The sequence below is a fragment of the Chitinophaga sp. genome (genome assembly GCF_019236475.1).
Lineage (GTDB): Bacteria > Bacteroidota > Bacteroidia > Chitinophagales > Chitinophagaceae > Chitinophaga.
Map to the genome: position 1 here is coordinate 1 of NZ_JAFAIX010000002.1, position 57,671 is coordinate 57,671.

At 44.6% G+C, this 57,671-nt stretch carries 49 protein-coding genes and 5 tRNA genes (1 of these 54 running past the window's edge); 35 read left to right on the forward strand and 19 right to left on the reverse strand.

Annotated elements, in window-relative coordinates:
• A partial coding sequence (locus tag JO154_RS00390) for a hypothetical protein (RefSeq protein WP_291940880.1) occupies positions 1 to 4,812 on the reverse strand: 4,812 nt, incomplete at its 3' end.
• A 427-nt stretch (positions 4,813 to 5,239) separates the two neighbouring features.
• On the opposite strand from JO154_RS00390, the gene rpmI reads away from it, so the two are divergent.
• Both rpmI and rplT read left to right on the forward strand, forming a co-directional pair.
• Complete coding sequence (gene rpmI / locus JO154_RS00395; protein WP_291940882.1) at positions 5,240 to 5,437, forward strand: 50S ribosomal protein L35; 198 nt, start codon at positions 5,240 to 5,242, stop codon at positions 5,435 to 5,437.
• A 43-nt stretch (positions 5,438 to 5,480) separates the two neighbouring features.
• Complete coding sequence (gene rplT / locus JO154_RS00400) at positions 5,481 to 5,825, forward strand: 50S ribosomal protein L20 (RefSeq protein WP_111593818.1); 345 nt, start codon at positions 5,481 to 5,483, stop codon at positions 5,823 to 5,825.
• Positions 5,826 to 5,953: 128 nt separating this feature from the next.
• Here rplT and ispE read toward each other — a convergent pair whose 3' ends face one another.
• From ispE to JO154_RS00420, 4 genes are all read right to left on the reverse strand, one after another.
• Positions 5,954 to 6,763 (reverse strand): 4-(cytidine 5'-diphospho)-2-C-methyl-D-erythritol kinase, encoded by an 810-nt coding sequence (ispE, locus tag JO154_RS00405; RefSeq protein WP_291940884.1) that lies wholly within the window; start codon positions 6,761 to 6,763, stop codon positions 5,954 to 5,956.
• Positions 6,764 to 6,836: 73 nt separating this feature from the next.
• Positions 6,837 to 7,436: a bifunctional nuclease domain-containing protein gene (locus JO154_RS00410; protein ID WP_291940887.1), complete on the reverse strand. Its 600-nt coding sequence runs from the start codon at positions 7,434 to 7,436 to the stop codon at positions 6,837 to 6,839.
• Between the two features lie 186 nt (positions 7,437 to 7,622).
• Complete coding sequence (locus JO154_RS00415; RefSeq protein ID WP_291940889.1) at positions 7,623 to 8,597, reverse strand: electron transfer flavoprotein subunit alpha/FixB family protein; 975 nt, start codon at positions 8,595 to 8,597, stop codon at positions 7,623 to 7,625.
• Between the two features lie 47 nt (positions 8,598 to 8,644).
• Positions 8,645 to 9,385, reverse strand: coding sequence for an electron transfer flavoprotein beta subunit/FixA family protein (locus JO154_RS00420; RefSeq protein ID WP_291940892.1), 741 nt, complete (start codon positions 9,383 to 9,385; stop codon positions 8,645 to 8,647).
• A gap of 169 nt (positions 9,386 to 9,554) precedes the next feature.
• Here JO154_RS00420 and JO154_RS00425 point away from each other — a divergent pair, with 169 nt between their 5' ends.
• From JO154_RS00425 to JO154_RS00435, 3 genes are all read left to right on the forward strand, one after another.
• Positions 9,555 to 9,866 (forward strand): tetratricopeptide repeat protein, encoded by a 312-nt coding sequence (locus tag JO154_RS00425; protein ID WP_291940894.1) that lies wholly within the window; start codon positions 9,555 to 9,557, stop codon positions 9,864 to 9,866.
• 15 nt (positions 9,867 to 9,881) lie between these two features.
• Entirely contained in the window at positions 9,882 to 11,216 is a 1,335-nt protein-coding gene (gene tilS / locus JO154_RS00430; RefSeq protein WP_291940896.1) for a tRNA lysidine(34) synthetase TilS, read from the forward strand.
• Between the two features lie 103 nt (positions 11,217 to 11,319).
• Positions 11,320 to 11,892, forward strand: a complete 573-nt coding sequence (locus JO154_RS00435; RefSeq protein ID WP_291940898.1) for a cysteine hydrolase family protein — start codon at positions 11,320 to 11,322, stop codon at positions 11,890 to 11,892.
• A 74-nt stretch (positions 11,893 to 11,966) separates the two neighbouring features.
• Here the strand turns inward: JO154_RS00435 and JO154_RS00440 are convergent, their stop codons facing one another.
• Complete coding sequence (locus JO154_RS00440; protein WP_291940901.1) at positions 11,967 to 12,578, reverse strand: rhomboid family intramembrane serine protease; 612 nt, start codon at positions 12,576 to 12,578, stop codon at positions 11,967 to 11,969.
• A gap of 29 nt (positions 12,579 to 12,607) precedes the next feature.
• Positions 12,608 to 13,081, reverse strand: coding sequence for a 23S rRNA (pseudouridine(1915)-N(3))-methyltransferase RlmH (locus JO154_RS00445; RefSeq protein ID WP_111593811.1), 474 nt, complete (start codon positions 13,079 to 13,081; stop codon positions 12,608 to 12,610).
• Positions 13,082 to 13,207: 126 nt separating this feature from the next.
• On the opposite strand from JO154_RS00445, the gene JO154_RS00450 reads away from it, so the two are divergent.
• Together JO154_RS00450 and JO154_RS00455 are read left to right on the forward strand one after the other, a co-directional pair.
• Positions 13,208 to 13,281, forward strand: a tRNA-Arg gene (locus JO154_RS00450).
• 182 nt (positions 13,282 to 13,463) lie between these two features.
• Positions 13,464 to 13,643 (forward strand): helix-turn-helix transcriptional regulator, encoded by a 180-nt coding sequence (locus JO154_RS00455; protein WP_291940904.1) that lies wholly within the window; start codon positions 13,464 to 13,466, stop codon positions 13,641 to 13,643.
• Positions 13,644 to 13,727: 84 nt separating this feature from the next.
• Here the strand turns inward: JO154_RS00455 and JO154_RS00460 are convergent, their stop codons facing one another.
• A complete protein-coding gene (locus JO154_RS00460; RefSeq protein WP_291940906.1) occupies positions 13,728 to 13,862 on the reverse strand; it encodes a hypothetical protein in 135 nt (44 codons plus the stop codon).
• Between the two features lie 237 nt (positions 13,863 to 14,099).
• Between JO154_RS00460 and JO154_RS00465 the strand changes: the two genes are divergently transcribed.
• From JO154_RS00465 to JO154_RS00525, 13 genes are all read left to right on the forward strand, one after another.
• Positions 14,100 to 14,603 (forward strand): GNAT family N-acetyltransferase, encoded by a 504-nt coding sequence (locus JO154_RS00465; protein WP_291940909.1) that lies wholly within the window; start codon positions 14,100 to 14,102, stop codon positions 14,601 to 14,603.
• 181 nt (positions 14,604 to 14,784) lie between these two features.
• Positions 14,785 to 14,858: transfer RNA gene (locus JO154_RS00470), tRNA-Arg, on the forward strand.
• Positions 14,859 to 15,001: 143 nt separating this feature from the next.
• Positions 15,002 to 15,075, forward strand: a tRNA-Arg gene (locus JO154_RS00475).
• Positions 15,076 to 15,221: 146 nt separating this feature from the next.
• Positions 15,222 to 15,298, forward strand: a tRNA-Arg gene (locus tag JO154_RS00480).
• Positions 15,299 to 15,304: 6 nt separating this feature from the next.
• Positions 15,305 to 15,378: transfer RNA gene (locus JO154_RS00485), tRNA-Arg, on the forward strand.
• Positions 15,379 to 15,632: 254 nt separating this feature from the next.
• Complete coding sequence (locus tag JO154_RS00490; protein WP_291940911.1) at positions 15,633 to 17,300, forward strand: tetratricopeptide repeat protein; 1,668 nt, start codon at positions 15,633 to 15,635, stop codon at positions 17,298 to 17,300.
• A 224-nt stretch (positions 17,301 to 17,524) separates the two neighbouring features.
• A complete protein-coding gene (locus tag JO154_RS00495; protein WP_291940914.1) occupies positions 17,525 to 20,602 on the forward strand; it encodes a TonB-dependent receptor in 3,078 nt (1,025 codons plus the stop codon).
• 23 nt (positions 20,603 to 20,625) lie between these two features.
• Positions 20,626 to 22,152 carry a RagB/SusD family nutrient uptake outer membrane protein gene (locus JO154_RS00500; RefSeq protein ID WP_291940917.1) on the forward strand — a complete coding sequence of 509 codons (1,527 nt, stop codon included), beginning with the start codon at positions 20,626 to 20,628 and terminating at the stop codon, positions 22,150 to 22,152.
• A gap of 131 nt (positions 22,153 to 22,283) precedes the next feature.
• On the forward strand, positions 22,284 to 25,370 hold the full coding sequence (locus tag JO154_RS00505) for a glycoside hydrolase family 2 TIM barrel-domain containing protein (protein WP_291940919.1): 3,087 nt from the start codon (positions 22,284 to 22,286) through the stop codon (positions 25,368 to 25,370).
• Positions 25,371 to 25,375: 5 nt separating this feature from the next.
• On the forward strand, positions 25,376 to 27,280 hold the full coding sequence (locus JO154_RS00510) for a trehalase family glycosidase (RefSeq protein WP_291940922.1): 1,905 nt from the start codon (positions 25,376 to 25,378) through the stop codon (positions 27,278 to 27,280).
• A gap of 4 nt (positions 27,281 to 27,284) precedes the next feature.
• The gene (locus JO154_RS00515) at positions 27,285 to 29,582 is read left to right on the forward strand and encodes an aminotransferase class III-fold pyridoxal phosphate-dependent enzyme (RefSeq protein WP_291940926.1); all 2,298 of its coding nucleotides are present in this window, start codon (positions 27,285 to 27,287) and stop codon (positions 29,580 to 29,582) included.
• A 12-nt stretch (positions 29,583 to 29,594) separates the two neighbouring features.
• Positions 29,595 to 30,485 carry a DUF1338 domain-containing protein gene (locus tag JO154_RS00520; RefSeq protein WP_291940929.1) on the forward strand — a complete coding sequence of 297 codons (891 nt, stop codon included), beginning with the start codon at positions 29,595 to 29,597 and terminating at the stop codon, positions 30,483 to 30,485.
• Positions 30,486 to 30,487: 2 nt separating this feature from the next.
• Positions 30,488 to 32,011 carry an aldehyde dehydrogenase family protein gene (locus JO154_RS00525; protein ID WP_291940931.1) on the forward strand — a complete coding sequence of 508 codons (1,524 nt, stop codon included), beginning with the start codon at positions 30,488 to 30,490 and terminating at the stop codon, positions 32,009 to 32,011.
• 16 nt (positions 32,012 to 32,027) lie between these two features.
• Here the strand turns inward: JO154_RS00525 and JO154_RS00530 are convergent, their stop codons facing one another.
• The 4 genes from JO154_RS00530 to JO154_RS00545 form a co-directional block, all read right to left on the reverse strand.
• Entirely contained in the window at positions 32,028 to 32,492 is a 465-nt protein-coding gene (locus JO154_RS00530; protein WP_291940934.1) for an SRPBCC family protein, read from the reverse strand.
• Between the two features lie 134 nt (positions 32,493 to 32,626).
• The gene (locus JO154_RS00535; RefSeq protein WP_291940937.1) at positions 32,627 to 33,040 is read right to left on the reverse strand and encodes an SRPBCC family protein; all 414 of its coding nucleotides are present in this window, start codon (positions 33,038 to 33,040) and stop codon (positions 32,627 to 32,629) included.
• 3 nt (positions 33,041 to 33,043) lie between these two features.
• Positions 33,044 to 33,547: an SRPBCC domain-containing protein gene (locus JO154_RS00540; RefSeq protein WP_291940939.1), complete on the reverse strand. Its 504-nt coding sequence runs from the start codon at positions 33,545 to 33,547 to the stop codon at positions 33,044 to 33,046.
• Positions 33,544 to 33,864 carry a metalloregulator ArsR/SmtB family transcription factor gene (locus JO154_RS00545; RefSeq protein WP_291940941.1) on the reverse strand — a complete coding sequence of 107 codons (321 nt, stop codon included), beginning with the start codon at positions 33,862 to 33,864 and terminating at the stop codon, positions 33,544 to 33,546. Before JO154_RS00545 ends, JO154_RS00540 begins: the two co-directional genes overlap by 4 nt.
• Positions 33,865 to 34,089: 225 nt before the next feature.
• Between JO154_RS00545 and JO154_RS00550 the strand changes: the two genes are divergently transcribed.
• Both JO154_RS00550 and JO154_RS00555 read left to right on the forward strand, forming a co-directional pair.
• Positions 34,090 to 34,776, forward strand: coding sequence for a class I SAM-dependent methyltransferase (locus JO154_RS00550; RefSeq protein WP_291940943.1), 687 nt, complete (start codon positions 34,090 to 34,092; stop codon positions 34,774 to 34,776).
• A gap of 243 nt (positions 34,777 to 35,019) precedes the next feature.
• Positions 35,020 to 35,649 carry a class I SAM-dependent methyltransferase gene (locus JO154_RS00555; RefSeq protein WP_291940945.1) on the forward strand — a complete coding sequence of 210 codons (630 nt, stop codon included), beginning with the start codon at positions 35,020 to 35,022 and terminating at the stop codon, positions 35,647 to 35,649.
• A gap of 254 nt (positions 35,650 to 35,903) precedes the next feature.
• On the opposite strand, the gene JO154_RS00560 is transcribed toward JO154_RS00555, so the two are convergent.
• Positions 35,904 to 36,221, reverse strand: coding sequence for a KGG domain-containing protein (locus tag JO154_RS00560; RefSeq protein WP_291940948.1), 318 nt, complete (start codon positions 36,219 to 36,221; stop codon positions 35,904 to 35,906).
• A 279-nt stretch (positions 36,222 to 36,500) separates the two neighbouring features.
• On the opposite strand from JO154_RS00560, the gene JO154_RS00565 reads away from it, so the two are divergent.
• The 3 genes from JO154_RS00565 to JO154_RS00575 all read left to right on the forward strand — a co-directional run bounded on the left by JO154_RS00565 (position 36,501) and on the right by JO154_RS00575 (position 38,346).
• A complete protein-coding gene (locus tag JO154_RS00565; protein WP_291940951.1) occupies positions 36,501 to 37,034 on the forward strand; it encodes a DUF6496 domain-containing protein in 534 nt (177 codons plus the stop codon).
• Between the two features lie 96 nt (positions 37,035 to 37,130).
• Positions 37,131 to 37,385, forward strand: coding sequence for a hypothetical protein (locus tag JO154_RS00570; RefSeq protein ID WP_291940953.1), 255 nt, complete (start codon positions 37,131 to 37,133; stop codon positions 37,383 to 37,385).
• A gap of 79 nt (positions 37,386 to 37,464) precedes the next feature.
• Entirely contained in the window at positions 37,465 to 38,346 is an 882-nt protein-coding gene (locus JO154_RS00575) for a mechanosensitive ion channel domain-containing protein (RefSeq protein ID WP_291940955.1), read from the forward strand.
• A 99-nt stretch (positions 38,347 to 38,445) separates the two neighbouring features.
• On the opposite strand, the gene JO154_RS00580 is transcribed toward JO154_RS00575, so the two are convergent.
• Positions 38,446 to 39,582, reverse strand: a complete 1,137-nt coding sequence (locus JO154_RS00580) for a histidine decarboxylase (protein ID WP_291940956.1) — start codon at positions 39,580 to 39,582, stop codon at positions 38,446 to 38,448.
• A gap of 162 nt (positions 39,583 to 39,744) precedes the next feature.
• On the opposite strand from JO154_RS00580, the gene JO154_RS00585 reads away from it, so the two are divergent.
• Positions 39,745 to 40,209, forward strand: coding sequence for an Lrp/AsnC family transcriptional regulator (locus tag JO154_RS00585; RefSeq protein WP_291940958.1), 465 nt, complete (start codon positions 39,745 to 39,747; stop codon positions 40,207 to 40,209).
• Between the two features lies 1 nt (position 40,210).
• On the opposite strand, the gene JO154_RS00590 is transcribed toward JO154_RS00585, so the two are convergent.
• Complete coding sequence (locus tag JO154_RS00590) at positions 40,211 to 42,232, reverse strand: tetratricopeptide repeat-containing sensor histidine kinase (RefSeq protein ID WP_291940959.1); 2,022 nt, start codon at positions 42,230 to 42,232, stop codon at positions 40,211 to 40,213.
• Positions 42,233 to 42,422: 190 nt separating this feature from the next.
• On the opposite strand from JO154_RS00590, the gene JO154_RS00595 reads away from it, so the two are divergent.
• From JO154_RS00595 to JO154_RS00605, 3 genes are all read left to right on the forward strand, one after another.
• Complete coding sequence (locus JO154_RS00595; protein ID WP_291940961.1) at positions 42,423 to 43,649, forward strand: TCR/Tet family MFS transporter; 1,227 nt, start codon at positions 42,423 to 42,425, stop codon at positions 43,647 to 43,649.
• Positions 43,650 to 43,713: 64 nt separating this feature from the next.
• On the forward strand, positions 43,714 to 44,895 hold the full coding sequence (locus JO154_RS00600; RefSeq protein ID WP_291940963.1) for a hypothetical protein: 1,182 nt from the start codon (positions 43,714 to 43,716) through the stop codon (positions 44,893 to 44,895).
• Between the two features lie 102 nt (positions 44,896 to 44,997).
• Positions 44,998 to 46,020 carry an outer membrane beta-barrel protein gene (locus JO154_RS00605; RefSeq protein WP_291940964.1) on the forward strand — a complete coding sequence of 341 codons (1,023 nt, stop codon included), beginning with the start codon at positions 44,998 to 45,000 and terminating at the stop codon, positions 46,018 to 46,020.
• A gap of 175 nt (positions 46,021 to 46,195) precedes the next feature.
• Here JO154_RS00605 and JO154_RS00610 read toward each other — a convergent pair whose 3' ends face one another.
• The gene (locus JO154_RS00610; protein ID WP_291940965.1) at positions 46,196 to 47,146 is read right to left on the reverse strand and encodes an aldo/keto reductase; all 951 of its coding nucleotides are present in this window, start codon (positions 47,144 to 47,146) and stop codon (positions 46,196 to 46,198) included.
• Between the two features lie 76 nt (positions 47,147 to 47,222).
• On the opposite strand from JO154_RS00610, the gene JO154_RS00615 reads away from it, so the two are divergent.
• The 5 genes from JO154_RS00615 (at position 47,223) to JO154_RS00635 (ending at position 54,273) form a co-directional block, all read left to right on the forward strand.
• A complete protein-coding gene (locus JO154_RS00615; protein WP_291940967.1) occupies positions 47,223 to 48,032 on the forward strand; it encodes a hypothetical protein in 810 nt (269 codons plus the stop codon).
• Positions 48,033 to 48,116: 84 nt separating this feature from the next.
• Positions 48,117 to 48,476 (forward strand): hypothetical protein, encoded by a 360-nt coding sequence (locus JO154_RS00620; protein ID WP_291940970.1) that lies wholly within the window; start codon positions 48,117 to 48,119, stop codon positions 48,474 to 48,476.
• Positions 48,477 to 48,524: 48 nt separating this feature from the next.
• Positions 48,525 to 49,928 (forward strand): TolC family protein, encoded by a 1,404-nt coding sequence (locus tag JO154_RS00625; protein ID WP_291940972.1) that lies wholly within the window; start codon positions 48,525 to 48,527, stop codon positions 49,926 to 49,928.
• 30 nt (positions 49,929 to 49,958) lie between these two features.
• A complete protein-coding gene (locus JO154_RS00630; RefSeq protein ID WP_291940974.1) occupies positions 49,959 to 53,195 on the forward strand; it encodes an efflux RND transporter permease subunit in 3,237 nt (1,078 codons plus the stop codon).
• Positions 53,182 to 54,273, forward strand: coding sequence for an efflux RND transporter periplasmic adaptor subunit (locus tag JO154_RS00635; protein ID WP_291940977.1), 1,092 nt, complete (start codon positions 53,182 to 53,184; stop codon positions 54,271 to 54,273). Before JO154_RS00630 ends, JO154_RS00635 begins: the two co-directional genes overlap by 14 nt.
• A 325-nt stretch (positions 54,274 to 54,598) precedes the next feature.
• Here the strand turns inward: JO154_RS00635 and JO154_RS00640 are convergent, their stop codons facing one another.
• From JO154_RS00640 to JO154_RS00650, 3 genes are all read right to left on the reverse strand, one after another.
• A complete protein-coding gene (locus JO154_RS00640) occupies positions 54,599 to 55,243 on the reverse strand; it encodes a MarC family protein (protein ID WP_291940978.1) in 645 nt (214 codons plus the stop codon).
• Between the two features lie 55 nt (positions 55,244 to 55,298).
• Positions 55,299 to 55,910, reverse strand: coding sequence for a trimeric intracellular cation channel family protein (locus tag JO154_RS00645; protein WP_291940980.1), 612 nt, complete (start codon positions 55,908 to 55,910; stop codon positions 55,299 to 55,301).
• Between the two features lie 73 nt (positions 55,911 to 55,983).
• Positions 55,984 to 56,241 carry a hypothetical protein gene (locus tag JO154_RS00650; RefSeq protein ID WP_291940982.1) on the reverse strand — a complete coding sequence of 86 codons (258 nt, stop codon included), beginning with the start codon at positions 56,239 to 56,241 and terminating at the stop codon, positions 55,984 to 55,986.
• 287 nt (positions 56,242 to 56,528) lie between these two features.
• Between JO154_RS00650 and JO154_RS00655 the strand changes: the two genes are divergently transcribed.
• Positions 56,529 to 57,671: the 5' portion of a DPP IV N-terminal domain-containing protein gene (locus JO154_RS00655; RefSeq protein ID WP_291940984.1), read on the forward strand. Its footprint extends 1,041 nt past the window's final position; 1,143 of the gene's 2,184 nt are visible here — the first part of the coding sequence; it begins with the start codon at positions 56,529 to 56,531; its stop codon lies off the right edge, out of view.

The following is a 57,671-nucleotide window of genomic DNA, read 5'->3' on the forward strand; positions in this document are numbered from 1 at the left end:
AGCATTAGCTGCAACTGCAGTAGCAAAGTTCACAATACTCATTTCACTGTAAGTATCGGCACAAACACCGTTAGTGATAGTCCATCTGAGCACCACACTGTCACCTACTGCTACTGTTACTTTCGCTTTAGGATCGTTGATAGAAGAGGTGCCAAAGTTTGCGCTACCATATGTAACTGTCCATCTACCGATAGCGGTGGAAGGCGTAACAAGGTTACCATCGAGTGTGAACGGAGTGGTCTGCGCACAAGCTTTCTGGTTAGCGCCAGCGTTAGCTGCAACTGCAGTAGCAAAGTTCACAACACTCATTTCACTGTAGGTATCGGCACAAACACCGTTAGTGATGGTCCAGCGGAGCACCACACTGTCACCTATTGCTACTGTTACTTTCGCTTTAGGATCATTAATAGAAGGAGAGAAGGTAGCGTTGCCATAAGTTACCGTCCATCTGCCAATTGCGGTGGATGGGGTGGCAGCATTGGCATTCATAATAAACGGAGTAGTCTGTGCACAAGCTTTTTGATTGGCGCCAGCGTTAGCTGTAACCGCAGTAGCAAAGTTCACGATGCTTACGTCAGCGGAAGTGGTAGCACAGTTACCATTTACAATTGTCCAGCGGAGTACTACGCTGTCGCCAACAGCTACTGTCACCTGGGCTTTAGGATCATTGATAGAAGAGGTGCCAAAATTAGCAGTACCATAAACTACCGTCCATCTGCCAATCGCAGTCGAAGGAGTTGCTGGATTAGCGTTCAGTGTGAATGGAGTAGCCTGTGCACATGCTTTTTGGTTAGTACCAGCATTTGCTGTTACAGCCTGCGCATAGTTTACAATGCTCATTTCATCAAAGCTTTCCGCACAGTTACCATTAATAATGGTCCATCTGAGCACTACGCTGTCACCTACCGCTACAGTCACCTGCGCGTTAGGATTATTAATAGAAGTATTGAAAGTAGCATTACCATATGTAACTGTCCATCTGCCGATAGCACTAGCAGGAGCTGGTGTATTACCATTCAGCACAAATGGAGTTGTTTGAGCACAACCTCTTTGGTCTACATTGGCATTTGCTTGTATTGGGTTTGCATAGTTTACTATACTTACATCAGAAGAAGTGGTAGCACAATTACCGTTGGAGATAGTCCAGCGGAGCACTACACTGTCGCCTATAGCTACTGAAATTTTCGCTTTAGGATCATTGATGGAAGAAGTACCGAAGTTAGCTGTACCATATACTACTGTCCATCTGCCGATAGCAGTAGAAGGGGAAGCAGGATTTCCATCCAGTGTGAATGGAGTGGATTGTGCGCAGACTTTCTGGTTAGCGCCTGCATTCGCCTGTACAGGTGTGGCATAGTTTACGATGGTAACAGTTGCCTTGGTGGTGGCACAGTTACCGTTAGAAAGCTCCCATTGGAAAACGGAACTGTCACCTACAGGAACTGTTACTTTGGATTTAGGATCATTTGGTGTAATTACAGTTGCATTACCATACAGTACTGTCCAGGTACCTGTTGCTCCAGTTGGAGCAGGGGTATTACCATTCAAGGTAAAGCTGGTAGTCTGGTTACATACTTTTTGGTCTGTACCAGCGGTTGCTGCTATAGGAGATTTATATACTGTAATGGTAGTAGAGGCACAAGTAGAGTTACCGCAACTTCCAGTGCTTTCCGCCACAACATAATAAGTGGTGGTAGCCGTTACATTTTTAAATGTAACAACGGAGTTGTCTGCATTGGCTACATCAGGAATAACTAATGTACCGCCATTTGCAGTACCACAACCGCCTTTGTACCATTTCCAGGTTGCATTCACATTACCGGAAGGATCTGTACCAAGTACGCCACCATTGATAGTCAACTGCACATCTCCTTTATCGCAGATGCTGGCAGTGCTAACGGTAAGACCGGTAGGAGGGGTAGATGGTTGGGATAATTCTACGGTGAAGGTTACATCTTTACGGCAACCTGCGTATGCATTTCCAGCACCATCATTTTCCCAAACGGAGAGTACGAAGTTGTATACACCTGGAGCAGTGTTGGCAGGTATCGCCAATGGTAATTTAACCCAGCTACTGTTCCATGCACCAGTAACGGAAGCAAAACCAGGCATTGCATTAGGACCGGTGGTTTTGATTTGATACTGACTGATAGTTGTGCTGGAGTTAGCGATCAGCAGGTCAACAGAAGGCACAGTATTACAAGCCTTCACTGGAGTATTCGTAATAGTGATGGTTGGCGGAGCCTTCACCCTCACTGTCATGCTACCTTGACTGTTAGGAGTACAGATACCATTTGAAATCGTCCAGTAGAGCGTAATATTAGTAGTGGTTGCCTGACCAACGATATGCGCAGTAGTGTTATACTTGCTATCATCATCAAATGTTACCATAGCTGGTACACTGCTGGTCCATTTACCTGTTTCACCAGGATTTGCTGGAACCGTTCCATTCAACTGCAGATCAACGATGGCTCCGCTGTTAGCGCAGACAATCGTTGATGGCAGGTTAATAGAAGTTGTCAGTGGCTTGCTGTTGAACAGTATAATGGTATCTGTGCTTACGCAATCAGATTTACCATTGTTGGTCACTCTCCATATCAATGTATCCGTAGTTCCTGCAGGGGTGATGTTCACCGTGGTCGTCGGACTGGAAGGATTTGTAATTGTACTGGTACCATTGCTGACACCACGAAGGAATGACCACTGTCCAGTCTGATCTGCTAACGGTGCTGTCGCTTTCATGGTGAATTGCGACTGGTTACACTGTTGCATCTTGCTGGCATTCGTCTTGGCTATAGGCTGTGAGTAGACCATGACTGGGAGTGAATCTGGTGTTACGCAGACACCCTTCGTCACAGTAGCCTTAAAGTAGTTCTGACCAATATGCCATGGATATATATTATTAAGCTGATTGGTAGTGCTGGCATAAGTGGTATCACCGCCAGGGCCAGCCACAGGAATAGTGGTTGGAGGCCAGGTGCTGGTCCACTTAATTGCGTATTTATTGTTATCTGGTGAGATTTGGAAATTTACCGGGGTATTACCCATACAAATTGCCAATGGTCCACCAGTAACTTTTACGACAGCAGGTGTATCCACCCTGATCCATGCAGACCCTGAATCGTAACATGCACGTCCGTTACCATATTTGGCAACACCCCATGCAGTGTACTTCGTGTCTCCCAGAGGCGTTACAACAACCGCTTGATCCACTCTACCTGCAATATCTGCCGGTTCCTTCCAAATATATTCGGTATACTGTCCTGCCACCGTAAGGTTTACAGACTGACCCTGACATATTTGTGAAGATGACAGTTTTACAATTGGTTTAGGTAAGATGGTAATCGTAATCGCGGAAGAAGGCGTACCACAATCGCCTGAATACACACCATCCGCACGATATTCGTATACACGTAATCGATAGTATCGTATGATAGGTTGAAGGGGATCCCCTGTTAATGCACCTGGTGAAAAATGCAAAACAGGCCCCTGACTGCCTGATCGAATGGTTTCTATATTTCCCGTTACTGGATTGAGCCCTACTGAGTCAGATACTGGTTGCCAGTTTGTCTGGTCATAACTAAATTCCCATCTATATACTGGTTTAGTGAAGTAAGCAGCAATAGCGTCTCCGTTTGCTGTTAAGTCTAGGGGAGCGCCGGCACACTGAACTGATTCAGTAACGCGATCTTCAATCAAGCCATCCACATAACCCTGAATATCGGGAGGACAGTAGTTAAACTGAATATCATCAATAGCGATATCATTACCGCAACCACCAGGGTTGTCATTTCTAATTCGAAGTATTACTGCGTTGTCATCTGTTGTAATTTTAAATGTACCACCATATTGTAGCCATTGTCTTCCGTTTACATCCAAGTTCATGGATACGTCATATGTATGGAACTCAGATAATATTTGGGTTGGATTTTTAGCACTTACGATTTGGAAGGTTACACCCGCATAGTGATAACCATCCGAGTTACCTTGGTTACAGGTTTGGTTAAATACCTGGCGGGTATTTGTATTGATAAACCAGGCGCTAAAGTTGTACCTGGAACCAGGACAAACTTTTACGGTTTTCTCAAAGAATACAATTTTCTCATACGCAGAGTTACAAACCAACATACCACCATTACTAACTCCTGGTATCCCATTTTGTGTATGGTCCATCACACGCATCCATTCCTGGCGAGCTTGTGTATTCCAGTAAATAACATAGGAGTTGTCTCCAAAATTTCCTGGATTACTGGAGGAGTAGTAAATACTTGGGTTATAGGGATAATAAACCGTAGCAGTTGGATCACTGTATGGTCTGGGCCCTGCATTGATTGGAAATGTGCCAAAGTCTTCTTTAAAGTCAGAGGCACCCAGTTTAGGATCCGACCGGAAACACTGGGCCATCGAACAATCCTTGGAATAGATCTTCTTTGTGATTGTCTGTGTGGTAGTTGTTTTTCCGTTGCTATAAGTAACGAGCGCCGAGATCGTGTAGTTAACATTTTTAGTGTTAAACTGTAACGTCAAGGCGTTCATCTTATAACTGTCAGGGGCCTGGTTGATCAGGTTCGTCCCGTCACTGCCATAAAGGATGGTATAGCCTCCTCCTGTAATGGTCCAGGTTACGTTTGTATTCGTGTACCCGCTTCCCCAAATAAAAGCGTTCATGCTGGCGAAGTTGCCGGCACAAACGGTATCGGGTAGGTTCATGAATGCTTTCCCGCTGACCCCAGTTGTTACCTGTGCTTGGCTGGTAGTCCGTACCAGCAAGAAGGACAGTATCAGGAATATGAGGGTAAGAAATCTTTTCATAGGTATAAATCAGTTAAATCAAAAAAGTAGCAGAATTGCGGTCTTGAGCGCCGTCAATGCTGGAAGTACTTTAACTGTTTACATCGATGAAAAGTGCCAGGAGATCGCTCCCAGCAAGGCTTGGTAGGTGTGTAGAATGTTTTCATAGGCATCGGTGTTTAAACTCGATATGGCTAAAATATGGCATTATTGAAATTAAAATTAACAATAATATGCAAAAATAAAAAAAGTGATATTATTTGTAATATGATAGAAATGACTAGAGTACTTGGGGAAATGAAGTATCCTTCCTGATTGTCAACTATTTAACTAATAGGAGAAAGTTGGAAAATTTTTTTTCTCAGCGGGGGTGGAAAATGAGAAATTTAAATAGGGCTGTGCTTTTTGAATATTTTTCCCTACCTTTGCAGACCAAATTTGATGTAAGATGCCTAAATTCAAGACACATTCCCGTGCTAAGAAAACTTTCAAAGTTGGCGGGAACGGACAGATTAAGCGGTTCAAGGCCTTCAAAAGTCACTTACTGACCAAAAAAGCTACAAAAAGAAAACGTAGCCTGAGAGGTAGTACGCTGGTTCACGAAGCAAACCTGAATCTCGTTAAGAGAATGCTTTGCATGCGCTAATCTACAGAAATCGAATTTTATAACCTGAGAAAAACAAGACAAAATGCCTCGTTCAGTTAACGCCGTAGCTTCAAGAGCCCGCAGAAAAAGGATCTTAAAGCAAGCCAAAGGCTTCTATGGCAAAAGGAAAAATGTTTACACCGTAGCGAAGAACGTCCTCGAGAAAGGTCTCACTTACAGCTACGTAGGTCGTAAATTAAAGAAAAGAAATTACCGTCAGTTGTGGATCGCTCGTATCAACGCTGCAGTAAGAGCAGAAGGTCTGACCTACTCTGTATTCATGAACAAATTAGCAGGTAAAGGTATTGAGCTGAACAGAAAAGTTCTGGCTGACCTGGCTATGAATGAACCAGAAACTTTCAAAAGCCTGGTTGCTTCTGTAAAGTAAAATCACTTTTACTTAGTTGTAAATACCTGAACAGGTGACTTCTTATCGGAGTCACCTGTTTTTTTATGCCCTAAAATAAAAATTCCCCCTCGCTACCGCCAGGGGGAATCCTATATCTTCTAGTAAATTTATCTAATCTTAAATACCTGATAACTGCTATCCCATTCCACTTCAGGTAAGTTGTCCTTTGGAAACAATCCTACAATGGCCGATCCACTACCACTCATAGCAGCATAAACTGCTCCTTGTTTGTACAACTCTTCCTTGATTTCTCCCAGCACCGGATATGCACTGAATACGGGCAGCTCAAAATCATTCGTAATCACTCCCCGCCATTCCTCAACAGGCAACTGTATCATCTCCCGCAAAGAATGTAACGGGGCCGCAGGTGTCAGTTGACGAAATGCCCAACCCGTGTTTACATGAATGCCCGGATATACCAACAACATGGAATAACCAGACAAATCAATGGCTATCGGCTCCAACATCTCTCCTCGGCCAGTAGCAAAGCAGGGTTTGTTGGGAATGAAAAAAGGGCAATCACTGCCCAGTTGTGCAGCATATGCAAGGAGCTGCTCTTCACTTAGTTCCAGTTGGTACTTGTTGTTTAACAACTGCAACATAAAGGCGCCATCCGCAGAACCACCACCCAAACCTGCACCTATGGGAATATGCTTGTGTAAATGAATTTGAACTGGCTGTAAGGCCGGAAAATCTTGCTGTAACAACTGATGCGCTTTTACACAAAGATTATCTCCCGCATCTCCAGGGATGTCAATACCACTGCTGGTAAACGCTAATTCACTCGCAGTAAGCACTTCCAGCGCATCTGTCAGGGCTACCGGGTAAAATACAGTTTCTAAGTCATGAAATCCATCCGCACGTTTATGCGTGATGTGTAAACCCAGATTAATTTTGCAATTTGGAAATACTACCATGGTAGAAGGCTAAGTAAGGAGAACCAGGCATAGCAATCCCTTCGATTCCCAATACTAAAAATGATATTATCTGTTATTTGCTTCTGCGACTATTGATTTCATCGCGGATTGCAATGGCGCGAATGTAATCTTCTTGTTCCAGGACTTCCTGCAGCAGTGTCTGTAATTCATCCAGGTTGAGGGCTTTCAGATCATCTTCTGCTCCCTTTTCATGCTCCTGGATAGTAGGAGTGACAGGTTTGTTGCTTTTCTTACCAGCAGGATCGTCCAGCAGGATACCAGCGCTGTTGAGAATATTTTCGAAGGTATATATCGGACAACCGAATCTGACAGCCAATGCTAATGCATCAGATGTTCGGGAGTCAATTTCAATGGTTTCCTCGTTATTGGAACAGATGAGTTTGGAATAAAATATACCTTCTTGGAGGTTACTGATAACCACTTCATGCAGCTCTACATTAAACGCATTCATGAAGTTCTTCATCAGATCGTGGGTGAGGGGACGGCTGGGTTGCATTTTTTCCAACGCAACAGCTATTGCCTGCGCCTCAAAACCACCAATAACTATAGGCAAACGACGAAGGCCATTTACCTCTCCCAATACTACGGCATATGAATGAGTCTGCGTGATGCTGTGCGATAAAGCAACTATTTCCAGTTCTATTTTTCTCATATCTGTCTCGCGTTGTCGCTGAAGGTTTTATAAGAGTGTGAAGTTAGAAAATAATTCCTTATCTAAAAAAAAACTATAATGATAACGGGGCATATTATCAATATTCGGGGTATGTTACAAAATTGTATGGAGATAACGCATCGCAACCGCGGTTGTTTATCTCCATACAAAAAAAATATTTCAACCTTAATTCAGGCCTTTATATTTCTTTACCGCTTCGGTGAGCTTCGGTACTACTTCAAATGCATCGCCTACGATACCATAGTCGGCTGCTTTGAAGAATGGTGCCTCCGGATCTTTGTTGATAACAACAATCACCTTACTTCCGTTCACACCCGCCAAATGCTGAATAGCACCGGAGATACCAATGGCGATGTATAAGTTAGGACGAACAGTCAAGCCTGTCTGGCCAACGTGTTCATGGTGCGGACGCCAGCCGGCATCAGCCACAGGGCGAGAACTAGCTGTTGCTGCTCCCAGTGCATGCGCTAGGTTTTCTACGATACCCCAGTTTTCAGGACCTTTCAGACCACGACCACCGGATACAATGATTTCTGCTTCTGTCAATGGAATTTCTCCGCTGAGGGTGTTTGTCTGCACTACCTTTACTTTGAAATCAGCATCATTGATAGCTGGTGAAAACACTTCTACGGTTGCAGTACTACCACCGGTTGCAACAGGGAAGGTGTTCGGTATGATAGAGATGATTTTCTTTTCAGAAGTGATATTGATATTGGCAAATGCCTTACCGGAAAATACGCTCTTCTTTACCACGAAACCATTGCTGGTATCAGGGTATGAAATCGCGCCAGCTACCAGTCCTGCTTTCAATTTCGCTGATAAACGAGGCGCAATCGCTTTACCATCAAAGTTATGAGGGAAGATGATCACCACTGCATTTTCTTTAGCTGCGGCTTCAGCTACCACTTTGGTATATACGGTGGTTTCTACTTCATGCAGACGTGCATCTGCTGCATGTAATACTTTATTGGCGCCGTAATTGCCCAGTGCTGCCAGTTCTGCCTGGTCTGCCGCTCCTAATACCAGGGCGGTTGCGGTGGTACCTAATTGTGCTGCTACTTTTGCGCCATAAGACACTGCTTCCAGCGCTGCCTTTTTAATTTTACCTTCTGCCTGATCTGCAAATATTAATACTGACATGAGTTACAAAATTTGATGTGGAGTAATGTTGTACCGGTGATCAACAATTAGATCACTTTCGCTTCGTCGTGGAGTAATTTTACCAGTTCTTCCACGTTATCCGGACTGATCAGCTTCACGCCGCTTTTTGCCGGAGGTAGTTCAAAGCCTACAACACTGGTAAGTGTTGCCGCTTCTACCGGTTCAACTACTGTCAATGGTTTGGTTTTAGCCGCCATAATGCCGCGCATGTTAGGAATACGCGCTTCCGCCATCCCTTTCTGACAAGATACTACTACAGGCAGTGATACCTCACATACTTCCTCTCCACCTTCAATCTCACGGTTAATAGTAGCCTTTGTGCCATTCAGGTCAAATTTGGCCGCAATAGATACATATGGAAGATCCATCAGCTCCGCTACCATACCGCCAATGCCGCTACCATTGTAGTCAATGGTTTCTTTACCGGTAAATATAAGATCGTACTGTTTGGATTGTGCATGTGCCGCAATCTGTGATGCGATATAAAAACTATCTGCACTATTGGCGTTTACTCTGAATGCCTCATCACCGCCCAATGCCAGCGCTTTCCTGATGATAGGATCGCAATCGGCACCACCTACTGTAATCAGATGAACATCCGCTCCTATGGTTTCTTTCAACTCCAGGGCTCTAACCAGGGCATACCATTCGTCGTATGGGTTAATGATAAACTGGACCCCAGCTTCATTGAATTTCGTGTTATTGTCCGTGAAAGCTATTTTTGCAGTCGTGTCCGGAGTTTTACTGATACAAACTAAAATCTTCATGGCCGTAAACTGTTTTGTTTAATAATGCGGTATCAGCAAATATATTTAAATAATATAAGCGAACCGCCAAGGCTTTGGATGATTTTAATCAGTTTATAGTATGTTTAAAAATGATAATGTATCATGCTCCTGACCTGATTTACAGAACTTTATAAATATTAAAAGCAGGATGGACAGAATCGCACAGTTGAAGCAGTTCCTAGAAAGCAGTCCGAATGACAGCTTTCTGAAACATGCCCTGGCCTTGGAATACATCAAATTGGGAGACGATACAACCGCCAGGAAACTATTTGAAGAGCTGTTGGCCCACGAACCAGGATACACCGGTTCCTATTATCACCTGGGCAAACTGTTGGAAAGAATGGGGGATCCTACCGCAGCTATCAGCACCTATGAAAAAGGTATGGCCATGGCGAAAGCAGCCAATGAAAGACATACCTACAATGAACTCCAGTCTGCGTACGAAGACCTGGTTTATTAATCCAATCCGACTAAAATGCCGCATCAATTGCTGAATAACTTTCTCAACTTTATAAAAGAACACCTCCTGTTCGATCCCTCTCAGAAAATACTGCTAGCCGTTAGTGGTGGGGTCGACTCAATGGTGATGGCCTGCCTCTTCAAAGAAGCTGGATTCCAGGCCGGTATTGCCCACTGTAATTTTCAACTCCGCGATGAGGAGTCTGTCAGAGATGAAGCTTTCGTAAAAGAACTGGCTGCCAAACTCGACCTGCCCCTCCATGAAGTCCGCTTCAACACGGCGGAATATGCGGCTACTCATAAGGTATCTATCCAAATCGCTGCCAGGGAACTCCGCTATAAATGGCTGGAAGAAATCCGCGCTGCTAACGGTTACGCCTATATCGCCACGGCCCACCATCTACAAGATAGCGTGGAAACAGCCCTCATGAATTTCGCCAAAGGTACCGGCATTGCCGGCCTACACGGTATTCTGCCGAAAGCGGATAAAATTATCCGACCATTACTTTTTGCGGAAAAAGATACGCTGATCGCCTGGGCGGTACGCCGACAACTCTCTTACGTGGAAGATAGCTCCAATGCAACGGATAAGTATACACGTAATTTCTTCCGTCACCAGGTGATTCCTGTCATGCAAGAAAGTATTCCTGCTGCGGTGAGAAATATGGCGGCCAGCATTGAGAAAATTAAAGAGGCGGAAATGCTTTACCAAGAAGCATTACAGCGCCATCGCAAAGCACTGCTCACAAAATCCGGCGATAACTGGATGATCCCAGTGCTCAAAATGAAAAAGGTAGTACCCCTGCAAACCATTGCCTGGGAGATATTCCGCGAGTTCGGCTGCTCTTCGGCGCAATTGCAACAGGTAATCAGTTTACTCGACAGCGAATCCGGCAAATTCGTGGAAACTGCCACCCACCGCATTATCCGTAACCGCGCTTGGTTGCTCATTACGGCATTACAGGAAGATAATGCGCCTGTAATCGTGATCAACGAAGAACAAGGGCATGTACATTTTGGCGGCGGACAATTACAACTCCGCCTGCAAGACAAAAATGGCACCATCCCTCAATCAGCCGATATCGCCTGGATGGATGCGGCACAGGTACGTTTCCCCATTATCCTACGTAAATGGAAACAGGGAGATTATTTCTATCCACTGGGCATGCGGAAGAAAAAGAAGCTGAGTAGATTCTTTATTGACCAGAAACTGTCTTTACCAGAAAAAGAAAAGGTCTGGGTACTGGAATCTCAGAAAAGAATTATCTGGGTGGTGGGGATGAGAATAGATGATCGGGTTAAAATGCTCGCGTCTACCGAAAAAATACTTTCTATACAACTCTCTAAATAACAAATGCGCTTGATACCATTTGATTACAAATACTAGAAAGCCTTCAATTATTGTAATGAATTGCTTTTGAACTAATTTTGCAGTCGAATTAAAAAATTGAATTATGAGCTCGCCGCAAACTATTCCAGCACTGTTGGTTATTGATGTGCAAAAAGGATTTGACGTGATATCGCATTGGGGAACTGAAAGGAATAATCCAATGGCGGAAACAAATATTAATATTCTTTTGCATTTTTTCCGAAGTAATAAATTCCCAATTTTCCATATTAAACATTGCTCGACAGAAGCTAATTCTCCACTTAGAGAAGGCCATCCAGGTAATGATTTTAAGGAGGAAGCAATGCCACATGAAAACGAAGTGGTCATTAAGAAGGCGGTAAACAGCGCATTTATTGGAACGGACTTGAAAAGCCGACTCGATGAAGAAGGGATAAAGTCATTAGTAATAGTGGGCATCACCACTGATCAATGTGTATCCACTACCACTAGAATGGCTGGCAATTATGGTTATAAAACGTATGTTATCCATGATGCCACCGCCACTTTCGATAAAACAGGGATCAACGGCGTGCACTATGATGCCGAAACGATCCATCAAACCACCTTGGCAAGCATTAATCAAGAATTTGCAGATGTGGTTTCAACAGCGGACATCATTTCCCGCTTTACTGCCTGAATCGTTTAAATGAAATAAAAAAAGCGGAAAGACTTTACCAGCAAGTCTTTCCGCTTTTAACTTTTATAAATAGCTTATCTGCCGAAGCTCATTACAGACTGAATGAACATTTGCAACAGTTCTGGACGAAGGAAAATCGGCGCAATAAATCCAAAAATAGCGCCCCATATATGCGCATCATGCCCAATATTATCCATTCCTTTTTTAGCCATATAGCTGGAATAAACGAGGAATAAAATAGCATATACCACTGCTGGTATACCAAAGGCAAAATAGAGATAGATTTTTTCCCATGGCGCCATCAGGATATTACTGAAAATAACTGCAGATACCGCGCCACTGGCGCCGATGGCCACATAATTACCATCATTCTGATGTTTGAAATATGCAGGGACATTACCCACAATAATACCCAACAAGTAAAACAAGACGAAGCCTAGTTTGGTCCCTGTCAGCGCAAAGAGGAGGTACTCTGTATTCTTGCCAAAGAAATACAGGGTCAGCATGTTAAAAATAAGATGACTATAATCGCCATGGAGGAATCCCGCTGTAACAAAGCGATACCATTGGTTATGATGTTTTACCATATACGGCTGCATACTCATTTTATCCCATTGGGAATGATTGCTGAAAGCCGTAATAGAAACCGCACAAGTAATAATAATCAATATCAGGGTAGTAGACATAGATCTTCCGGGTTATTAGACAAATGTAATTATTGATGGTGATATTTTTCGCGGTTCAATACCGTATACGCACGATATAATTGTTCCGTGAAGATGAGTCGCACCAACTGATGCGGAAATGTAAGAGGGGAGAGGGACATCGTCATTTGCGCTCTTTGCAAGACTGATTGATCTATCCCAAAAGCGCCGCCTATCAGGATTACCAATTGACGTGTACCTGCGTTGGTACGTTGCTGGATAAAATCTGAAAATTGCACAGTCGTCATCATCTTTCCTTTTTCATCCAGTGCCAGTAGGTAATCTGTAGGCTGTAACATATCCAGAATGATTTTAGCCTCTTGTTTTTTTAGTTCTGGAACAGATAAACTGGCCGCTTGCTTCACAGTAGGGATCAATTTCACCTCAAAGTCGACATAATGTTGTAAACGTTTCTGAAATACTGCCATCCCATCCCTTATATAGGGATCATGCTCTTTTCCTATGCTCCAGAGTTGTACCTTCACTTGTTGAATTTATTTAATGATGATTGTAAAAGTACGTGTAAATCAGAAAATTACAGAAAAAATTTGCCCGGAAATTTGGTGGATTCAAAAAATAATCTACCTTTGCAATCCATCCACAAATGGAATGGCTGCGTAGCTCAACTGAATAGAGCATCTGACTACGGATCAGAAGGTTTCAGGTTTGAATCCTGACGCGGTCACAAAAGAGAATAAAAGCCGCTTTAACAGCGGCTTTTTTCATTGTTATCAGGTTCGTTTTTCTACTTTAATATTGGCAATCGTATTTCGATACTGAACGACTCCGCGGTGCATTTGGCCCTGATATTTCCTCCAAGCAACTGCACATTCTTCCGACAAATAAACAATCCTAGTAGGGGTTAGGGTGCGCTATATGCGTGCGCGCAAAGGCCTTTCTACGAGGGAATTTGCTGATACTGCGGGTATTTCATTTTCCCAGGTGTGGAGTATTGAATCCGGTGCCGGCAATCCTACCATTGGCACGCTGGATGCGATTGTGAAGGTGTTTAATCTCTCTCTTGCCGAGTTGTTGAAGGATATTTAACCATCATTTGTAGTACAACTGTAGCGGAATTATTTCGGGAGACACGTGTCTCTCCGAATGCTGTTGTTATACCTTACATCAAATTTATTTACCGGTAAAAAGATAATACAGCATTTGCTTGAAGGCAGGATAGTATTTTACCATCAGTGGTGAAAGAAAAACAATGGCCATTACGATAGCAATTGTGAGAATAGGGTGTTGGTTTTTTTTCCGGGTCATAGTAGCAAGTTAATTATTTGTCGGCATTATGATGTAAATATTTTCGGTATTTTTTTGTGAATGCAGATATCGGGAGATGCGTGTCTGTCGGGATGGAGCGGGCAATCCATGATACATTCGATGCTGAAGTTATCATGCAAAAAAATATACACGATTGCTGTAATGAATCCTCATGATAATATTCATCTTTGGAGTACTTATAGGATCTTGTTATACTAAACTGTGCAACTAACTGCAATGAATATACTAAAAGAGGAAACGAAGCATATAGCAGATGTCCAGCGAGTGGTGACAGCCGCCTTTGGCCGTGCGGAAGAAGCGCAACTGGTAGCAGCATTGCGCCATAGTAATGCTTTTATCCCGGAGTTATCCCTTGTGGCAGTAGAAGGGGAGCAGGTAACAGGTCATATCCTGTTTACCCGCTGTAGTATAGGTAATTCCAGGTTGCCCGTTTTGGCATTAGCGCCAGTAGCTGTTTTGCCAGATCAACAACGGAAGGGCATCGGGGAAGCCCTCATCCTAGCAGGTTTAAGAAAGGCTAAGGAACTGGGTTTTAAAGCAGTTATTGTACTCGGGCATGCCGAATATTACCCCACGTTTGGATTTGTACCCACAGATAAATGGAACATCCGTGCACCTTTTGATGTACCTCCCGAAAATTTTATGGCGCTGGAATTAGTGCCTGGGGCCCTGGAACATACCTCGGGCGTGGTGGCTTATGCTCCTGAATTTGGTATCTGATGAATTTTGCACACCGGATCAAAAAAAGTTTATACTGCTGAAAGGTTGTGCTAGCGGGTATTTGGGTGTAATTTATTACTTCGTATATGGGTTGACGGTAGTGACAAAATTTAAAAATGTCTGAAAAAAATTTGTCAAATTAAAAACTAATCCTACATTTGCATCCCGTTTAACACGGTACGGCTGCGTAGCTCAACTGAATAGAGCATCTGACTACGGATCAGAAGGTTTCAGGTTTGAATCCTGACGCGGTCACAAAGCAAAAATGCTGCACTGGCTGCAGCATTTTTTTTCAAAAGCTCTTTATCTGATAAATAATAATCAATCATAAAAAATTGAAAATTAATTTGTTAGATTGAAAAAAATATTTACTTTTGTCCTCCTTTCAATAGGGAAATGGCTGCGTAGCTCAACTGAATAGAGCATCTGACTACGGATCAGAAGGTTTCAGGTTTGAATCCTGACGCGGTCACAAATAAAAAAATGCTGCACTTAGTTGCAGCATTTTTTTTCGAAAAGCTCTTAATCTGGTAAATGATTTTCAATCATAATTAATTGAAAATAAATTTGTTAGATCGAAATTAGTTTTTACATTTGCACCCCCTTCCATAGGGTAATGGCTTCGTAGCTCAACTGAATAGAGCATCTGACTACGGATCAGAAGGTTTCTGGTTTGAATCCAGACGAGGTCACCACATACTGGCTGCGTAGCTCAACTGAATAGAGCATTTGACTACGGATCAAAAGGTTTCTGGTTTGAATCCAGACGCGGTCACACACAAAGGGCATCAACTTATATGTTGATGCCCTTTTTTTTGTTGTCTTATTTTCATCCCACAAGGGGAGGCATTATAACTTATAAATCTGCCCTGTTTGAGCACCTTCAATAATTAATAAAAAACACTTCTTCAAACATATGCAAAATTGAAAGCTGTCCACAGTTGTAGGCCGGCATCCATAGAAAACTATTATGCCCCACTGGTCCTCAGAATGTTTACATTTCCCCAAAAATTTCCTTACATTTCCTCAATGAAATTGTTGTCATTCCTTTTCGCAGTCTGCCTGTACGCCAACATCACCACTGCCCAACTGAATGCGGACAGCCTTAATCAGTCGCTTTCAAATAAGACCATGACAAGTGTGGAGAGAATCAATACCCTCAACACACTCGCTGCTCATTATAATAAAGACTCTACTAACCTAGCACTCGTGATGGCCAATGAGGCCTACCTACTTGCCCTGAAAGAAAATAACAGGAAATTGCAGGCGGCATCTCTCTTAAACTTATCAGAAGGATATCTCTATAACGACCAGTACGACCAAGCACTCAACTACGGCTACTCCGCACTGGATATCTGCCAGGCTTTAGGAAATGATAGTGCCATCGCTCGCGCATACACGAACTTGGGCTGGATCTTCTATGATACAGAAAATAGTTACTTCTCCCTGCAATACCATCAACAGGCGCACGAGATCTATAAGAAATTAGGGAATCCACGTCGCATCGCGCTCTCCATGAACGCACTGGGATTAGTGTACCTCCTCAAAGACGAGTTTGAAACCGCACGCAAATATTTCGATAGCACCATCACGCTCGCTCATCAAAACCACAGCGAAGCCATGGTGGCCAGCGCCCTCGGCAACCGGGGTATCTGCGAAAATGAATTCGGTAAATACCAGGAAGCCCTGGCCGATTTTGATAAAGCATTGGCTATCCTCGGTACTACAGATGTACTCGCACACGCTGAAGTATTCAACCAGATGGCCTTTTCCCGCATCAAACTAAAAGAATATCCACTAGCGGAAAAACTCCTCTCGGAAGCGCGAAACCTTATCCACCAATCCAACTCTAATACAAGAAAAGAAAAACTGCTGGATAACCTGACTAATTCAGTGCAGCTCTACCAGGCCCTCGGCGAATACCAAAAAGCTTTCACCGCCCTTCAGGAATACACAGAGGTACGTAATCAAATACTCTCAAAAAGTAAAAGCGAAGCTATTTCCGCGCTCAAAATCCAACGGGAAGCCAAAGAGAACGAACGTCATATCATCACACTGGAAGCCCAGAAAGAATTGCGCGCCTTCCAACGGAATGCCCTGGCCGCTGGTGTGCTACTCCTTATTGTTATAGGTATCCTCTATATCAGTAAAATGAACCAGAAACGTAAAAAGGAGAAGGAACTAGAAGATATGCGACAAGCCCTCATCAAACGAGAGCTCGAAGCTGCCATCCACGAAAAGGAATCCCTTAATAATAAACTGGAGTTCCGCGATAATGATCTTAAAAACTATGCGCTCTTCATCTCCCAACGAAATGATATGATCCGCAATTTTATCGATGAACTCACCGTGATCGATATCCATGGCGATGCCAAATCGGAAAATATCACCCGGTTCAATCGCCTTATTCATAAATTCCAACACGACCTCGATAGCAATAAAGACACCCAAGATTTTAACCTTTCTGTCAACGAAATCCATAAAGATTTCTTCTATAACCTCCTGCAAAAGTTCCCAGACCTCACCGAAAATGAACGCCGACTATGCGCGCAAATCCGGTTAAATCTGTCCATAAAAGACATCGCTTCCCTCAATAATATCTCCGTAAAATCGGTGGAAATGGCTCGCTATCGACTCCGAAAAGCCTTCAACCTGGAACACAAAGAGAACCTATCGGATTTTCTGAAGCAATTTTAAATAATTGATTATTAATTAGTTAACTCCCTTGTAGAGGTCGTGTAGAGGTCTCTGTAATGCCTGTATAGAGGTAGCAAATCCGCCTACCCTTGATTTTCCTTTCTACTTTACTTCCAGTCCCGGCGCTGTCAGATTCACGTGTGAAAAACTTCAACCTATGTCACAGTGCCGGAGGGACAGTCCATGTTAATTTTTCAAAAGCAGAATTAAAAACCAAAATGCGTATGTGGAAACAACTACGGAGAAATGGAATATTATTATTCCTATTGTTTACCGGGCTAACAGTCCTTGCCCAGGTTCCTACCCTAAACCTGAAAGGGAAGGTTACGGATGCCAAGGGCAATGCGATCCCAGGAGCCAGTATTGCCGTAAAAAATACCGGTAAGGGCACCTCTACGGATGCCAAAGGGGAATTCGCCCTCGCCGCCGTTCCGGAAAATGCCACCCTGGTGGTATCAGCGATGGGATTCACCGCCAAAGAAGTAAAACCAACTAGTAAGAGCTTGGTGATTTCCCTGGATGAAAATGTAAAAGGCCTGGATGAAGTACTTGTAATCGGTTACGGTACCCAGAAAAAAGCAGATGTAACCGCCGCTATCGCCTCTGTAAACACCAAGAACCTCGCTAAACAGCCTTCCGGTAACCTTGGAACCATGCTACAAGGGCAGGCGCCTGGCGTGATCGTTAGCTCCGGTACGGGTAACCCTTCCGGACAGCCAGTAGTACTGGTGCGTGGCTTGAACAGTATCAACAATGCCAACCCACTGTACGTGGTGGATGGTATTCCCCTGGGCTATGCCTATGATATCAATCCGAACGATGTGGAGTCTATCAGCATCTTGAAAGATGCATCTGCCGCTACTATCTATGGTGCGCGAGCCGCTGGTGGGGTAATCATCATCACCACCAAAAAAGGTAAATCCGGTGAGCCTCGCGTGAACTTCAGTTCCTATTATTCCGCTCAGAATTTGAACAACAATCTGCCGCTGCTGGATAAGGTGAACATGAACAAAGTGGTGCGCCAAGCTTATGCGAACGACAATTCCACTGCCCCTATCTATGTACAGGACGATAGCAAATATGCTAACTCCGACTGGGTGGGCGCTTTCACCAAAAAAGGTATTGAACAGAAGTACGACGTGGACGTTTCTGGCGCTTCTGAAAAACTCGCTTACCGCTTGTCTTATGGCCACTGGGAAAACTCCGGTACCATCATCAACACCGGTGCTAAAAGAGATAACGTACGCCTCAATAGCGAAATCAAACTGCTGGACAATCGTCTGAAAATCATGCCTATCGTTGCTTATACCCGTTTCAATAACCAGAACTACGGCGATGTAGACGGTGACGGTAACGCAGGTTTCTCTCCATTCATGGAGGTGTATAAAACGTTGCCACATAAACGTATTTATGATCCAAACGCTATCAATGGTTTCGCAAAGCCTGAAACAGAACTGGGCTCCGGCAACCCTGTGGGTGAAAGAATGCTCTCAAATGGCAGATCTATTGACGATCATCTGCAACTCAATGTGGCAGCAGATTTGAAACTCTGGTACGGCTTCTCCTACAATTTCACCATTGGTAAGAATGTGGTAAACACCTATTCTTATAATCAAACGGAACCCTACGATTTTGGCGCATTATCTTTCGTAGAAAATCCTTCTCGCTCTGAAAGTCGCGGTAGAACAGAATACACGCTGTTCACTCATCTCTTGAACTATGAGAAACAATTAGGGAGACACAACTTCAAAGCCATGTACGGCTTCTCCCGTGAGAAGAACGTTAGCCAAGGTACTACTGGCGCGGGTAACCACCTTAGTAGCCCATTGATCGAATCCTTGTCTGGGCTGATCGTTGAAGGAAAAAGCGACTATATTCGCGTGAACGGCTGGAACTACGGCAATACGCTGCAATCCTACTTCGGACGGGCAAGCTATAACTACGATGATAAATACTTCGTACAAGGAAGTCTTCGTCGTGATGGTTCTTCTCGTTTCGGTCCACTGAACCGCTACGGTACTTTCTACTCTTTCTCTGGTGGATGGAACATTCACAAGGAAAATTTCTTCAACATTCCATGGATCTCCGAACTGAAACCACGCGTAAGCTACGGTACAGTGGGTAATCAGAATGTGAGCAACTTCCAGTACCTGGCGAAAATTTATCTGTCTGGTTCCGATCCTTTCCTGAACTATCCATTCGGTTCCGCAGTGAGCCAACCGGTTTTTGTAGGTGCAATCGCTGCAACACTGGCGAATAATAATATCAAATGGGAACAGACAGCCACTTTCAACGCTGGTCTGAACTTCAGCCTGCTGAAAGGTTCCATCAGCGGTAGCTTCGACTACTTCCATTCTAAAACCAGCGACATGCTGGCGGAAACACCTATCCCTACTTCCTCCGGTATCACTGCCATGCCGCTGACCAATATTGCGGATATGGAAAACAAAGGTTGGGAGTTTACCGTTACTTACCGCAGTCCTGCCAACAAAGATTTCCACTGGGATGTAACCGCGAACCTTTCTCATAGCCGCAACAAAATCATCCGCCTAGGTTACGACGAAGGCGTGATTGCAGATGGTTTCGTAGACTACAACAACCGTGGAACTACGCTGACTAAAAAAGGCGAATCACTGGCTTCATTCTATCTCTATAAAACAAACGGCATCTTCCAATCACAGGCTGAAATAGATGCTTATAAAAATAAAGCCGGTGAATTGTTACAACCTAATGCTAAACCAGGTGACCTCCGCTTTGTGGACACCAACGGCGACGGCCAACTGGATGATAATGACAAACAACTGATGGGCAACGGTCTGCCAAACATTGACTACGGTATCACTTTCAACGCTAGCTACAAAAATTTTGACCTGATGATTTTCCTGAATGGTAAACAAGGTCAGAAAATGTTCAATGGCGCTAAAATGTTCCTGTATCGTTACTACCGTTCTGCGGATCTGCTGAATGCCTGGACGCCAACAAACACCAATACAAACGTGTATCGTTTGAGCAACGCAGATGAGAATGAAAACATGCGTGTGTCTGACTACTTCCTGGAAGATGCTTCTTTCCTGCGTCTTAGAAACCTGCAATTGGGCTACACCTTGCCGCAGAAACTCGCCACCGCTATGCACCTGGATCGCCTGAGAGTTTACGCCGGCGCTTACAACCTGCTGACGTTTACTAAATACACTGGCTTCGATCCAGATTTGTCCAACACAGGTATTTTCAGCCGCGGTGTAGACAGGGGTTATTACCCAATGAGCCGCTCTTATGTATTTGGTCTCAACGTTGGATTCTAATCTGAAAAATTAAACTGACAATTATGAAACTTAAAATAACAGGTCTGTTTTTCTCTGCTGTGATGATGTTCTCCTCGTGCTCGGACAAGTTCCTTGATTTGCAGGATAAGCAAAACCTCACAGAAACTACTTTCTGGACTACTCGGCAGCATGCCTTACAGGGTATCACTGCTACCTATGCCGCATTGCAAGGGCATGATGGCAGTAAATGGACATTCTTTGAAGAAGTATATGTGACACTGGCTTTCAAAGGGGATGATATCGATAACAATAAAAATGAACCCTATGGAAAGAACCTGGCTGCATTTGTGAATGGCGCTGATGAGTCGGGCCCATGGAACCTTTGGGCTACCTGCTATGCGGGCATTGGTCGTGCTAACCAGGTAATCGAGAAAGTGCCAGGTATCTCCGTGATGACAGACCTGGAGCGTAACCAAATTGTTGCAGAAGCCAAATTCCTGCGTGCGTACAACTATTTCGTGCTGGTGAATGGTTTTGAACATGTGCCACTGGTTTTGAAATTCGAAAAAGACCTGAACAAACTCCAGGTGCCACAAGCGCCAGCAGCCGATGTTTGGGCGCAGATTGAAAAAGACCTGACAGAAGCCGCAGCGGTGCTCCCTGAGAGCTATTCCAGTCAATATAAAGGCCGTGCTACTAGTGGCGCTGCAAAAGCACTGCTGGCAAAAACATACCTGTACCAAGAAAAATGGCCACAGGCAGAAGCCAAGTTCAAAGAGATCTACGGCAAATATGGACTGAATCCAAACTACGTTGATAATTTCAACGGTACCAAGGAAAACGGCCCTGAGTCTGTGTTTGAAATACAATTTACCAGTGATCGTTCCGTATCTGACGAAAGACATCCATTCAATTTCGAAGCAGCACCTTATGCGCTGGATGGCTGGGAAATTTTCTATCCTTCCGACTGGGTGGTGGCAGAAATGAAGAAAGATCAAACAGATGCAGGCGGCTATAGCGATAGGGTATATGGCAATATTTTCTTCAATGACCCTAATTCCACTATGTGGGACTTGAACGTGCCAGCCAACCAGGTGCCTTATGCCTCCGTAGCAGCAAGTCTTTCCCGTCCTTCTTTCTATAATAAATTCACTTTCCCGAACGAGAGAAGTGGCGCTTACGTAGGTTACAATATTCCCCTGATCCGCTATGCAGACGTATTGTTGATGCTGGCGGAAGCAGCCAATGAAAATGGCAAAACAGACGAAGCAATCAGTTATGTAAACGAAGTGCGCACACGCAGTCATGCGAAAGCATTGACCACTGGTAGCTTCACCAAAGATCAGTTGAGAGAGCAGATCCGCAATCACGAGCGCCCTGTAGAACTGGCTGCGGAATTTGGTATCCGTTGGTTCGATCTCATTCGCTGGGGCCGTAGCAATACTGCTAAGCAGCCGATTAAATCCCTGATGCAGAATCACGGAAAACCATTCGCCAACAACTTCGTAGAGGATAAGCACATTCGCTATCCAATACCACTGAAAGAAATAAACACCAATCCGCTCCTGAAGCAGAATAATTTGTATTAAAATCTTTGGGCTGACTAAGTGTTGGGTTTATCTCGGCACGTCGTTCCCGCCCGGCCGGGCGGGAACGACAAAAAGAAAAACCGGTTACTTTTAGTCAGCCCAAAATATTATTCATACATACGAGAATAGAGATGACGAAATACAGTATTGGATGGATGATAGCGCTGTTGTGGTTTTTAAACGTAAGCGCTCAACAAAACCCGCAACCCTGGTGTAACCCAAAGGTTCAAACGGAAAATGCCCTGGCACCTCATGCCTGGTTTATTCCCGCAGTGAGTGAAACTGCTGCATTGCAAAATGCACCCTCGTCGTTCATGTTGTCATTGGACGGTGTATGGAAATTTCGCCTGGACTCCGCTCCGGCAGCACGTCCGCAGAACTTTTTTGCGGATAACTATGATGTGAGCAACTGGAAAGATATTAAGGTGCCAGCCCACTGGCAAACAGAAGGTTTCGATCGTTTTATTTTCACAGATGTGGAATACCCGATCCCTGTAAATCCGCCATACCCGCCGGAAAATAACAACCCTATCGGTTCCTATCGCAGGAATTTTACCATTCCCGATAACTGGAAAGAAAGGGATGTTATTCTCCATTTTGGTGCAGTGAATTCATTTTTCTTCTGCTGGGTAAATGGCCAATATATTGGATTAGGAAAAGATAGTAAAACCGCTACAGAATTCGATATTACACGTTTCCTGCGCAAAGGACAGAACACCGTAGCCGTACAGGTTTTCCGCTTCAGCGATGCTACCTATTTGGAAGGACAGGACATGTGGAAACTCAGTGGTATTGAACGCAGTGTACAACTCATCGCCCGGCCAAAGATCGCCATACAAGATTTCTTTGTAAAAGCAGGACTGGACAGTACCTATACTAATGGCCTCCTCAACCTGGACGTAGCTTTTAATACCGCCGCGAAAGGTGGATATGTGCAGGCTAAACTCCTGGACAACAACAATACCGTGATTTGGAAAGAACAGCATGCACTGAACGGTAATGAAAAATATCATTTCAGCGCATCTGTGGGCAAAGTGAAATCCTGGAATGCGGAGCATCCGTGTCTCTATAACTTACTGATATCTTACTACGATAAAAATGGCCACTTGGTGGAAGCTATCAATCATCGCACTGGCTTCAGAACCGTGGAAATCCGCAATGGCCTGCTGTTGGTAAATGGTGTGGCTGTGAAAATAAAGGGCGTGAACCGTCATGAGCATAACATGTACACCGGCAAAGTGATCAACAAAGAAGGGATGCTGACGGATATCAAAGTGATGAAACAATACAACATCAACGCAGTACGTAGTAGTCACTACCCGAATAGCCCCGACTGGTACGCACTCTGCGATGAATATGGTTTGTACATCGTGGATGAAGCGAATATCGAGTGCGATGGGATGTCCTTTTCTCCACTGAAAACACTGTCTGATAAGCCTGAATGGAAAGATGCTTATATGCACCGCACCCGTAGGATGTTTGAGACAGATAAGAATCATTGCTCCATCATCACTTGGTCCCTGGGGAATGAAAGCGAATTCGGTGAAAACTTCATTGCAACTTACCACTACCTGAAAGCAATGGACAATACCCGTCCTGTGCAATATGAAGCCGCTGGCAGGAATGAATATACCGACATCGTTTGCCCAATGTATAAATCGCCCAGCATTATGCTGGAATATGTAAAAAGATGGAATACCCGTCCGTTTATTCAGTGTGAATATGCGCATATGATGGGTAATGGTGGCGGTAACCTGAAAGATTACTGGGACTTGATCTACCGCCATCAACAACTGCAAGGCGGTTTCATCTGGGACTTCTCCGATCAGACGTTTAAGAGAAAAGATAAGAACGGTCGCGATATCTGGGCCTATGGCCGCGATATGGGACAGGTAGGACTTACCAGCGATACCAGCTATTGTGCCGATGGTTTATTTGCGGCAGACAGAACACCACATCCGCAGGCCTTTGAGCTGAAGAAAGTGTTACAACCAGCCACGTTTGAAACTGTTCCTTTATCACCGAACCAATTGCGTATCATCAACAGGCTGGATTTCACGAACCTGGATCAATATCAGTTCTCTTGGTATATCCGCTCCAATGGTGAAACCATAGCGAAAGGGCCACTGGAAGTAGGCGCAATAGCACCGCATGCAGAAAAAACAGTGCTATTGTCGCTGCCTATGCTGAAAGCTAAGCCAGGTACGGAATATTTCCTAACAGTGGAAATGAGGACCAAAAATGAAACGGCAGCGTTACCTGCTGATCATCTGCTGGCTTGGGAACAATTTGAACTGCCGGCAGCTATGCAGGATACTACGGTTCCAGTAATCGCGAAGAAAGTAAATATCAATAAAAGTGGAGATCAAGTAAAGGTAACAGGGGAAGATTTTGAAATGGCGTTCAGTAACAGTACAGGATGGTTAAGTGCGTACACCTGGAAACAGCAATCCATTATGCAATCGCCGCTGGAACCACATTTCTGGAGAGCGCCTACGGATAATGATATTGGCAATAGTCAGCAGATTCGTTGTGAAGTTTGGAGAGACGCGGTAAAATCTGCCCGCCTGGATTCCATGACAATAAGCTCAGATAATCCTTATAGCGCAACGATTCGCACCTGGCATTCCCTGCCCACTGTGAAAGCGACTTACACCGCAGTATACACGATCACCGGCGATGGCGCCGTACAGGTGAAAGTAGCCATGAAAACAGGAAAAGAAACCATGCCTGAACTACCACGTTTTGGCATGCGTACCATCTTGCGCGGAGCATTTGATAACGTTGCGTGGCTAGGCCGCGGACCTTTTGATAACTATGCGGACAGGCACACGGCAGCAGCAGTAGATCTGTATCATATGAAAGCGGATCAGTTGTTCCACCCTTATCCACGTGCGCAGGAAAGTGGCTACAGAACTGGCGTTCGCTGGATGTCACTCACTAACGCACAAGGAGTGGGGCTCCTAGCAAAAGGCGAACCGCAAATTTGCACTGGCGTACTGCATTTTAATATGGACCATATGGAATTTGATCGGGATGCTGCGGAGAATAACCACGGCGGTAGCATGATCAATGAAGATCTGGTATGGTGGAATATTGATTACAAACAATCCGGAGTAGGTGGAGATAATAGCTGGGGCGCTACGCCACATGCTGAATTTATGTTGCCTTACCAGGACTATGGTTATTCTTTTATACTAAGTCCCGTTATAAAATAATGAATATGAGAAGATGGGTGATACTATTACTTGGCCTTTCCCTGCAACAGGCAAATGCACAGCGCAATAAATATCCGGATGTGCTAAACCTGCGCGCAGCGCCACCTGCAGGGAAAAGTATCCTGACGAATGTTTTCAGTGATATGGGCGCATGGCATGCCTATGCATTGCCCGCCCGTAAAGAAGATAACGGTGCATTTATTGGTCCGCTTATTATGGGCATGCAGGGAGAATGGCTATCAGATGCATTCTCCAGGCTGGCGCTGAGTGAAAATGGCCACCCAGTGGACCTGTCTGCCGCACGTGCGGACATCAAATATTTCCCAGGAATGCTACAACAGCAACTGGATATAAATAACCTACTGATACAGCAGCAATTGATTTTTGTATCAGGTAGAGAAGCATTACTGCATACCACCATTACTAATAGGGGAGGGAGTTCCAAAACGCTGGATATCCGCTACTATGGTCAATCCCGTAAGAGGATAACTGTGGACAGTGAGTCCGCGTCTCTCCAAGCAACTGGCTTCGTAACTGTATTTCCAACGGGTACAATTATAACAGGAGACAGCCTTAGCTATAGCGCCAGCAATAATGGAATTGTAATTGCGCCCGGAGCAAGTTATGCGCAAACCCAGGTCCAGGCTTATTATCCAGATACAGTTCGGAAGCCTGCTACATATGATTTCCGTAAATCTTTGCGGGAGAATGAGATTCGGTGGAATGCTTATCTCTCTCGCTATATCTCCGCTGCTCCGCATCTGACTGATTCACAGAAACGGTTGGCTGTGAAATGTATGGTAACATTGACCACCAACTGGCGGAGCAGTTCCGGGGATATCCTGCACGATGGCGTTTTCCCTTCTATTAATTACCAAGGCTTCTATGGCATCTGGAGCTGGGACAGTTGGAAGCAAGCCGTTGGCATTGTGACCTTCAACCCCGAACTGGCAAAGAATAATATCCGTGCTATGTTCGATTACCAGGATGAACATGGTATGGTGGCGGATTGCATCTATGCGGATAAATCAGAAAATAATTGGCGAGATACGAAGCCACCACTGGCGGCTTGGGGTGTTTGGGAAGTCTATCGTCAAACGAAGGATACCTCCTTTGTAAAAGAAATGCTCCCTAAATTGATCCACTATCACGAATGGTGGTATGCCAACAGGGATCACGATCAAAACGGCTTGTGCGAGTATGGCGCTACAGATGGTACCCGTATCGCGGCAGCATGGGAGAGCGGTATGGACAACGCAGTACGCTTCGATAGCGCGGTGATGTTGAAAAATAATGACGGCGCATGGTCGCTCAACCAGGAAAGTGTAGATCTCAATGCATACTTATACGCAGAGAAATTATATCTTGACAAATTATTGGCGGTAGCTGGTGAAAAAGCCCGCTATAGTGAACAAGCAGCAAAACTGGCGAATCTGATTCGCACTAAGTTTTATGATGCAAAAAGAGGCTACTTTTATGATCTCCAGCCAGTAACGGGTAAATTAGTGACGATAGATGGTCCAGAAGGCTGGATACCCTTGTGGACAGGTATTGCCACAAAGGCCCAGGCAGCAATGGTATTACGGAAGATGAATGATCCTCGAAAATTCAATACCAAAGTACCACTGCCAACACTTGCAGCCGATCATCCGGCATTTGATCCGATGAATGGCTACTGGCGCGGTCCCGTATGGCTAGACCAGGTGGCTTATGGCGCCGAAGGCTTACGCCGCTATGGCTACAGAAAAGAGGCATCGAAATTTGAACAGCAACTGCTGAACAACGCAGCAGGCCTGCTTACAGACGGACCAATATGCGAAAACTATCATCCGCTTACCGGTAAAGGATTGAATGCAAAAAATTTTAGCTGGTCCGCAGCACATCTGTTAATGATACTGAAAAATAAATAACGTCATGGAATTTACAGCAAATGAAGTAAAGCAGTTGGTTCAGAAGAACTACCTGCTGGCAGTAGAAGTGGATCCCCTCCAGGGTTACGATGAGTTTAACTACAAGATTACTGATACCTCCGGGCGGAAATTTATCCTCAAAATAACGGGGGAGGAAAAGCAATATTCCTTCCTGGACGCACAACTGCGTATACTGGATCATCTTACTGTGACCGATGTGGCGTGGAAATTCCAGCAGATACTGCGGAATAAAAATCGCCAGGAACTTACTCCTGTATTTAAAGATGGAAAACAATATTACGTACGCATCCTCACTTGGTTAGAAGGTGATTGCTGGGCAAGGGTGCCGGAGAGAACAAAAGAGCTCTATCTGGACCTAGGCCGCTTCATTGGTAAAACCGATGAGGCCATGAGAGAATTCCAGCACGATGCACTGCACCGTCATTACACTTGGGATATCAGCACTGCGGCAGATTGCAACAAATTGCTGCAACATATCCATGACCATGAAAAAAGAAGACTGGCTGGGTACTTCCTGCTGGCTTTCGAAACAGAGGTACTACCTGTACTCCAGGATCTGCGCCACGCCTCCATCCATGGCGATGCCAACGATTACAATGTGCTAGTACAGGACGGAAAAATCAGTGGTCTCATTGATCTAGGCGATATGGTGTACACTGCTCTGGTAAATAATGTGGCCATTGCATGTACTTACGCTATGTTCAGAGCGGAAGACCCACTACAGGCTGCTGCATGGGTGATCCAGGGTTATCATGAAGCATTCCCACTCACAGAACAAGAAGTAGATCTTATCTACTACCTGATTGCTGCGCGTATGTGCATCAGCGTTACACAATCCGCCTTCCAAGCTTCCCTCGGCTCATCGAATGATCACCATTTTGTTACAGAAAACGATGCCTGGGATCTACTGAATACGCTCATTCGTATCAATCCATTGCGGGCGGCAGATACTTTCCGCAAAGCTTGTAATATGCCATCACTGATCAATAAAGCAGATGATTACAGTAAGCTGCTGGAAGAAAGAAAATCAGTGATAGGCCGCAATCTCAGCATTAGCTACCGCAAACCGCTGAAAATTGTAAAAGGCGCACTGCAATACCTGTACGATGACAAAGGAGATACGTATATCGACTGTGTAAATAACCCAAGCCATGTAGGACATTGCCATCCTGTGGTGGTGAAAGCCATGCAACGGCAGATTGCTACCCTCAATACGAACAGTCGCTATTTGAGCGATCACCTCGTGGAATATGCGGAAGAACTGTTGCGCACTTTACCATCTAATCTTGCTGTAGTATACTTTACTAACTCCGGTTCTGAGGCGAACGATTTAGCCATCCGCATGAGTCGCCATTTTACTGGCCGTAAAGATGTGATGGTACTGGATCATGCCTACCATGGGACTTCTACAGTGGCCATGGAAATGAGCCCTTACAAATTCGATGGCAAAGGAGGTTTTGGCCAAAAGCCTTATATCCACAAAGCAGTTTCACCAGATTTATACCGGGGTGAATTCCGCTATAATGATCCGCAGGCGGGTGAGAAATATGCTGCGGATGTACAACATATCCTGGAGAAGCATCCAGGGAAAATTGCTGCATTTATCTGTGAAACACTGCTGGGTGTAGGTGGACAAATTCCTTTACCAGATCACTACCTCGAAAATGTTTACAAACATGTTCGGGCCGCTGGCGGCGTATGTATTGCGGATGAAGTACAGGTGGGCTTTGGCAGGGTAGGTGAAAAATTCTGGGGCTTCGAACTGCAAAATGTACAACCTGATATTGTGGTGTTGGGAAAACCTATCGGCAACGGTCACCCACTGGCGGCGGTAGTAGTAACCAGAGAGATAGCGGATGCCTTCAATAACGGGATGGAATACTTCAACACCTTCGGAGGAAACCCAGTATCTATGGTCACTGGTAGAACGGTATTGAAAGTAATCCAATCTGAACAAATGCAGGAGCATGCCCTCGAAACCGGTAACTTCCTTATGGAAGGCCTTCGCGGCGTAATGAGCAAACATCCCATCATCAGTGATGTACGCGGTTTTGGATTATTTGTAGGCGCTGAAATGGTGAAAGACCGTACCTCGATGGAACCCGCCGTAGATGAAATCAATGCGGTAGTAGAGAAAATGAAAGAAAGAGGATTCCTGCTCTCTACAGATGGTCCATTGTACAACGTACTGAAAATAAAACCGCCGATGGTCTTCAATAAGCAAAATGCAACAGACATGGTGCGCCATCTCGACGAAGTATTAACTGAACTTAATTTCTAATAAATCATTGTCATGAATAATCTGGAATTGATCCTGGACGGGTTGATGCGCCGCTATAAAGAGCGGGTACCGGATGTGAACCGGGTAATATCAGCCATGATCGTAGAAGGGCTGATAAAAGAAGAACAGGAAATTGAAAACGACCATATCGCATTTCGTACCATCGGTGTGCCACATTTGGGGATACAGTCGCTTGAAAAGATATTTATCCATCACGGCTATACGAAAAAAGACTACTATTATTTCGAAGAAAAGAAACTGGATGCTTACTGGTATGCTCCGCCAGATCCAGCGCTGCCACGTATTTTCATCAGTGAGTTACGTGTAAAGGATTTATCGGCTGCGGCACAGCGAATCATTCACAGCTACACAGATGAGGTAACCGCCGATCCGGTAGATGCACTAGACCTAGACAATCCTACACAGGTGGATGCATTCCTGCATAGCGGACTGTGGAGGCTCCCAACATATGCCGATTTCTCCGCCCTGGCGGCAGAAAGCGAATATGCTTCCTGGACGATCTACAATCGTTATTACCTGAATCACTTCACTATTAGTGTACATAATCTAAACGAAGGTTATAATCATATTGAACAATACAACCAGTTCCTGGAGAAGAATGGACTGAAACTCAACGATGCTGGCGGTAAGTTCAAGAAAAGCCCCGATGGCCTGCTGCTGCAGAGTTCCACCGTGGCGGGCATGATTGAAGCCACATTTGCAGATGGTGAAAAGCACCGTATTGCTGGTTCGTATGTAGAGTTTGCAGAACGCAGACTCCTACCGGATTATCAGCATCTGGAAATGGCGGAGGTGCGTAGAGAGCATCGCCGGGAAGGCTTTGAAGCAGCCAATGCTAACAAGATTTTTGAAAGCACATATTCATCACAAACCAACAAGTAGCAATGAAATTCTTAGAAGAACTGGGTATAAAAGCAGAAAATCCTGGTGTGAGCACCGGTACAAAGTGGATGCAGGGCAGTGGAGGAAAGGTATCTTCCTGGTCGCCGGTAGATGGTCAATTGATTGGCCAGGTGGGCATGGCAGGAGAGCAGGACTATGCGCAGGTGATTGCCACAGCAGCAAAAGCGTTCGAACAATGGCGTACGGTACCTGCCCCTCGAAGAGGCGAAATTGTGCGCCAAATAGGAGAGGCGCTGCGTGCAAAAAAACAAGCCCTGGGCAGTCTGGTGAGCTATGAAATGGGTAAGAGCCTGCAAGAAGGATTGGGCGAAGTGCAAGAGATGATTGATATCTGCGAATTCGCGGTAGGCTTGAGTCGGCAGTTATATGGTTTGAGCATGCATAGTGAGCGTCCTAGCCATAGAATGTATGAGCAATGGCATCCACTGGGTATTGTAGGGATTATTTCCGCTTTCAACTTCCCAGTAGCGGTGTGGAGCTGGAATGCTATGCTGGCAATGGTTTGCGGAGACGTATGCGTTTGGAAACCAAGTGAGAAAACACCTTTATCTGCTATTGCTTGTCAGCATATAGTAGCTGAAGTATTGGAACGTAATGATGTACCTGAAGGCGTGCTATGTGTGATTAACGGTGGCCGTGAAACAGGAGAGATGCTAGCCGCTGATGCGCGGGTACCGCTGCTATCAGCCACTGGCTCCACGCGTATGGGTAAAGCGGTGGCCACTACTGTGGCGGCAAGACTGGGGCGTTGTCTGTTGGAATTGGGCGGTAACAATGCCATTATCGTTTCTCAGGAGGCAGACCTGGATATGGCGCTCATCGGTAGTTTATTCGGTGCAGTAGGTACTGCGGGCCAACGTTGCACTACCACTCGTCGTTTGATTATCCACGAATCTGTATACGACAGCTTTAAGGAAAAACTGGTAAAGGCATACGGACAACTGCGCATCGGTAATCCACTGGATGAAACCAATCACGTTGGACCATTGATCGATAAAGATGCGGTGAATGCTTACCTTGCGGCAATTGCGGCCTGTAAGGAACAAGGTGGTAATTTTGTGGTACCTGGTGGCGTGCTGAGTGGCGCCGGCTTTGAAAGCGGTTGCTATGTGAAACCTTGTATAGCAGAAGTACAGCCGGATTATGCCATTGTGCAGACAGAAACTTTTGCACCGATTCTCTATTTGATGAAATATAGCACATTGGAAGAAGCCATTGCTATACAGAATAATGTGCCACAAGGGCTGTCCTCCGCTATTATGACCATGAACCTCCGGGAAGCAGAATGCTTCCTCTCGGCCGCTGGTAGTGATTGCGGCATTGCCAATGTGAATATTGGTACCTCTGGAGCGGAGATTGGTGGCGCTTTTGGCGGAGAAAAAGAAACCGGCGGTGGCCGTGAAAGCGGCAGCGATGCTTGGAAAAACTACATGCGTAGACAAACAAATACGATCAACTACGGTACACAGTTGCCACTCGCACAAGGGATTAAGTTTGATCTGTAATACTGGTGATAGGTTATCAATGCTCCCGCATATACTCCGCCAGCTTCTCCAATGATTGCTGCGTGCCCTTTTCATTGTCTTTCGGATCAATGCCTGGAGGGATATTCTTGAAGGTGATAGTGACGAGTGTAGCCGTTGGTCCGCTCTCTGCTAAATGCACTTCCATCATCATTTCTCCTTCAAATTTATTTTTGTCGGAATCGAATTGAATGGCCTGTACAATTTTTTCATAGGGCTCCAGCTCCACAAAAGTGGCATGAAAGCGGTCTTCATTACCGGTTGTCTTCCCACCTGACACGCTATCCTGATAATACAACGACATGCTATAACCGCCACCTACTTTTAATTCAAATTGATGCACCTTTCCTTTCATGTTATTGGGCGCGAGCCAGAAAGCTAAGGCATCTTTGTCTGTAAAGGCATGATAAACCTGCTTTTTAGGGGCAGGAATGAGCTTGGAATTGGTAGTGGTAGCTGACATATGAATTTGTTTTTGTGAGACAACAGTCGCTCTAGATGTAGAAATTTCACAATTTTCGTTCCCGAAATAAATCCACAATAAATAGAACGGGCAAGCTAATCAGCAAGCCCGTTTCCCTGTACTTAGTGAGTCCCTTAGTTATTTTCAGCATACTGCTTGAAACTATTCAAGATGGCCTGCCAACCACCTTTCTGCATCTCCACTGGGTTTTGATCTTCTGGGTCAAATGAAACGACAACATCGGTTTGATTGCCATTACCATTAAAATCAACAACTGCCTGTCGGCCATCCGCGATGGTGTAGGTAAAGCTTTTACCAGGATTTATGGCATCATACGTAGCCTCGAAATCGAAACCAAAACTGCCGTCTTTTGCTTCCATTCTGGCAACATATTTTCCGCCAATGCGCATATCATTGGATACGGAAGGGCAATGCCAGGAAGGATCTGCAAAGTTCCATTGCGTAATATGCTCCGGTGCAGTATAATATTCCCAAACTTTTTTGGCATCTGCATGAATGGTGGCGTTTACCGTTACTTTGTTGCTCATTATTTATTTTTTAAGTGTTAACAATAATTCATCGAGTTTTTCCAAGGTGGCAGTCATGCCATCTTGCATACCCATCTTAATCACTGTTTCCAGGTCGGAGAGAGAGTTGAAGCTTACCTCAGTCTCTACTAATGTGTTTTCAACTTTATCCGTGAAAGTGACAAACCATTTGGCAGGAGGCAAATCTGTATTGATGTTTCCTGCTTCATCACAAAAAGCATCTATCGCTTTATACCAATCTATTGGCTGTATTTGTTGATACTTGGTGAGGCCCCAGTATTCGGTGCCATTGGGCTCCACCATGGCATAATGCCATTGGCCACCCTCACGAAAATCCATCACCTTGGTTTTTGTAGTTAATGGCTTGGGGGCGAACCATTGATCCAGCAATTCACTTTTAGTGTAGCAATCCCAAACTAATGGGCGCTCTGCTAAAAATTCTCGTCTGATAGTAAGCTTGTTGTCTGCTTTATTTACCAGGAAATCAAATTGCAGTTGTTGTCTCATTTTTTCTGTTTTTTTATAACGGATAAAAGATCATCGAGCTGACTGAAGCGGGTTTCCCAGATTTTGCGGAACTGCTCCAACCATTTGTCAATCTCTTTCATTTTGTCTATTTCAAGTAGATAATAAATCTCTCTCCCTTGATGTTGCTGCGTTACCAACTCACATTCTGTCAAGAGCTTCAAATGCTTTGAAACTGCCTGTCGCGTAGTGTCGAAATGTGTAGCCAGATTGTTAGGCGTCATGGCTTGTACTGCTAGTAAAGCAATGATGGCCCTCCTCGTCGGATCTGCAATAGCCTGAAAAATATCTCTTCTCATCTATCAATATAGGTGTTTAATACTTTTAGAAACCAACTGGTTGCAAATATACGTGCAACTAATTGGTTTCTCAAATTTTTCTTTGATTGCTGGAATTTTCCAGGTTCGAATTAATCTTTTCCAGTATAGTATTAAATAATTTAATATAATAAATTTTGTATATCTTGCTGAACCAGTACTACATTATTACCTACAATTACACCATGTCAATATTTAGATCTACATATGCAACTAAACAGAAGGGTCATTGCTGAATCACTGATTGCAAAGCATGACTTTAATACCTACCTGGAAATTGGAGTATTTATTGGCGCCAATTTTTTTCCGATCAAAGCACCTAAGAAAATCGCAGTAGACCCAGATTACAAATTTAACTGGTTCAAAAAACTGAAACGCGCTATTCAATATCCATGCAACTTCCGCGCCTCTTACTACAAAATTGAAAGTGACCGCTTTTTTGAAAAGGAAGCAATAAAACTTTTCAATGATAAGAAAATAGATGTATGCTTGGTTGATGGTATGCACCAGTACGATTTTGCTTTGCGCGATGTAGAAAATGCATTGAAATACTTGTCCGATGGTGGCGTGATTATCATGCACGATTGCAATCCAGCAAATGCAACAGCAGCCAGCACTTTCGAACAATGGAAAGCCCGTGGTTGTAAGGATAACTGGAACGGCGATGTGTGGAAATCGATCCTCCACCTGAGAAGTATGCGGGATGATATTAACGTTTTTGTATTGGACTGCGACTTTGGTCTGGGTATCGTTACTAAGGGAAAACAAGAAAAGCCGCTGTCTTTTACACAGCAACAAATTGAGCAACTTACCTATGCTGATTTGGAAGCCAACCGTGAGCAATGGCTCAACCTGAAACCAGCCTCTTACTTCTACGATTACTTCAAACTCTAGTAATATTACTGCCTTTCGATCGCTGAAATCTCAGCGATCGAAAGGTTTCAACCATCTCCACACTCCACACATTCCTACCACTATCTGCAACAGTTGTAGAGCTATTTACACAATCATTCCCCAAAAATTAGCAGCATTGCAGGGCTAGTTATATATTGATAGTAATCCGTCAGGCCCGACAGACGGATATTTCAACCGCAATACATCTGAAAAAAGGTTAGCTTTACAGAAATACAACGGAACATGTCTATCAAAGAATCCTATAATAGCTGGGCACCTCAATACGATTCCAATATCAACAAAACTCGTGACCTGGAAGCAGTGGCACTGCGTGAAAATTTGCAGCCGTTTACTTTTAATAATATTCTTGAAATAGGAGCTGGCACCGGAAAAAATACATCCTGGTTAGTAGGCCAAGCACCCAACCTCACTGCAGTAGACTTTTCCGAGGAAATGATGGCCATCGCCAAAAGCAAATTCCAGGACCATCCTGGTATTCGCTTCGTACAGGCAGATATTACCACTCCCTGGAACTTCACGACAGAAAAATATGACCTGATTACTTTCAGCCTTGTTTTAGAACATATCGAAAACTTGGATCATATCTTCGCGGAGGCTGCAAAGCTCCTCAACAGAGGAGGCATCGTCTACATCGGGGAATTACATCCGTTCCGCCAATATGGTGGCAGTCAGGCCCGTTTTACTACCAATGAAGGGGAAAAAATGCTAGAAGTATATACACACCATATATCAGAATTTGTGCAAACTGCCGCCCGCCATGGTCTGCAAGTATTTGATGCAAAAGAATATTTCGATAATAATGATACCACCACGATTCCAAGGATCCTGGTATTATTACTGAGCAAATCCTAAAGTAACTATCTCAAATAGATGAGGCAACAGTTAAACATACAACACCTATCTTCATTACATAGCATTGGAATAGATGGGGCAAAATGGTTCAATATTGTATGGCCTTTTAGCCTGGCTGAAGATATTATTCGGAATCCTGTTCAAATAGGTTTGTAAGATATAGGGAGACGACATCCTCCCGAAATCACTACTGATACTAAATTACAAAGCCTGTCGCGTATGTGACAGGCTTCGTAATTTATATCTTGGTGGACTTACAGTACATGTTGCTGTTCATCCTTATGTTTGTTTTTACCGCGATTGGTACCTCCTTTACGGCCTATTTCGGCCATATGTTCGCGATTGCGACTCACAGCTTCTCCACCTTTCTTGCCAGCTGCACGGGCTTCTTCTGAAGTGAATTTGTGGGCTACGCCCTGTTTGTGGGCTGCACGACCACCTTCTCTGGATATGGCTCTCTGTTGCTCAGGGTCCATAGATGCGAATCCCCTCTTACTATGACGAGGTTTTTCGACCGCACTATGCTGCGGATTGCCTTGGGGAAATGATTGATGATAAGTCATGTTTTCCATAATGCAATTTTTAATAGTGTAGTGAACAAATAACTAGTACATCGCTATCAATATTGGTGCCATCGGCTGAAAGTCAATACCATACAGCCTCTTTTAGCCATTTGCCACTGTGGTACACTGTGGTATTAGTGCAATTCATTACACAATACATAGAAAAATACACACAATGCCCACCCTGATTCCACATATTTGACCCGTAAACCCTATGATATTTACTGGCTTATGATTTGTAGCATTCACAAGTGTTATCACTTTTTATAACCCATTCAAACTTCTATTATGGCAAAGTATTCAAGCGCTGTACAGCGGAAGGTGAAAAAAGTCATGGATGAAATGAAAGCAGGGAAACTTAAAAGTGGCAGAACTGGGAAAAAGGTAACTAACCAACGACAGGCCATCGCAATAGGCTTATCTGAAGCCCGCGCTGAAGGTGATAAAGTCCCCAAAAAATCATCTTCCATGAAATCTTCCACCTCCAGGAAGCAAACTACCGGGAAAACAACCGCAAAAAAATCCACCGCGAAAAAAGCAGCTACCAAAACAATGAAGTCAAGTACTGCTACCCGGACACCAATGGCCAAAAAAAGTATGACCAAAAAAACAACAGCTAAAAAAGCTACCGCCAAAAAAGCTACCGCAAAAAGGGCAACTGCTAAAAAGGCGACCGCTAAAACTGCTGCTGGCAGAAAAATGACTGCCAAAAAAACAATGGCAAAAAAAAGTACCCGAACCATGGCAAAAAAATCCACGCCTCGTAAAAAAGCGGGTACCCGGAAAATGGCTTCCAGCCGCCGTAAGACAGCCCACGCCTAACGAATCAAAGGACATTGGATTTTATATACGAAAAAAGACCGGTATCTGGATGACACCGGTCTTTTTATATGGCATATACCTTGCCCCTAATATAATATGGAACAACATCATGTAACCGTTATTATCAATGGCAGGTCATATGGACTGAACATCACGGTAAATAACCAGATGCATGAAACATTTTATGAGGTGATCCCAGATGTAAGACCGTTTGTACTCCAAGATTTTGCACCCCAAAATAACCAGTTCACTGCCGACCACACGGATACCGTTGCGGAAAGGATTAGAATCGTCGAAACGGAACAGATTGCCCGCATTATCTGGACAGAAATCCTCAATAAAATGGGATAAGCCCCAATGACCCCAAGCCAGAAAGTCATGTTATCCTCCATTTGGCAGTAATGTGCGCCATTTGTACATTTACACTCCTATGATGGTAACAGACGAAGTTTATAAGAAGAAAAACCGAAAGGAACGTATGCTGTTCCTCGCCAAACTATTGGTGTACTTAGCAATCGTTTATTTTAACCTGGATCACGCTGTTGTATATAATAAATTTACCTGGCTGTTCAGAATTACGAATGCCTTATCCTTCTTTCTCGGAGCTAATCTCGTTATTTCATTGGCCTGGCTGGTTATCCTTTCCTGGTATACCCGCCGCCGACTCAATAAACCGGTCGAGAAAGATAACTTCATGCTGGGGCTAAACCGTATTAGCTCTGTACTCAATACCATTTTCTTCTTACTGGCGGTCATGGTGCTCTTTGGGATCGATCTACTCAAATTCGTTACCAGTATTACGATCGTTGCGGCTGCCGTAGCCCTCCTCTCTAAGGAATATATCACCAATATGATCAATGGCCTTATCATTATGTTCTCCGACCAACTCTCCCTTGGAGATCATGTACGGATAGGGGAGTATAAAGGCAAAATCCTCGATATTACGCTCATCAACGTGATACTCATCAACGATGACGATGAACAGATTATCGTTCCCAACTCCTTAGTATTTGCCACAGTGGTGACCAACCAAACCAAACAAAATGTTAAAAGAGTAACGATCGAATTTGAACTGGATCGTAAACTACCTTATACCCCAGACCAAATAGAAGAAAGATTGAAAAATGCTATCAGTAGTTATAGCAATACCTATGTACATGATAGTTTCCGCCTACGTACCATGGATATCAAAAAAGATCATGTGGTTTTCAAAGTGCAACTCACCTTGCCTTTCGTAGATAAGGCACTGGAACAACGCCTACGCCGAATGCTTAACACGGAAATAATTACCATTGCCGAAAATGGTGTCTGATCTAAATGCGCATCGAATTTCATAAAAAGTAAAGACGCAAAGGAGTACGATTAATTCGTCACCTTTGCGTCTTATTTTCTTTATACCGATCCGTAAAACTTATCCCACCAATTCTGCCGTTGCCACCATTTCCGCAATGAAAGTATCAATCAGCGCTTTGGTGACTCCAGGCATACAAATAATATGCGACCAGCCATTCTCTGAGGCCAATTGCCATTTGCGCCGGATTTCTTCCTCAGGTTCTGGGAATACCACAGTTAAGGTGTCTTTATTACGCCAGGCAGGGATGCCAATAGATTTCAACTGCTCTTCTGCGTAAGCGGCTATCTCTAGTGCCTGATGGGCCCTGGCAGCCAATCCTGCTATGCCCAGGCTTTTTACTGCATACCAAAGGAATAACGGACTATGGCCATTGCGGGAACCTGTGATGGTGGTATCGAGCGTACCGATGTAAGCCACACTACGAGCAATACGGTCGCGGTACGACTTCTGGGCCACCACCACGCCACATGGAATGGGGGAACCAATGAACTTATGGCCGGATATCGCAATGCTGTTGGCGCCATCGGCAAAATCAAAAGCCGGACGCTCTTCCAAGAAAGCACTATAACTGCCGGATAATGCCCCATCCGCATGGATATAATGATGGCGGATTGCCATACGATTCAATATTTGCCTGATTCGTTTGACATCATCCCTCGCTTCTGTCATAGTGGTACCAATATTGGCCAGCACAATCACCGGCAGATGACGGTGCATGCTGATCATATTTTCTAAATCGTCATAATCCATTTCCCCATTTTCCTGGGTACGGATCACAATCGATGGCATATTGAGCAGATGTAGATTTTTCTGTACACTATAGTGCGTGGAGCTGCTGTAGTATACCATTCCTTTAGGATATAGCTCCCTGGCTAGATACAGGGCGTATAAATTGCCTTCCGATCCACCGTTCGTAACATATCCCCACCAATCATTGGCCGGAGCCCTGAACAGCCGTGCAAAAAATTCCACTACTTCCTTTTCCAGCTCCCGCGTACCCACACTATAAGTGGATGGGATAAATGGATCGCCCAGGTTATTCAAAGGATATTGCAGAAATGGCATCAAAGGAGAATAATCAAATTCCTTCGAAACAGGATACCCCAGAAAGTTGGCTGTGCCAGCTCCAACAGAGGCCAGCAACGCCTCCAGCTTCGATGTGTCGGCCGGTGGCAATTTGAAACTATTATTCATGGCAATTACAGGTGTATGATACTGCGAAGCTATTGATATATAATGCAATAAAACTACCTGATGGTTATATTTAGAAAATATATACTAGTTTTGAAGAAAATATAGGGAGACACGTCTGCGGCCTGCCGCAATTTGCCTTCTTGGCAGAAAAAATAAACTACCATGGATACGCTAGATAAAACAGACCGACACATATTACAAGTGCTCCAACAGGATGCAAAACTCAATACAAAAGAAATTGCTTATCGTATAGGCTTATCCGTTACACCCACCTACGAACGACTAAAGAAGATAGAAAAACTAGGGATCATAAAAAGTTATGTCACGCTGCTAGACGGAGAAAAGCTAGGAAAGTCACTGGTGGCCTATTGTAATGTTAGTCTGCAACTACATTCATTACCGTTACTACGAAAATTTGAAGCCGCTGTACATCAGTTGGAAGAAGTGATGGAATGTTATCACCTGGCTGGAAACTATGACTACTTATTGAAAGTAGTAGTGGACGACATGAAAAGCTATCAGCATTTCATTACTAATAAACTGGCCACCATTGAAAATATCGCACAAGTGAACAGCTCCTTTGTAATGACGGAAATTAAACACACTACTGCATTTCAGTTGGTATAATTTATTGATTCAATACGCTCATGCCACTGCTACCTCGATCTTGTATAATGATCGTGTACCCACGCCCGTTATTATCCGATTCTTCAGACAACGGAATGGTAAAGGAGAAACTACTACCGCTGCCTGGTGTACTATGAAACCAGATACGGCCCTGGTTGCGTTCCACAAAATCTTTAGACAGATGTAACCCAAGCCCGCAGCCCTTTTCATTACGTGTGCCGGTAGTAGAGTAATAAATATTGGAGAAAATACGATGCTGGTTTTCCATTGGTATACCGGTACCATTGTCTTTCACGATCACCTCCGCAAAAGTACGGTCAATACGAGCACTCACCGTAATGCGTCCGCCGCCGGGAGTAAACTTGATGGCATTGTTTATCAGATTACGCAATACCATCCGGATCATCTCTGGATCGGCGTATACCATGACTGCGCCGGGAATCTCATGTTGTAAGGCAACATCTTTCTGTTTGGCCAATGTCTGCAATAATTCAAATTCCTGGTTGAGCAACAAGGTTAGGTCAAAGTCGTCTGCCTTTACCCCGATACCCTTCATCTGATTGCTCGCCCACTGCAGCATATTGTCCATCATGTAGGCAGTGTTCTTCACGTCTCTCCATAACTCATCGGCATAAAACCGGAACTGCGCCGCATCAATTTTCTCATCTCGCAAAAGGAAAAGCAAACCTTCCAAGATAGCCAGGGGAGAGCGCAGATCATGAGAAATGACAGAGAAGATTTTATCTTTTACCTGGTTGAGACTTTCCAATGTGGTATTCTGTTCCAGGATAATATGATTTTGCAAGGATACTTCCTGGTTCTTACTGTTCAGTGCGCGGGTCAGTTCCTGCTGCCGTTTATACATACGGTAAAGGATAAACGTAATGATCAGCAGGATAATAAACAACAGGGCAGCAGAAAGTACCAATACTCTTTGCTGTTGGATGGTGGCGAGATGGATCTGTTGTTCTTTTTTTAGGAGTATATTTTCTCTTTGTTTCTTTTCCGCTTCATACTTTTCCTGTGATCTCGATATTTGCCGACTTTTTTCCAAATTGAAATAAGCCATGTTGCGGTCTGTGAAAGCCTTGTAGTTTTTGAAAGCGCCTTGGTAATCTTTCCGGGCGCTATCCAACTCGTACCGGATCTTATAATAGATCATCTCATTTTTTACATTCCGTAGCACGCTGTTGATCTCATAGGCTTTCCGAAGGTTCTTTTCCGCTGCGGTAAAATTGCCCATGAAGGTCTGCACTTCGGCCAGGTTCAAACTGGATTTGACAATCCCTAACTGGTTATCTGCCGCCTGATAGCAGGATGCAGATAGCTGATGGTAGTGCAAGGCATCCTGCAAGCGATGTTCCAGCATAGCTACCAGTCCGAGATTTTCATAGGTATAAGCTAATCCCCGCTGATCGTTCAAGGCGAGTTTCAATTGTTCTGCCTGATGGAGATAAAGGAGAGAAGAATCCAAAATATGCAGTGCCAAGTAGGCAGAGCCAATATTATTGAGGGTTTTACTAACTTCTGGGGCTTCTTGCAATTTTTGCTTGATCGTCAATGATTTATGTAGAAAGGGTAGCGCATCACGGGGACTATTCTGCTCCGTGAAGATATTTCCCATATCATTATATAAGATACTCAAGGTATGTTGATCGTTCAGCGTTTCGGCTAGTTTCAAGGAGCTGAGCGTTAACTGCAATTGCTTATCCAGGTGGCCGCGGGTGTTCTCCACTAGGGCCAGGTTGCGCTGTGCCCAAATGCGGCCATTGGTATATCCCAACTGTTCACTAATAGACAAGGCTTCCTTGGCATATTTCTCTGCGATAACAGCATCGCGGGTGAAATAATTACGAGAGGCGCCATTCAGGATATCAACACGGGCATTGTCTTTTTGGGGATGCTTGACCAGGGCCACTGTAAAACTATCAGGAACAGGTGCTTGTGCGCGGCTTCCGGGACTGAGCAGCAGCAGGTAAAGGGGGAGTAGTAGGCATCTTTTCAAAGGAATGGCCGGGAGCATATCGTGTGATTATTGTTGGCATACTGTGGAACGATTTAGGGGCCGTCCACCAAATTTGAGATAAAAATAATCATAATGCGTGATGATTCAAAAACAGAATTGCAAATCATTGTACTTTCCGCGGATTTTTAGGAATGGACCTACTGATATTCAATTACCTTTGTATCTTTCCAAAAATTTAAGCAGCACCATGCCTGTTAAAAAAAGCGCCGCTCTGGGCTTCATCTTCGTTACATTACTCATTGACGTTATTGGATTTGGAATTATAATACCCGTTATGCCTAAGCTAATCGAATCCCTCACAGGGGAAGGATTAAGCGGGGCTGCCTGGTATGCCGGCTGGTTGACATTCGCCTACGCCATCACACAGTTTTTTATGGCGCCAGTGATAGGAGGACTCAGTGATGCCTATGGCCGCAGGCCCGTGTTGCTGTCCTGCTTACTGGCATTCTGCTTGGACTACTTATTTTTGGCATGGGCGCCAAACATATGGCTGCTTTTTGTAGGTCGTACAATAGCAGGTATTACTGGGGCCAGCATGACGGCAGGTGCTGCCTATATTGCGGATATCAGCGCTCCTGAGAAAAGGGCGCAGAACTTCGGAATGATCGGCGTAGCCTTTGGCGTCGGCTTTTTCATCGGACCTGGATTAGGAGGATGGCTTAGCCAATGGGGGCCTCGTGCAGCATTCGTGGCTGCTGCTGTACTCACATTGCTGAACTTTCTCTATGGTTTGTTCGTACTGCCAGAATCCCTGGCACCCGAAAACAGAAGACCATTCGATATTAAACGTGCAAACGCATTTGCAGCCCCAGCGCAACTACGTAAGTACCCCGTAATTTCCGGACTTATCATCTCCCTCATACTCATCTATATCGCCAACTTTGCAGTCCAATCTACTTGGTCTTTCTATACCATGGAGAAATTTAAATGGACAGAAAAATGGGTGGGCTATTCCTTGATGTTTGTAGGCTTGATGGTGGCAGTTGTACAGGGAGCTGTTATTCGTGTAGCCATTCCAGTACTTGGACAAAAAAAATCTGTGGTGTTGGGATTGATGCTATATGCTATTGGACTAGCCATGTTTGCGTTTGCATTTAAAGGTTGGATGATGTATGCAGCCCTCATCCCTTATTGCCTGGGCGGTATATGCGGACCATCTTTACAAGGTCTCATGAGTAGCCAGGTCCCTCCAACAGAACAAGGAGAACTGCAAGGTGCACTGACATCTTTAGTGAGTTTAACTATGATTATAGGGCCACTGATGATGACAAGTATTTTTTCCTATTTTACCAAAGCCAGCGCACCAGTCTATTTTCCAGGAGCGCCTTTCCTAGCTGGTTGTGCGATGTTGCTACTGAGTATTATCCTGGCCATTATTTCATTTAAAAAGAAGCATGCGCCTGCAACAGCTTGAAAATTAATGAAAAACTAGTTGGTCGCTGCGCGGCATAATGATATTCCCTTTACATTTGCAGACTATGTATAGGAAACTATTTGTTGCGGCCCTATTGTCTTTATCGGCCATACAGGTGAATGCTCAACAGGATTCGTTGACTAACCGACAAAAACCTCTTTTTGGAACGCTGGATACGGTGCCCCGTAAACGAAGTTTCTTTCCTTTGCCCGTACTTGGGTATTCCCAAGAAAAAGGGCTGGAAATAGGTGCAGCAATGCTGTATTCCTTTTATACAGATAACAAGAATCCATCTCCGCTGACGAGGAACTCCTCTATCAATCTGATTCCGGCTATCACTACGGAGCATCAATGGAAGGTAGACCTGAAAGCGAACATCTGGACAAGAGATAACCTTTGGCATTTTAAAGGAAATCTTCGTTACCATAATTTCCCTTTATATTTTTATGGTTTGGGAGACACGACCCATTCCGCCGATAAATCGTTACTCAACAATACACGCTACAGAGCCGCCTTTGAAGGAGAACGCAAAGTGGGCAATTTCTTCTATGTAGGGGCAACCTTATCTTACCAGCATGACTCCTATAGCAGTCATGACATGAAAGGCATATACGAAACAATGCCACTGGTAGATAAAACTGGAGGGCATGTTACCTTCGTGGGCCTCACAGGTATATTCGATAACAGAGATAACCAGAATTATACCCGCAGAGGTACCTGGTTGCGACTGAATGTAGCCTATGCACCATCTTTTCTCAGCAGCCAAGAGCTCTGGAAAATAGATGCACAAGGAATACAGTTCTTCTCCCTTTCCAAGAAAAGTACAATTGGTATCAACGGCCAGTTTAATTCCTTACAAGGAAGTGCACTGCCTTTTTACCTGGTACCAGAAATGGGGAATGATAATATGATGAGAGGGTACTATCAAGGAAGATACCGGGATCAGAACCTCCTCGCATTACAAACTGAATATCGTTACCTGATCGATCCAAATATTCGTATACACGTTTGGTTTGTAGACCTGAAACCTAAATTTGCACTGGCCGCTTTCGCAGGAACAGGTAGTGTTTTCAATAACCGCGATTTTCACCTGAGGGGTTTCAAACCTAGTTATGGCGCCGGTATCAGGTATTTTTACGACGAGAATTCCAGGCTTACAGTTCGTATAGACTATGCCGTGGGAGAGAGACGCCCAGGGGAATCCCGTCAAAAAGGTCTTTATTTGTCACTCGCAGAAGCATTTTAATTTTATTGTCGGATAGGTCGCTTGTTATGTGATAACAATTCTTTAACTTTCAAAAAGCTGTATAAGAATTACAGCACTGTTCTATCACCAAAACCACTGTTTATGAAGCGACCTATCTTGGTAGCAGCGATGACCCTTGCTGCTGCCATCACCACTTCCGTTCAGGCGCAGGAAAAAACCTCCAAGCCACACTCAAAATTTTACCTCAAAGCCACCGGCGGTTATTTTTTTAGTATCACACCCGGACAATTTCCTAACGTTGGCCCATATCCTCCACAGGATCTGCATACCCAGTATAATCCTGCGAATGCGAATCCCCTGGATACCCTCAGTCGCAAAGTGCTGACAGGTTCCTATGGTCAAGGAGCACGTGGTGGCCTAAGTGTTGGCTACAATATCAATAAGTATATTGCTGTTGAAGCCTCCTTTAACTATTACCAAAGCAGCAAAAATCTCATGACCAACACCCTTACTACAGTGGTAGGCACTAATCAGGTATTGGCACAGGTTACCTCACATGGCCATGTGCATGCATTCGATTTTGCACCAAGTGTTGTATTCAGTCCTGGATATGAGAAAATCAATCCATATGTTCGTTTCGGTGTGGTACTGCCACTCTGGGGCCGACTAGTTATCGAAACAGACGCCTTAAATACATCCACTCCGCCAGCCGGCGCTCCATTACCTCCAGGTACGCTGATTAGAACGGAGATCCACCGCACGGAAGAAGTTAAACCTAATATTACCATTGGTATGCAAGGCGCCCTCGGTGTAGATTTCAACCTGTCTCCCCGCTTCGATGTTTTCGTGGAAGCAGAATACCGCAACGTACCTGTTAAAAGCAAAAGCAAAGAAGTTACTAAATATTCCGAAACCAATACTGCCATCAACGGCGCTACTGGCTCGGTTATTACCGTGGTTAGTTCCCGTAACCTGGATCAGTTAAGTGTGGCAGAGAAAAACACCGATTACGTTACTACATTGGATAAAGGTTCCAATACACCTATTGCACAGCAAGGAACCGTTACGAAATACAAAAATGATAATGCCCCAGCTAATGACCTGAAATCCTACATCAATATTGGTGGTATGGGCTTCAACGCAGGCATCAAATTCAGATTGTAACCCAGTATTGCTAGTAATCAGCGTATTAAAAATATTACTAAATAGTTGCTGAAGAAGCGAAATAACCAAAAGAGGTTGACAAATGCGCCAACCTCTTTTGGTTATTTCGATAATTGAAAATTCGTTTACTCGTTACCGGTAGTAGTTCATCTGATGTTTAGGAATCAGGATGGTGTTAGTATGCACTGGATTTATTCAACAGTGCCAGATCTTCCTGATCTAGTTTCATGGTAACGCCATGGATGAGTTCATGCAACTGCGTTATATTGGTGGCACTTGCAATAGGAGCTGCAATGGCAGGCCGTGTCAATAGCCAGGCTAATGAGATAGCCGCAGGGGTGGTGGTATGTTTTGCTGCGCAGACGTCCAACGCCTCAAGAATGCGAATCCCTCTCGGCGTTAGGTAGGAGAGTGCTTTCTGACCGCGTGCCGCACTTTTTCCCGTGTCTTCCGCATGCCGGTATTTCCCGCTCAAGAAGCCACTAGCCAGCGAATAATAACTAATAACACTGATATTTGATTTCACACAGATGTCTGCATACTGCTGTTCATATTTCTCCCGGTCGTAGAGATTGTATAGCGGCTGAAAGGTTTCATACTTAGGATAACCATGGCTCTCACTAGCACGGAGGCTCGCTAGTAGGCGAGCCAGACTCATATTGGACGCGCCTATAGCACGAATTTTCCCCGATTTAATCAAGGTATCATATGCTTCCAAGGTTTCTTCTACCGGTGTAACTTCATTATCGTAATGCGTTTGGTAGAGATCAATGTAATCTGTTTGTAAGCGTTGAAGAGAATCTTCTACATGTTTAAGAATATATGATTTGGAGACATTCATCCCTTCGCCCATATCCGCACCTACTTTGGTGGCTATAATCACTTTATCCCGGTTCCCGCGATCCTTCAACCATCTCCCCAAAATACTTTCCGATTCCCCGCCCTGGTGGCCGGGAACCCAACGGGAATACACATCTGCGGTGTCTACCAGGTTAAAACCTTTTGCTACAAATTCATCTAATAATCTAAAAGATGTTTTCTCATCCGCTGACCAACCATACACATTACCTCCAAACGCCAATGGCGCTACTTCTAATCCTGAATTTCCTAGTGCTCGCTTTTCCATATGTAACTTGTTTTGAATTATTCTGTCTGTGGTCCACACTAATTTAACTATTTTTGATCTTTATACTACTAGCATTATGATGATCGATATATCACTGGAAACATTCAATTGGCTGACCTCCAATTATGGTAAAATTAATGGCAACTCCTTCCTGGACGCGCGGGAGAATGTCACCCATGAAATATTTCCAGATAAGGTGGTGATTGGATCTAATTTCATTAATTGTGCCACCTATCAGTTGTACTTCACAAACGATACACTGCATGTGACCAAGTATGAGCTGGATAATCCGATGTTACATGAAAGTGCGAAAATGGTACATGGTGATATGACAGACGCTGATCAGCAGGAATTACAGTTGAGATGGAATACCATGGTGCGCGACCTCAAAGCTGCTGAGAAATTGCAGAACTCTGGTAACGCCCGCAATACATTAGCAAAACTCTACTTAGATATCTTCGACGAAGATCAAGCGCTGGAGTTGATAGATGAATTACCTGCCATCATTAAACCAGAACCCGCTGCCGTGTGGGAAGAACTGGCTGTGGCACTGCAGAATAGTGGTAACTTGGTAGAGTTCGAATGGTCTGATCTCACAGATACCGGCATTTACGCGTTGAACGAACTGGAACCTTTGCAACTGGAAGGTATCATTCTAGATGTTCCCTCTGAAGAAGAATACGAAGAAATTATCGCTGCAGATGATTTTGCCAAAGCCTCCTTGGAATTTGTCAACCAGCAGCTCAAAGAACACGACCTCAAAATCGTAGCGGTGGGTACCGCCCTGGATGAGTTTCAAGCATTTACCTGTCTCTCCGTGGCCGACGGCAAGCTAACACATGCACTGGCCCGCTTGTCAGAACTATGTCTTGTCTACCTATACTAGCTTAAAATCACGTTAAATATGATTAGTGATGGTAACCTTCCCGTTGAAATGCAATAAATTAGAGCACCGAAAATTTCAATTAGTGTGAAGGTTGCCAGGCTGATACTCGTATTTATCCTCGCTGCGTTTCTGCTTCCAAATGGAACAGAAAGCGGTTGCACCGCGCCTACAGGCAAACTTCCCAGATTATCTGCTAGTTTTATTTCCATTCTTCATCCGGTTATTGAATCGCATGCAGAAGGTTTTACTTATAAAACTACCGTAAACAGATTTAAGCGCAGGCCCGTTGGTATCAACGATTATAGTTACTTCCCTTGCGCAGTACCTGTTATCTCCCTTAAATACAAATTTATCTATGTGCAGCATACCACTGGGTATCTGCCTGATTCCTATCATAGTGTACACGTTCCCCTCAGAAGCTGGCGAGGCCCACCCATAGCCTAATTTCGTCCCATCTTATTTTATTATTTCATTAGTATTTGATCACGGTATATGAATGTATATAACCTAGTGAGGCATTACTATGTGCTATTGCTATGCGCAGTTGTCACAGGTAAATGCTTCGCGCAAACGCCAGCGGACAGCTTTTCGTTGCACTTGGCTATTTCCCGGACCCTCCAACATTACCCGGATATAAAAGCCAGAGAGGCACAAGTACAGGCCGGCAAAGCAAGTCTGACAGATGTTAAACATAACTGGTATCCCGCACTGAAGCTCCATGAACAGTTGGACCTAGGAACAGATAATAGTATTTATGGTTCCTACTTTACCATGGGAATGATTCCATCTACTTCTGGTGGTATCCGCAACGAGAATAACAGTCAAGCCATGAGTGGAAATATTGCCATGGCCCAAATGCAATGGGAGGTCTATAACTTCGGAGGATACGCTTCCCAGCGTAATGCCGCCCAATCAGATCTTCATGTGCAAGAAACCAGTCTGAATAATACCGCCAATCAATTGACGGCCGGAGTTATTCAAGACTACCTAGAATTACTCCGACTCAGTGAACTGCGAAAAATTCAGGTAGATAATATCCAACGCACAGAAGAAGTACAACGTGCGGTGAATGCTATAGTAAAGCATGGTCTTAAACCTGGCGTGGATAGCGCGGTTGCGGCTGCGGAACTCTCCCGCGCACGATTAAACCTGATTGAGGTAAACACGCTGTATAACCGCCTCAGAATTGAACTCTCCACTTTTACGGGGATGGATACGGCGGTGATTAAAGCGGATGATAGGAATGATCCGCAACTGGAAGGATTGCTCGCTAGTTACCTGCCACAGGAAGATACTGCTGCACATCATCCTTTACTGGAGTACTACCATGCGCAGTACCTGAAACAACAGGCTCAAGAAAATGTTATCCGGAAAAGTACTATGCCGAAGGTAAACCTGATGGCAGCGGGATGGATGCGCGGCTCCAGCGGCCAATACAACGATTACTATAATAATAACCTCTGGAGTGGCGTAGGATACAGTCGCTATAATTACCTGCTGGGGTTAGGGATCACTTACAACCTCACGGATCTGAAACGCACCCGCGAAAAGGTGGCAGTGCAGCATTACAAAGCGGAAGCGGCAGAACAAGATATGGAAAGTACCCGTTTAAAGCTGGTACAGTCCATGCGTCAGGCGCAATCGGATATGGCTATTGCGGAAGAACGGCTACATGAAATTCCTGCTCAGTTGAATGCCGCCAGAGCTGCGGCTACGCAGAAAACAGCTTTATACAAAGCAGGTCTTACCAATATCATCGAGGTAACAAATGCGCTCTTCCTCTTGAACCGTGCAGAAACGGATCTGGTACAAGCCCGCGATGCAGCCTGGAAAGCCTTGTTTAGAGCGGCATATGCAGGAAACACTATTCAAACGTTATTGCAGCATATGCAGTAATAGGGATTTGTTGATTTAAAATAGATTATTATGTCACTAGTATCCTCGGCACTAAAGAAACCAATAGCGGTGGTTGTTATCATGGCGGGAGTCCTGCTGTTTTCTTTTCTGACCATTTTCAGGATTCCCATAGATATATTTCCCAAACTAAACTTACCCACCATCTATGTAATTGAGTCCTACGGCGGGATGTCGCCCAAACAAATGGAAGGCTTCTTTGCCACCCGTTTGCAGGACCAGTTTCTGTATGTGAATGGAATAAAGAATATCTCTAGTAAGAATATCCAGGGTCTAACCCTGCTAAAATTGACCTTCTACGAAAATACAGATATGGCGGAAGCCTCTGCACAAGTGGCTTTGCAAGTAAACCGTGCGATGAACTTCTTCCCGCCGGGGGCACAACCGCCACAGGTGGTACGTTTCGACGCATCCTCATTGCCGGTCGGCGAACTGGTATTAAGCAGTCCAACCAGGAATCTGAAAGAACTGGCGGACCTCGCTGCTACCCGTATCCGACCTATGTTTGCGACCGTACCCGGACTTTCAGCGCCGCCACCATTTGGGGCCAATACCCGTTCTGTGGTGATCAATGTGGACCCGCAAAAACTCCGCAGTTTCAATCTCTCTGCCGATCAGGTGGTGGAAGCCATCGCGAAAAATAACGTGATGACGCCCTCTGGGAATATTCGTATCAACAATACGATGTATGTGACCACCATCAACTCCCTGGAGAAAGAGGTTACACAATTTGGCGAAATCCCCATCACCAGTAATGGCGCTAGTAACATCTTCATTAAAGACGTGGCGAATGTAGCGGATGGCGCGGATGTGACGGTAGATTACGCATTGGTAAACGGAAAGCGCTCAGTATACATTCCAGTGGTGAAAACGGCAGACGCCAGTACCTGGGATGTAGTAAAAACACTGAAGCAGCGCATTCCGGAAATGCAAAGCTTGTTGCCGGACGATGTACATATCAGTTATGAATTTGACCAGTCCGTATTTGTGATTAACGCGGTGAAAAGCTTAATGACAGAGGGTATCTTGGGTGCACTATTAACAGGCCTCATGGTACTGCTCTTCCTCAAAGACCTGCGTAGTTGCCTCGTGGTGGTTATCACAATCCCTATTGCGATCCTTACGGCGGTAATGTTCCTCCAGCTCAGTGGACAAACCATCAACATCATGACCTTGAGCGGACTCGCCCTGGCCATTGGTATCCTGGTGGATCAGGCCACGGTAACGATAGAGAATATACACCAGCACTTAGAAATGGGGAAACCCAAACGGAGGGCTATTTATGATGCCTGCGAAGAAATTTCCTTCCCCTTGGTGCTGATATTACTTTGTATCCTCGCGGTATTCGCACCTTCCTTTATCATGACCGGTGTGCCACGTGCTATGTTTTTGCCACTGGCATTAAGCATAGGCTTTGCGATGATTGCTTCTTTTTTTGCTGCGCAGACGCTGGTCCCTGTGGTCAGCAACTGGTGGCTCAAAGCAGAGAAGTATCAACACGCGCCCGCAGGACTGGCGTTGGACCACGAGGAAGTGGTAGAAATAAATACACAATTGCATCACGATGATGTGCATGAAAAAGAACTGAAAGGCTTCGACCGTTTCAAACACGGTTTCATTCAGTTACTGGAACGCATGGCGCCTAAATCAAAATTGATCGTAACGGTTTACCTGATTGGGGCCATCGCCTTAGCCGCTGGATGCTATACTTATATTGGTAAAGACCTCATGCCGCATATAAACGGTAGTCAATTTCAGCTCCGTCTCCGCGAACCGGATGGTACCCGTTTGGAAAGAACAGAAGCCCGTGTGCACCAGGTGTTGGATATGATCGACAGTGTGACCAATGGCCATGTAATGATTAGTTCTGCCTATGTGGGATTGATTCCAAGTAGTTATGGTACCAGTAACTTGTATGTTTTCAATAGCGGTACCCACGAAGCAGTGCTGCAAGTAAACTTGGATGAAGATTACAAAGTGAATATGGATGACTTGAAGGATGACCTGCGCAACCGCATCGCCACTGCATTTCCGCAGACACGCGTATCTTTCGAACCCATCGACCTGACGGAAAAAATCATGAGTCAGGGTGCCAGCAATCCAATTGAAGTAAGAGTGGCAGGAAAGGATATGAAGGAGATTGCCGGTTATGCGGAGAAGGTGGTGGCCAATATGCAACAGGTGCCATATCTTCGAGATGTACAAATCGCGCAGCCTTTACATTTCCCTGTTATCAGTATATCCATCGATCGATTTAAGCTGGCGCAGATGGGACTCACCATTGGCCAGGCAGCGCGCTCTGTTACTGCATCTACTTCTTCCAGTCGTTTTACAGAAAAGAACCAATGGCTGGATGAAAAGGCCGCTTATACTTATCAAACGCAAGTACAAATTCCTGAATACAGTATGACGGAACTGAACGACCTGAAAGAAATTCCCTTGGTGAAAGGCCAACCCAGACCAGTACTCGGAGATGTTGCCAATTTCTCCATGACGGAAATGCCAGGTGAATTTGACAGGGCTGGTCCTCGTAGGTTCGTTACCGTTAGTGCGAATGTAACAGGCGCGGATCTGGCCACTGCCACTCGTGCCGTACAGCAGGCCATCAAAGATGCCGGCGATCCTCCAAAAGGATTGGTCACTGAAATAAAAGGAGCTTCCAGTTTGCTCACAGAAACATTAGGTAGTTTGCAAAACGGTTTGGCGATTGCAGTAGTGGTGATCTTCTTGCTGCTGGCGGCCAACTATCAATCATTCCGACTGTCCTTGGTGGTATTGGCTACTGTTCCTGCGGTAATTGCAGGTGCGTTAATTGCACTTTTAATTACTGGTGCAACGCTCAATCTGCAATCATATATGGGAATGATTATGTCTACCGGTGTATCCGTGGCCAATGCGATCTTGATCGTAACGAATGCGGAAAAACTGCGACTAGAATATCATGATTCTTTCCGAGCGGCGATTGTCAGTGCAGGCGTGCGACTTCGTCCTATATTAATGACCAGTCTGGCCATGGTGGCAGGAATGATACCAATGGCATCCGGCTTGGGAGAAGCGGGTGACCAAACTGCTCCTTTGGGCCGTGCGGTAATCGGCGGATTGATCGCTTCTACATTTGCGGCCTTACTCATATTGCCACTGGTATATGCTAGAGCGCAACGTAAGTCGAGCTACGCCTCTCCATCGTTGATGCCAGCAGAAAAAATTACAACTCATCACTCACAAAATTCAATGCATGCAACCGTATAAAACAATCCTTTACTTAATGCTGGTAGCTGGAACTGCAGCGATGGCTTCTTGCAACCATTCAGAAGCAAAGCAGAAAGCAAAAATTCCAGTGGCTAAGAAATATGCTTTGGCCACCGTGGTAAAACAGCCACTGGCCACCAGTTTGCAGTTGCCTGGTGTGTTGGAAGCATTTGAAAAGGTGAGCATCTTCCCCAAGGTGAATGGATTTATTAAAACCGTGGCAGTGGACCGTGGTAGTCATGTGCATAAAGGGCAACTCTTGTTACAATTGGAAGCCCCAGAAATTATGGAACAGTATATGGCAGCGCAATCTCGTTACCTGCAAGCAGCGGCATTGTATGCAGCTAGCAAGGATAACTTCGAACGTATGCTGGCCACCAGTGAAACGCCAGGTACTATTGCACCACATGATTTAGAAATGGCACGGGCCAAAATGCTGGCTGATAGTGCGCTGATGAATACAGAAAAATCCAATCTAGCGGCTGCGCAAGTAATGAAAGGCTATCTCATCGTTACAGCTCCTTTTGATGGCGTGATTACAGAGCGTAACATCCATCCGGGCGCCTTAGTAGGGCCCGCTACAAAAGTGGATGATAAACCGATGCTGATGTTGGAACAAGAAGGTAGGTTGAGGTTAGTGCTCCAAGTGCCGGAAATTTTAAGTGCACAGTTGAAAGACGGAGCACAGGTAAGCTTCCAGGTGAATGCCTTGCCAGGTACTAATTTCAAGGGTGCCATCGCTAGGCAGGCAGGTACTTTGAGCGATCGTTATAGATCTGAAGCCGTGGAGATAGATGTCCCTAATACAGATAATACCCTGAAATCTGGGATGTATGCAGAAGTCACTTTACCGGTCGATGGTTCCGCGAAAGCAGTAGTAGTGCCAGGATCGGCGGTAGTGGCATCTACAGAAAGGAAATATGTAGTAGTAGTGAAAGATCATCATGCGAAATGGATAGATGTGCAAGAAGGAAATCATCATAATGATTCTACGGAAGTTTTTGGGAATCTGCATGAAGGCGATCAGGTAATTGCCGTTGCAACAGATGAAATAAAAGAAGGTGCCATTATTGATTAGGACCTGCTTAAAATACCGGCCGTCCCGAAGAATCGGGACGGCTTTTCTGCTAACTGTTCCGTCTATATTGATTTTATAAGTTCCTATTGAAAAAAGGGAACGATAACATCCACCTAGTAATCAATAACGGATTTTACCTGTTGTTAATCGAAAAAAGATATACTGCATCACCAGTGGTGACGAAAAATTTCATGTCAGTAAGTAAAAAGGATTGTCTTTATTCTCAGATCGGGTAGGGGCCGATTTCTTCTAGTCCAACTATGCCTTTATTTATACCTTATTAACAATAGGTAAAATGAAATTGTTTTGTTTAGGAAAAGAAATATCAAAGTTTGAATAGCTCCATGGCTCCAAGAGCAAGCATCTGTACGCCAATTACTGCCAAGATAAGCCCCATCATTTTGGTTATCACCATCATTACATTCGATCCGATAACTTTCACGATTTTATCGCCGGCAATAAAGAGTAGATAAGTAATATAACAGATAAGGGCATAGACAGCCATTACAATGAGCAAATGATATACATCCTTAGCAGCGGAATAGCTCATAGAGGTGGTAATAGTACCCGGACCGGCAAGGAGTGGCATGGCCAATGGGGTGATGGCCGCACTGATACCTTGGTCTGCTTTTACGGGTTGATCGCCCAGTTTGGAATGTTGTTTCTCTTCCGCTTTCCCGCGCACCATTTCATATCCGATCACAAATACCAGGATACCGCCCGTAACACGCAATGCGGCGAGGGTGATACCAAATACATGAAAAATCAATTTACCTGCCACACTGAATACAGCGATAATAAAAAAGGCAATCAGCACGGATTTGGTAGCGATGTTCCGCCGCGAGGGCTTGTCCATATTGGAGGTCAGCTCCAGGAATACCGGGATGGCAGAAATAGGATTCACAATGGCGAGCAATCCCATGAACACAGTTGTAGCAAATGCAAAGTAGTTATCGAATAATTCCCTCATAACAGCAATATATGAAATTTATCACTGATACGGTATAATATTATCCAGGAACAAATTATGCTCGAAGTCGCGGCAACTGCCAGTTGTAGCGTAAACTAACGAGTCGTATTGTCACTATAACGGTAACGGCTACACTCTGAATTAAACCGGGATCTGCGTGGTAACTTGCACCTACTACATAGATGGTTCCTCCAACGATAGAGGCGGCAGCATATATTTCACGGGTGAAAAGAATGGGTTCTTCTCCGCTAATGACATCGCGCAGCAATCCACCAAAAGTACCGGTAATAGTGCCCAGCGCCACACATACGGGCATGGGAAGCCCAGCGGCAATTCCTTTGTTGATACCTGTTACAGTAAATAAGGCTAAACCAATTGCGTCAAAAATGGTCAGCCAGCGATGCAGTCTTTTTACGTAGGAAAAAAAGAGGGCGGCAATGACGGCAGCTATGATGATAGCGCTGTTGCTCAGTTCATCTGTCATCCAGGCCACAGGGGTGGCTCCTATAAGCAAGTCTCGGATGGTACCGCCTCCAATAGCGGTTACAAATGCTAGTGTAAGCAGTCCGATGACATCATAAGATTTGTTGATGGCTGCCGTTGCGCCGGATATGGCAAACGCAAAGGTTCCCAGTAACTCCAATACGTGAATGAAGGTAAGCTGCATTCGGTGATAATAAATTTAGGGGTGCAAGATAATTAATCCTTGACTCCTGAAAGCTATACCGACAACACGCTTATCAATAATCGTAGTCGTACTCACCACGGAGAGTGCGCTCAATCTGATTTTGCAGATCACTGCTGAAACCTTCTACTTCAATTTTAGGATGGTGATCCAGGTTGATACGGAAACGCCCTTTTTCCTTAATTACCAGGTCGTAAATATCCTCCAGTAAGGCATACAGTAATTTCTTGGTGGTTTCTGCCAGTTGCGCCAGAAAGGAATCTTCGAGTTGGTGGAATTCGCGGTTCTTATAAGATAATGTAACTTGAAGCATAACTATTATGGTTTTTCTATTAGGATAAAATTTTCAGAATTACAGGCAGGTATTTTTGATTTGTGTTAACCGGCTGATTCTCATTAACTAATTATTATTTCTTGCATAAAAATAGATAAAATCATATGAATATTTTTGCTTTACACATGACTTTTTATCCACATAATCAAAAATAGCACAGATTTTATTATACCTTTCCAGGTCGTTGCCACTCATAACGCCTTCGGCGGACAAATGTTCGCATGATTTTTATTTTTTTGTTACCATTGCAACTTATTTAAAATCAGATGAAAAGAATTACCCTGTTAATGTTATTCCTGCAGGGAGCGGTACTCCTGTTGCAGGCTCAACCGGGCCCTATGTTTCCATGGAGTACGGATGGCTCCGGTACCTATCAGTTGGTAAATGATGGTATCGCTTATGTTCCTTGCAATGGCGGTGCTCCCACCATCAAAGTGCCTACTAGCCTGATGCGCCCGGGAGGGACCGGTCAGCCGCTGGATGTGAAAAGCTTCGAATTTTATCAACAAGACTCCCGCGTTTTATTATTTACCAATACCCGCAGGGTATGGCGCTATGAAACAAAAGGAGATTACTGGGTACTGGACCTAACCACCAAGAAGCTGCGCCAGTTGGGCAAAGGCCGCCCTGCATCTTCCTTGATGTTTGCAAAAATTTCTCCTGATGGCAAAAATGCGGCGTATGTAAGTGATCATAACATTTATGTGGAAGACCTGGCCACTGGCGCAATTAAAGCCCTTACTACCAATGGCAATCGCCACTTTATCAACGGTACTTTTGATTGGGTATATGAAGAGGAACTGGATTGCCGCGATGGTTTCCGCTGGAGCCCCGATAGCAAAAGCATTGCCTATTGGCAGTTGGATGCTACCAAGACCCGCGACTTCCTCATGATTAATAATACAGACTCCATCTATTCTTTTACCATTCCAGTAGAATATCCAGTTGCAGGCCAAGATCCTTCTGCTTGTAGAGTAGGTGTAGTAAATATACAGACCGCCCGCACGAACTGGATGAATGTGCCCGGAGATGCCCGTCAGCACTATATTCCAAGAATGGAGTGGATTCCAAATTCTAATGAATTCATCATTCAACAAGTCAATAGACGCCAGAATGAAAGTAAGATTATGGTTTGTCGTGCCGACAATGGAGCTACTAGAACAGTATATACAGAGAAAGATGCTACCTGGATTGATACCAAAGGTACTTGGGATGATACTGGCATTAAAGGCTGGGATTTCCTTCCTGACGGTAAGTCCTTCCTGTGGCTAAGTGAAGAAGATGGCTGGCGTCATGTATATCATGTCTCCCTAACTAATAATACCGCAAAACTATTGACACCAGGCAATTACGATGTAATTAAACTCCTGCGTGCAGATGTAGCTACCAATTCGATTTACTTCCTCGCT

Bases quoted from the DNA above. Each gene is read 5' to 3' on its own strand.
- rpmI (WP_291940882.1), top strand. From the start codon at position 5,240: ATGCCTAAATTCAAGACACATTCCCGTGCTAAGAAAACTTTCAAAGTT.
- rplT (WP_111593818.1), top strand. From the start codon at position 5,481: ATGCCTCGTTCAGTTAACGCCGTAGCTTCAAGAGCCCGCAGAAAAAGG.
- ispE (WP_291940884.1), bottom strand. From the start codon at position 6,763: ATGGTAGTATTTCCAAATTGCAAAATTAATCTGGGTTTACACATCACG.
- JO154_RS00410 (WP_291940887.1), bottom strand. From the start codon at position 7,436: ATGAGAAAAATAGAACTGGAAATAGTTGCTTTATCGCACAGCATCACG.
- JO154_RS00415 (WP_291940889.1), bottom strand. From the start codon at position 8,597: ATGTCAGTATTAATATTTGCAGATCAGGCAGAAGGTAAAATTAAAAAG.
- JO154_RS00420 (WP_291940892.1), bottom strand. From the start codon at position 9,385: ATGAAGATTTTAGTTTGTATCAGTAAAACTCCGGACACGACTGCAAAA.
- JO154_RS00425 (WP_291940894.1), top strand. From the start codon at position 9,555: ATGGACAGAATCGCACAGTTGAAGCAGTTCCTAGAAAGCAGTCCGAAT.
- tilS (WP_291940896.1), top strand. From the start codon at position 9,882: ATGCCGCATCAATTGCTGAATAACTTTCTCAACTTTATAAAAGAACAC.
- JO154_RS00435 (WP_291940898.1), top strand. From the start codon at position 11,320: ATGAGCTCGCCGCAAACTATTCCAGCACTGTTGGTTATTGATGTGCAA.
- JO154_RS00440 (WP_291940901.1), bottom strand. From the start codon at position 12,578: ATGTCTACTACCCTGATATTGATTATTATTACTTGTGCGGTTTCTATT.
- JO154_RS00460 (WP_291940906.1), bottom strand. From the start codon at position 13,862: ATGACCCGGAAAAAAAACCAACACCCTATTCTCACAATTGCTATCGTA.
- JO154_RS00465 (WP_291940909.1), top strand. From the start codon at position 14,100: ATGAATATACTAAAAGAGGAAACGAAGCATATAGCAGATGTCCAGCGA.
- JO154_RS00490 (WP_291940911.1), top strand. From the start codon at position 15,633: ATGAAATTGTTGTCATTCCTTTTCGCAGTCTGCCTGTACGCCAACATC.
- JO154_RS00495 (WP_291940914.1), top strand. From the start codon at position 17,525: ATGTGGAAACAACTACGGAGAAATGGAATATTATTATTCCTATTGTTT.
- JO154_RS00500 (WP_291940917.1), top strand. From the start codon at position 20,626: ATGAAACTTAAAATAACAGGTCTGTTTTTCTCTGCTGTGATGATGTTC.
- JO154_RS00505 (WP_291940919.1), top strand. From the start codon at position 22,284: ATGACGAAATACAGTATTGGATGGATGATAGCGCTGTTGTGGTTTTTA.
- JO154_RS00510 (WP_291940922.1), top strand. From the start codon at position 25,376: ATGAGAAGATGGGTGATACTATTACTTGGCCTTTCCCTGCAACAGGCA.
- JO154_RS00515 (WP_291940926.1), top strand. From the start codon at position 27,285: ATGGAATTTACAGCAAATGAAGTAAAGCAGTTGGTTCAGAAGAACTAC.
- JO154_RS00520 (WP_291940929.1), top strand. From the start codon at position 29,595: ATGAATAATCTGGAATTGATCCTGGACGGGTTGATGCGCCGCTATAAA.
- JO154_RS00525 (WP_291940931.1), top strand. From the start codon at position 30,488: ATGAAATTCTTAGAAGAACTGGGTATAAAAGCAGAAAATCCTGGTGTG.
- JO154_RS00530 (WP_291940934.1), bottom strand. From the start codon at position 32,492: ATGTCAGCTACCACTACCAATTCCAAGCTCATTCCTGCCCCTAAAAAG.
- JO154_RS00535 (WP_291940937.1), bottom strand. From the start codon at position 33,040: ATGAGCAACAAAGTAACGGTAAACGCCACCATTCATGCAGATGCCAAA.
- JO154_RS00540 (WP_291940939.1), bottom strand. From the start codon at position 33,547: ATGAGACAACAACTGCAATTTGATTTCCTGGTAAATAAAGCAGACAAC.
- JO154_RS00545 (WP_291940941.1), bottom strand. From the start codon at position 33,864: ATGAGAAGAGATATTTTTCAGGCTATTGCAGATCCGACGAGGAGGGCC.
- JO154_RS00550 (WP_291940943.1), top strand. From the start codon at position 34,090: ATGCAACTAAACAGAAGGGTCATTGCTGAATCACTGATTGCAAAGCAT.
- JO154_RS00555 (WP_291940945.1), top strand. From the start codon at position 35,020: ATGTCTATCAAAGAATCCTATAATAGCTGGGCACCTCAATACGATTCC.
- JO154_RS00560 (WP_291940948.1), bottom strand. From the start codon at position 36,221: ATGGAAAACATGACTTATCATCAATCATTTCCCCAAGGCAATCCGCAG.
- JO154_RS00565 (WP_291940951.1), top strand. From the start codon at position 36,501: ATGGCAAAGTATTCAAGCGCTGTACAGCGGAAGGTGAAAAAAGTCATG.
- JO154_RS00570 (WP_291940953.1), top strand. From the start codon at position 37,131: ATGGAACAACATCATGTAACCGTTATTATCAATGGCAGGTCATATGGA.
- JO154_RS00575 (WP_291940955.1), top strand. From the start codon at position 37,465: ATGATGGTAACAGACGAAGTTTATAAGAAGAAAAACCGAAAGGAACGT.
- JO154_RS00580 (WP_291940956.1), bottom strand. From the start codon at position 39,582: ATGAATAATAGTTTCAAATTGCCACCGGCCGACACATCGAAGCTGGAG.
- JO154_RS00585 (WP_291940958.1), top strand. From the start codon at position 39,745: ATGGATACGCTAGATAAAACAGACCGACACATATTACAAGTGCTCCAA.
- JO154_RS00590 (WP_291940959.1), bottom strand. From the start codon at position 42,232: ATGCTCCCGGCCATTCCTTTGAAAAGATGCCTACTACTCCCCCTTTAC.
- JO154_RS00595 (WP_291940961.1), top strand. From the start codon at position 42,423: ATGCCTGTTAAAAAAAGCGCCGCTCTGGGCTTCATCTTCGTTACATTA.
- JO154_RS00600 (WP_291940963.1), top strand. From the start codon at position 43,714: ATGTATAGGAAACTATTTGTTGCGGCCCTATTGTCTTTATCGGCCATA.
- JO154_RS00605 (WP_291940964.1), top strand. From the start codon at position 44,998: ATGAAGCGACCTATCTTGGTAGCAGCGATGACCCTTGCTGCTGCCATC.
- JO154_RS00610 (WP_291940965.1), bottom strand. From the start codon at position 47,146: ATGGAAAAGCGAGCACTAGGAAATTCAGGATTAGAAGTAGCGCCATTG.
- JO154_RS00615 (WP_291940967.1), top strand. From the start codon at position 47,223: ATGATGATCGATATATCACTGGAAACATTCAATTGGCTGACCTCCAAT.
- JO154_RS00625 (WP_291940972.1), top strand. From the start codon at position 48,525: ATGAATGTATATAACCTAGTGAGGCATTACTATGTGCTATTGCTATGC.
- JO154_RS00630 (WP_291940974.1), top strand. From the start codon at position 49,959: ATGTCACTAGTATCCTCGGCACTAAAGAAACCAATAGCGGTGGTTGTT.
- JO154_RS00635 (WP_291940977.1), top strand. From the start codon at position 53,182: ATGCAACCGTATAAAACAATCCTTTACTTAATGCTGGTAGCTGGAACT.
- JO154_RS00640 (WP_291940978.1), bottom strand. From the start codon at position 55,243: ATGAGGGAATTATTCGATAACTACTTTGCATTTGCTACAACTGTGTTC.
- JO154_RS00645 (WP_291940980.1), bottom strand. From the start codon at position 55,910: ATGCAGCTTACCTTCATTCACGTATTGGAGTTACTGGGAACCTTTGCG.
- JO154_RS00650 (WP_291940982.1), bottom strand. From the start codon at position 56,241: ATGCTTCAAGTTACATTATCTTATAAGAACCGCGAATTCCACCAACTC.